Below are 55,061 nucleotides of genomic sequence, written 5' to 3' on the forward strand. Positions count from 1 at the left end.
GAACAAAATTACCGCTCAACCCGAAATATTGTTGAAGCTGCCAATACAATTATTGATCATAATAAAACGAAACTTGATAAAATTGTTTGGACAGCGAATGATTTTGGACCGAAAATAAAAATTCACCGAAGTTTGACTGATGCTGAAGAAGGACGTTTTGTAGCAAGCACGATTTTTGAGCAGAAGATGCAAAATCAATTGCATAATGGTTCTTTTGCCATATTATATCGTACCAATGCACAATCCCGTGCAATGGAAGATGCGTTAAGAAAACGTGATATTCCGTACAGAATTTATGGTGGATTATCATTTTATCAACGTAAGGAAATCAAGGATGTTTTGTGTTATTTGCGTTTGGTTATCAACCCAAAAGACGAAGAAGCATTAATTCGTGTGATTAATTATCCGGCTCGTGGAATCGGAGACACAACTATTGAAAAACTTACGGTTGCCGCCAATCATTATAAACGTTCCATTTTTGAAGTAATGGAAAACATCGATAAGATTGATTTGAAATTAAACTCGGGAACCAAGCAAAAGTTGGAAGATTTTGTGATGATGATTAAGAGTTTCCAAGTCATTAATGAACAGCAGGATGCATTTGTATTGACTGAACATGTTGCAAAGAAAACAGGCTTAATCCAAGAACTCAAAAAAGACGGAACGCCCGAAGGCATTGCTCGTATAGAGAATATCGAAACCTTAATGGGTGGTATCAAAGACTTTATTGAAGGGCAACGAGAAATTGATGGCGCGCGTGGTGCGTTATCCGAATTCATGGAAGATGTTGCACTCGCAACCGATTTAGACCGAGATACCGGTGATGACGACAGAGTAGCTTTAATGACGATTCACTTGGCAAAAGGATTGGAGTTTCCTTATGTTTTTGTGGTTGGAATGGAAGAAGATTTATTTCCGAGTGCGATGAGTTTAAATACAAGAAGTGAACTCGAAGAAGAGCGAAGATTGTTTTATGTTGCTTTAACCCGAGCCGAGCATCAGGCGTATTTGACCTATGCGCAATCGCGTTATCGTTGGGGAAAATTAACCGATGCAGAACCTTCTCGTTTTATTGAAGATATAAAAGATGAATATTTAGAATACATCAATCCGATGGATACAGGTTATCGTTACAAACCAACGATTGATTTAGATATTTTTGGTGATATTGATAAGTCCAGATTGCGTTTAGCCAAACCAACAGCTGGAACTCCACCAAAAAAGTATGGCGACGAACCTGTTTCATCTGCGAATATTCGTAAATTGAAACCAATTGGTAATGCACCAAGTAACACGAATTTGTTTGACAGCAACTTAACCATTGGAAATGTAGTCATTCATGAACGATTTGGAAAAGGCGAAGTCGTTAGTTTAGAAGGCGCTGGCGCAGATAAAAAAGCAGAAATTAAATTTGAAGTAGGTGGAATTAAGAAACTTTTACTTCGATTTGCAAAGTTGGATGTGATTGGTTAATAGAATAGAACAAAGAAAATAGAATAAAGAACATAGACTTTGTTTATTTAAATTAGCCCAATCTGTAAAATTAAATAGTCTTTCGTCTATTCTCTATATTCTTTAATCTATATTCTCTAATTATGGCCGAATTCATAAAAATATACGAAGACAAACCAAATGAAGCTGCTATCAAAAAGGTAGTTGATGTTTTAAAAAGTGGCGGTTTGGTAATTTATCCGACTGATACCGTTTATGGTTTGGGTTGCGACATCACCAATACCAAAGCCTTAGAACGTATTGCCAAAATTAAAGGCATTAAGTTGGAGAAAGCCAATTTCTCTTTTGTATGCAGCGATTTGAGTAATTTGTCCGATTATGTGAAGCAAATAGATACATCAACTTTTAAAATTCTAAAACGCGCATTACCTGGACCGTACACTTTCATTTTGCCTGGTAATAACGATTTACCAAAAGAATTCCGCAAAAAGAAAACCGTCGGTATTCGTGTGCCTGATAATGAAATTGCATTAGACATTGTTAGAATGTTAGGCAATCCCATTGTGTCAACATCCATCCACGATGAGGATGAGGTTTTAGAATATTCTACCGACCCGGAATTGATTTTTGAAAAATGGCAACACTTGGTTGACTTAGTCATTGATGGTGGTTACGGAGATAATGTTGGTTCTACGATTATTGATTTATCGGGTTACGAACCAGTAGTAATTCGTCAAGGAAAAGGAGATCCGGATATCTTTTAAGAAGAAAATAGAGAATAGAATAAAGAATATAGAAGCTCTTATTTAATAAAAAACGTCCCAATTTCTCGGGACGTTTTTGTCTATTATCTATATTCTATTTTCTTTTCTCTCAAAAACTATTTTTGTTGATTCTTCATTTCTTTTTCAATCATTTCGTAGAACTCATCAATTTTTGGTAAAACTACAATACGTGTTCTTCTGTTTTTTGCTCTATTGTCAGCAGAATTGTTATCCACTAACGGAATAAATTCGCTTCTTCCTGCTGCGATTAATTGAGAAGGTTTAACGCCTAACTCTTTTGTCAATACTCTAATAATTGCGGTCGAACGTTTTACACTCAAATCCCAGTTATCAAGTAATACGGCATTTCCTGTAAAAGGCACATTATCAGTATGACCTTCAACCATACATTCAAATGTTGGTCGACTATTAACAACTTTAGCAACTTTGCCTAATACTTCTTTTGCTCTGTCACTTACTACATAACTTCCGCTTTTGAAAAGCAATTTATCAGCAATAGAGATGAAAACAACACCTTTTTCTACATTGATTTCAATGTCTGGGTCAGAAATACCCACGGAGCTTTTTAAACTCGTAACCAAAGCCAAGGTAACACTGTCTTTTTTAGTTAAAGCATCTTGAAGACGTGAAATTTTTAAATCTTTTTCTTTTAAACTTTCCAATGATTTTTCCAGATTTTGCGCACCTTTTGTAGTTAAAACAGTCAAATCTTTAGAGTTGCTGATTAAATCTGAATTGTTTTGTTTTAAGTAATCGTTCTGTTTAGAAAGAGCCTCTTTTTCAGACAGACATAAGTTTAATTTAACTGTGGTCGAATTTAATAAATCTTGACATTCTTTGTTTTGTGCTTCGAGAGCAGCAATCTTTTTCTTTGTGCCACACGATGTTAGTGTAAGCATAACTAACGAAAGTGCAAAAATTACTTTTTTCATAGGATAATTTGATTTAATTTTAACAAAAGTACGGATTATTTTAGTTTGAAAGAGTGTAATTGAATGATAAACTCTTGTTAAAATTATCTTTCAAAAACGGTGCCGTTCTTTATGAAGTAGCTATATACAATGCTTTTGGAGTGATAATAATTTTCAGCTTGAGTTCCCTTTCTTTTTTTTAACGTTTTGTTTATCAGGCCATAAAAAGCAAAATGTGCTTTTATAATTGCCCAGCAATGAATAAATTTTCCTTTAAAAATAAATTGAATTCCAGCAATACCATCGAGTAGAATACGCACAAAAAGAATTGGAACCAACTTGTTTTCGGGTAAATTTTTAGTAAGCATCAGCAATGAGTTTCTGAAATTTAGGAAAGTCTTCTTCGGATTGCTTTCGTTTAAGGTTGCGCCACCAACGTGATATACTACAGACGCCGGAGTGTATTTGACTTTAAAGCCCAAATTAAAAGCGCGCCAGCACAAATCAATCTCTTCCTGATGCGCAAAGAAATCATCGTCAAAGCCATTTAACTTTCTATACAATTCTTTTCGGATAAAAAAACAAGCACCACTTGCCCAGAAGATTTCCAAATCATCATCGTATTGCCCATTGTCTTTTTCAATCGTTTCAAAAATTCGACCTTTGCAATAAGGATAACCATATTGATCGATGAAACCACCAGCTGCACCAGCGTATTCAAAGTATTCTTTGTTTTTATAATCTAAAATCTTTGGTTGTATTATTCCAATACTGGATTCTGAATCAAAAATATTCAGCATAGGAACAAGCCAGTTTTTAGCAACTTCAATATCGGAGTTTACAAGAGCATAGTATTCTTCTTCAACTTGTTGCAAAGCTAGATTATATCCTTTGGCAAAACCATAATTGCCATCATTTTGAATAATAGTAATCGTTGGGAATTTTTCTTTTATAACCGCAATCGAATTATCCGTTGAAGCATTATCAGCAACATAGATTTTCGCTTCATTAGAAAATGCCACCACTGAAGGCAAGAATTGCTCGAGCAATTTGGCTCCATTCCAGTTTAATACAACTACAGCTATTCTCTTGTCTATCATCTATTATCTGTTGGTCTCGTGTCTAAAATATGGCAGTTCTTCCAAAAAAATATACTTCTCATTCTCAAAGTCCATTTGACAAAAGTAATGATTTAGTCCGTTGGTTACCATAAGGTATTGCGCTTTCAATTTTAGGTTGTAGCGCGCAATTTGGTCAAAGGTTTCCTGCGTGATTTTCACTTCCGGTGCTTTGCATTCTATCAATAAAAATAGTTCGCCATTAGGATTAAAAACTACAGCGTCATAACGTTTGTTAATGTCATTGACTTTGATTAACTTCTCGACATTGATATACGATTTGGGATAATTTTTCTCTTGTAATAAAAATTGAACGGTATGTTGACGAACCCATTCTTCGGGAGTGAGAATGATAAACTTTTTCCTGATGTCATCAAAAATTGACACTTTATTTTCACTATTTTTGAAGCGAAAGTTATAGGAAGGAAAATTAAGTTGCTGCATTAAGCAAAGATATATTTTTTTAGAGAAAAGAATATAGAACATAGAAATTAGACAAACTGCCAAGTGCGACTGAACACTGAACACTAAATAATGGAAGAAGTAGTAAAAATAATTAACGACATCAAAGCAGGCAATATCAAACCTATCTATTTTCTTATGGGTGAAGAGCCTTATTATATTGACAGAATCACCGAATATTTGGAAGATAATCTTTTGACAGAAGATGAAAAAGGGTTTAACCAAATGGTGCTTTATGGTCGTGATACTACTATTGATGATATAGTGGCAAATGCAAAGCGTTATCCAATGATGGCAGAACGCCAAGTCGTAATTGTTAAAGAAGCACAAGAATTATCCAGAACGATTGATCAGTTGGAAAAGTATGCTGAAAATCCACAACCTACTACAGTTTTGGTTTTTGCTTATAAATACAAATCGCTCGACAAACGCAAGAGAATAACCAAAACACTCGAGAAGCACGGTTTGGTTTACGAAAGCAAAAAGATGTACGACAACAAAGTAGGCGAGTGGATTAAACGCGTTTTACAAGGCAAAGGTTATGGTATTGAACCCAAAGCTATGGCGATGCTCGTAGAATTTCTTGGAAATGATTTGAGTCGGATTGCTAATGAATTGACCAAACTGGAAATCATTTTGCCAAAAGGAAGTACCATTACGCCGCATCTTATAGAAGAAAATATAGGATTCAGTAAGGATTTCAATGTGTTTGAATTCAGAAAAGCCATTGGTGATAAAAACCAATTCAAAGCCTATCAGATTGCCAACTATTTTGCCCAAAACCAAAAGGATAATCCAATTGTTGTGACTAACGGATTAGTGTTTAGCTTTTTTTCTTCTTTGTTGCAATATCATGGTTTAAAAGATAAATCGTCAAGTAATGTTGCCAAAATATTAAGAGTAAGTCCTTATTTTGTTAATGATTATATCGCTGCAGCACATAATTATCCAATGAAAAAAGTAAGCGCCATTGTTGGAAAGCTCCGCGATATTGATGTAAAAAGTAAAGGTGTTGGTGCAAATTCTTTACCGCAAGGTGATTTATTGAAAGAAATGCTAGTAAATATTTTTAATTGATTACGCTTATCGCTTTTACGAACCTAAGCTTATAACCTTCTACTTTAAGACTTGAAATAACCACTTTCATTTCACGACCTGAAGTGGAATGGATAAATTCGCTTTCCATTCCTTTTGGATTTGTAACGATACCCAAATGGCCTATGACATTGCTGGTAGGACTCAAGAACACTATTATATCTCCTTTTTTTACATTTTCAATTGGAACCTCTTTTCCAAAATTTTTATATTGTGGTGAACTTCGGGGAACCTCAATTTTAAAATGCTTAAAAACATGATAAATAAATCCTGAACAGTCAAATCCATTCTTGTCAGTGCCAGCTGAAACATAAGGAGTTCCTAATAATTCCATTCCATAGTTAACAATACTGTCTCTTCGCGAAACCGTGTTTTCGGTTTGATTTATAAGCTGACCATTAAAGATTTCATTGCTTTGAGGTAACATGCCCGATTTCTTAAAATAATCAAACGCAATCCATAAAACAATTAGCGAAATACCAATAAGTATAGCAAGTCTTGAGAGATTTATTTTTTGAGATTTCATAGTGAAAAGAGATGCAGTTGTATCAATCATTTGCAAAGCTAATTTGTTTTAGTATTAAATCTAGTGACTGTTTCGATTATTCTGATTTTGTCGATTTACCGACAGTCAAATAGATATGGTTAGTAGCGTCAATAAATTCAATCTTTGTTTTTTGTTTATTAATTCGCATGGCCATACTCCCTTTTTCATTTATTAAATTATACCAAGTGAAATTAGGATTTGCTTCTTCTATATGGGATTCTGTTATTTTATATTTGAGTTTGGTGTCGGTGAAAAAAAAGGTTACATCTTTTTTTTGAATATCTAAAAATACAAAGGAATATTCGTTTCCATTGATATCACACTCTCCTTTTTTAAAAGGTTTTACATCAACACAATAGTGTTGGACATTAAGTACTTCTTGTTGAGCGTAAGCTCCGGAGGTCAAAAGTAGTAGAAAAAGAATTTTTTTCATGTGATTTTTTTTCCTTCAAATGCAAATAGTAAGCCAAGAATTTCCAGTCATAAAAAAAGCGAAACACTCCCGTCTTTCGCTTTTTTTACAATCCATAATATAATTATGAAATTTGTTAGGTTAAAATTACAAACCCAAACTTTAAAACCCAACAACTTTAACTTTACTTTAAATTATTTTTCAGGTGTCTAAACGATAATAAAATTGATTAAATTTGAGATAAATAAATAATATGATATGGAAACACAAAACGTAAAAGCATTCGGAACGGACAGTACCACTGCGCCATTAAAAGAAATGAATATTGAGCGAAGAATAGTTTTGCCAAAAGATATTGAAATTGAGATTTTATACTGTGGAGTCTGTCACTCCGACTTACACACTGCGAGAAATGATTGGGGTTTTACTACATATCCTGTTGTTCCGGGTCACGAAATCGTTGGGAAGGTAACTAAAGTTGGTAGTGAAGTAAGCAAACTAAAAGTAGGCGATTTTGCTGCTGTTGGCTGTCTTGTAGATTCTTGCAGAACATGCAGTAGTTGCAAACAGGATTTAGAACAATACTGTTTAAATGGTTGGGTTGGAACGTATGGTGGACAAGACAAACATTTAGGTGGATTTACGCATGGAGGTTATTCGGAAAAAATTGTTGTTGATGAAGACTTTGTTTTAAAAGTGCCTGCTAATTTAGACTTAGCTGCTGTGGCACCATTACTTTGCGCCGGAATTACCACTTGGTCACCATTGCGTCATTGGAATGTAGGTAAAGGAAGCAAAGTTGCGGTTGTTGGATTAGGCGGACTAGGGCATATGGCAATTAAATTAGCCAAAGGATTAGGAGCAGATGTAACGCTCTTTTCAAGAACTCCCAACAAAGAAAAAGATGCTATGGATTTAGGTGCCGATACGGTAATAATTTCTACAGACGACGCACAGATGGCATCGGTAGCGGGTAAATTTGATGTAATTATTGATACTGTTCCTTATGTTCATGATATTAACCCATATATTTCAACATTAGCCATTAGCGGAACGCACGTTATAGTGGGTTACTTAGGAGGATTAGAGCCAATTTTAAATACGGTTCCATTGATTATGGGCAGAAAATCGGTTGCTGCTTCTTTGATTGGCGGCATAGCTGAAACTCAGGAAATGCTTGATTTTTGTGGCAAACACAATATCGTTTCCGAAATTGAAATCATCAAAATGCAGGAAATCAACGAAGCTTATGAAAGAATGTTAAACAGCGATGTTAAGTATCGTTTTGTTATTGACATGAGTTCTTTGAAATAATAAGAATTCTATTTGAAAAGATTAAAAAAGTAGCGAAAGCTGCTTTTTTAATTTATTGAAATATCTGAATAGGTAACAGGTTATTCTTTAAACAATATAGGATATTATTTGCTCTAAAGGAATATTCATAAAGGATGAGAAATCATATATGGTTACAGGTTGGTGTTTTTCTTTTTTATAGAAGACTTTTATGTCGTTCAATATATTGCGGGCATGTCTATTCGAATATCCGGTGATGTTTGAAACATCCTTGGTTTTCATACAGATTCGTTTTTCTATTTTATTCATGACCCAAAAAATAAAGTTCTTCAATAAGCTCGCTGTGTTTGTGGTATTTATTGTAATACTAATCTTGTTATCTGAAAATTGGATATTCAAGAAGTGTGCCAGTATTTGTCAATTAATTCTTAAAAGATGCTTAAGTAATTATTTGCATTATACTAGCGCAAAACTTCACATTTTGTATACACTACATATACACTATGTATGCTTTATCTATGGAGTATCTATGCTTTATCTACCTATTATCTACCTGATAAAAACGGCATAAACGGCAATTTTTGTTGTTTTTGGCAAAAAGAAACCTATTCGGAAAAATTGTCAAGTGCCTGAATATGTTGTCTTTAATTTTGATGTATTAATCATTTAAAAATTATTTCTTATGGGAAAATTAGATGGAATCATTAAGATTCAAGGAACGTTAGATAATCTGACGTTTTACAAAAGTGCCGATGGGCACTTTGTGCGCACCAAAGGAGGGGTTAGCAAAAATCGTATTAAGAATGATCCTGCTTTTCAGCGTACTCGTGAAAACGGTACTGAGTTTGGACACAGTGCGAGTGCTGCAAAACTGTTGCGAACAGGAGTTGGTATCATGTTGTTTCATGCTAAAGACCGAAGATTGTCAAGCAGGTTGTTGGGTATTATGGCTCAAATTAAAAATTTGGACAGTAGAAGTGCCCGTGGTGAACGAAAAGTAGCTCTTGGGCTTACCACTGCTGAGGGTAAGCAACTATTGAAAGGGTTTGATTTTAATGCTCAAGCGGCATTGAACAGTATCTTTTATCCGCCATTGGTTTTAGATACAGGTAGCGGTAAAGTAACTATTGCTGATTTTGTGCCTAAGCAACAAATTTTGGCTCCTGAAGGGGCAACACATTTTAGTTTGCAAAGTGCCTTTTTGAATTTGGATTTTGCCACGGGAATTTTTGAAACGACTTACAGCCCAGTTGATAATCATATTATTGACAATACAGCTATCTCAGTTAATTTAAACCCTAGTGGTGTTCCCGCGGGAACCGGGATTGCCTTTTATTTGATGTTGATTGAGTTTTTTCAGGAAGTGAATGGGGTTCAGTATGTGCTTAACAACGGATCATACAACGTGCTTAACATTTTGGATGTGGTTTAATTAGACTATTTAAAAAGGTAGATTTTAGATTTGAGGAACCCCAATTGTGGGGTTTCTTTTTTGCAAGTACTGTATTGAGATGCAAAAACGATAAGCCACAAAAAAAGTCCCACCGAAGCAGGACTAAAGATTTTCATCTACGGCATATAGCCTTATTGTGATAAGATTAAAGATTAGAAATTTTAATCATATCAAAAGTAGGGAAAAGTTTTTTATCAACAATATGGAAAACCGTAAAAATGTGAGAAATTATTTTGTAGTTTTATTCGTCACATAAAATTAGATTATCATGGCAAAGATTTTAGGATTGGATTTGGGGACTAACTCGATTGGGTGGGCATTGATTGATGATAAACAAAACAAAATTCTTGGTGTTGGAAGTAGAATATTTCCAATGGGAGTTATTGATTTGGGAAATGGAGATAGTGAGATTTCTAAAAATGCTAGTAGAACAGGGGCAAGAGGTGTAAGGAGACAGTTTTTTAGACGAAGATTGAGAAAGAAAGTCTTATTAAAAGCTCTTTCTGAACATAAAATGTGTCCAATGACTGCGAATGATTTTGAAGATTGGAAAAAGACTAAAAAATTCCCTTCAGATAAATTAGCTTCTTGGTTTGCTTTAAATCCTTATGAATTGCGTCATAAAGCATTAAATGAAAAACTTACACTAGAAGAAATAGGTAGAATTTTATATCATTTGATACAAAGAAGAGGATTCCTTAGTAATAGCCGAAAAGGTGGAAGTGATGATGGAGCAATTTTTAAAGGCAATCCAAAAGAAGGCAAAATTGGAATTGATGATACACTTGAAAGTATCGAAGGGCAAACATTAGGTTCTTATTTGTATTCTATTTATCCTAAAGACAATCAACCTTTTCAAGACAGTTTGGAACGAATCAGAAACCGATACACAATTAGAAAGATGTATGTGGATGAGTTTGAATTAATATGGAATAAACAAGCCCAATATCATACAGTTTTGAATGATAATTTGAAAGAGTTATTTGGTGGGAGAAAACAAGATGGCTATAAAGAAGATGGTATATTGTTTCATCAGCGTCCTTTGCGTTCTCAAAAACATTTGGTTGGAAATTGTTCTTTTGAGCCAAGTAAAACCAAATGTCCTATTAGTGCAATACCTGTTGAATTGTATAGAATTTATCAGTGGGTAAATACAGTTGAATATAATGGAAAGGAAATCACTAAAGAAGAAAAAGACAAAATTATTGAACAGTTACTTTTATCTGATAAAATAGAGTTTAAAAAACTACGAAAAGCAATAAGCAAAGAAAGTGCCGAGTTCAAATTTAATTATAAAGATGATGATAAAATTGTAGGCACACACACCATATCTCATTTAGCTAATAAAAAGTTCTTTGGTAAAAAATGGTTTGATTTTACCGCAAAAGAACAAGAAGATATTTGGCATGTACTATACTTTTTTGACAGTAAATCTAATTTAAAAGAATATGCACTTAAGCACTGGAAATTTTCCGATGAACAAGCAGAAGCAATATCCAAATTTAATGTAAAAGATGGTTATTCCAGTCTGAGTAGAAAAGCCATTGCCAATATTTTACCATTTTTACAACAAGGTTTTCTATATGATATTGCCGTTGCATTGGGAGGTATTAAAAATAGTTTTGGAAATCAGTGGGAAAATTTATCTGAGGATAAAAAGAGTTTTATTATTGACAACGTTCCCGATATAGTTCGTGCTAAAATATCTGGCGGTTACATTGATACTATTAAAGATTTACTTCGCAAAGAGTTTGGACATACTGATAAAGAACTCAAAAAATTATACCATCATTCTGCCAGCATAAATGTTCAGGAGTTGTTAGATAAACTACCAATTGGTGGAGCTGCCGATAAAGAATTACAATCTATCAGAAACCCAATAGTTATTACTGCTATGTTTGAGTTGCGAAAATTGGTCAATGAACTAATAGACGAGCATTGTAAAATAGACGAAATAAAAGTTGAAATGGCAAGAGATTTAAAAATCTCTAAAATGCAACGTAACAAAATTCGTAGAGAGCAAAAGCGATTAGAGCGTGAAAATGATAGAGTAAAAGACCGCTTGAAAGAAGAAGGACAACGTATTACACATGACAATATATTATTATATAAACTATGGGAAGAATGTAAAAAGACTTGTCCTTACACGGGTAATCCTATACCATTACATAAATTGTTTACCGGTGAAATTCAAATAGAACATATACACCCTTGGAGTCGTTCCTTGAATGACAGTTTTAATAACAAAACCTTGTGTTATGCAGTTGAAAATGGACGAAAAGGAGATAAAACACCGTTTGAGTTTTATGGTGGTGATGAACAAAATTGGAGTGGCATAAAAGAACGTGCTTTGAAATTATTTTCAGACACTAAAGAATATCCAAATGCTTATCAAAAATTTAAACGTTTTGTGCAACAAAAGTTTGATGAAGATTTCAGTACCCGGCAATTAAACGATACTCGTTACATCAGTAAAGAAGCCAAAGAATACCTTTCGCAAGTTTGTAAAAATGTTATTGTTTCACCTGGTCAAGCCACATCAAACTTGCGCCAAAAATGGGGAATGAATAATATTTTGCATGATGAAAACGAAAAAACAAGGGAAGACCATCGCCATCATGCCGTTGATGCTTTGGTTATGGCTTGTACTAAAGTTTCTTATGTTCAGGAATTATCAAAGTGGAATAGGTATAACAGAGCGTCAGAGTTAAAAGATTTTCCAATGCCTTGGGAAAATTTTTGGAGTGATGCAAACAGAGCAGTTGAGAAAATATTAATATCACATAAAAGAACTACTAATGATATAACTGTTAGAACACATACAACAGAGAAAAATGGTGTGAAATATAAAAATGTTGGAGTAGCTGCGAGAGGACAATTGCATAAAGAAACTGTTTTTGGTAAAAGGAACTTTAACGGCGAGGAAGCCTACCATGTTAGAAAACCAATTGACAGTTTAACAACCGAAAAGCAATTAGAAAAAGTAGTCGATGAAGCTATCAAAACATTAATAGTAAAAAGAATTCAAGAATTAGGAGGCTTTGTAAAAGGAGCAATTCCTCAAAACACGTTTTTTATTGCTGATGAAAAAGGAGTAAAGCAACCACAAATATTCTTGCCTAATAAAAATGGTAATCCTGTTCCAATTTTAAAAGTTAGAATGAAAGAAAGTATTGGAAGAGCAGAACAATTAAAAAATAATGTTAACCAATGGGTAAACCCAAGAAATAATCATCATGTATTAATTTATAAAGATGATAAAGGAAACTTAAAAGAAGAAGTGGTCACTTTTTGGACTGTAGTTGAAAGAAAAAGACAAATGTTTCCAGTTTATCAATTGCCAAGCGATGGGAAAGAAATAGTGACCACATTGCATATTAATGATATGTTTTTATTAGGCTTAAAAGAAGATGAAATTAATTGGGAGAATCCTGATTATGATGATTTGAGAGAACATTTGTATAGGGTTCAGAAGTTTACATCTGGGGATTACTATTTTAGAAAACATCAAGAAAGTAATTTAGACGGAGAATTAGGTAAGGCTTATCAGTATGTCAAAAATTTCGGTGATGGTAAAACAGGTTGGTTTACATTTAATCCAATTAAAGTAAAAATTTCAGTATCAGGGAAAATACAAAAAATATAGTTTGTCATTTCGACCAACGGGAGAAATCACATAATCTGGAATAAGTTGATGTGATTCCTCCTTCGTCGGAATGACAAAGGGATAAACGGAATGACAAAGGGATAAGCGGAATGACAAAGGGATAAGCAGGATTGCAAAAAAAAACGTAAGGGAATAGCAAAAAGAAAAAGTAATAGCAATAGAAATAGAAGAAATGAATAACAGCATGATAGAATATAATGAAGGGTATTATACTTTTTATGTTTATATCATAACCAATAAATATCGTTCGACTTATTATATTGGAATGACTAATAATTTAGGAGAACGATTAACTCAGCATAAAGAGAATATTGAAAAAGGAATAAAAACATTTGCTTCTAAATATAATATTGAGTTTTTAGTTTATTATGAAAAATTTACTTGGGTGCAACAGGCTATAGCGAGAGAAAAGGAATTGAAGGCTTGGAGACGAGAAAAGAAATTAGAATTAATTAGAGGTTTTAATCCTGAATTTGAATTTTTGAATGATAGGTTTATTAAGAAATAGGTTTGTCATTTCGACTATCGGGAGAAATCACATAATTTATGATAAGCAAAATGTGATTCCTCCTTTGTCGGAATGACAAAAGGAAAGTTCTTTGACATAAAATGATACTCTTAAACAACCAAACCACAACGAAGTTTCTACGCAGTCACTCCGTTGTGGTTTGATTAAAGATTAGAAAACACGATATTGATGTGCTTCAAGTAAACGAAGCAGGCGCAGTTGTGGTTTGATTAAAGATTAGAAAACACGATATTTTGGTTTACGAGCTGAAGAAAGTCCAGATAGTTGTGGTTTGATTAAAGATTAGAAAACACGATATTATGACGCTTAAAATTATCAACGCTTATATGGTTGTGGTTTGATTAAAGATTAGAAAACACGATATTAAAAGATAATGATTTTAGCAGGTAATCATAGTTGTGGTTTGATTAAAGATTAGAAAACACGATATTTGGTTCCAAATTACTATGTGAAGTCTCTCTGTTGTGGTTTGATTAAAGATTAGAAAACACGATATTAGGTCGATAAGTCTTCAGGGAGTTCCTTGAGTTGTGGTTTGATTAAAGATTAGAAAACACGATATTTATATTATGAAAACATTACAAGCCAAACCGGTTGTGGTTTGATTAAAGATTAGAAAACACGATATTTTGAAGCTCTTCGTTATAAACGCGAAATAGTTGTGGTTTGATTAAAGATTAGAAAACACGATATTAACTGTCACTAAAAGTTATCCAGGGCGATAGTTGTGGTTTGATTAAAGATTAGAAAACACGATATTATGATGTTGAAGATTGTACCTGCTATAAAGTTGTGGTTTGATTAAAGATTAGAAAACACGATATTAATTCAGAATATACAGAATCCTGGTAGATAGTTGTGGTTTGATTAAAGATTAGAAAACACGATATTTCTTCCTTTGTATGAAGAAACCGCTATAAGTTGTGGTTTGATTAAAGATTAGAAAACACGATATTTAAGACCGTTTTTAACACGCGAGGCTAATTGTTGTGGTTTGATTAAAGATTAGAAAACACGATATTAAGATGTCTTTTTTCAATTGTAGTGTGGGAGTTGTGGTTTGATTAAAGATTAGAAAACACGATATTTTTCGGATATCAATCTCGTTGGGCTGAATAGTTGTGGTTTGATTAAAGATTAGAAAACACGATATTTTAGTTTCTATTATGCCTAAACCTGCATACGTTGTGGTTTGATTAAAGATTAGAAAACACGATATTATTAGATTTTGACATAATTTGTTATTTAAGGTTGTGGTTTGATTAAAGATTAGAAAACACGATATTGTTGAAATGCGGTGCATTTCTTGTAGCAAGTTGTGGTTTGATTAAAGATTAGAAAACACGATATTAAAATATAAATGAACCATTTAACAGGAATAGTTGTGGTTTGATTAAAGATTAGAAAACACGATATTTATAGAGATTATTCAGATGAATTAATCATAGTTGTGGTTTGATTAAAGATTAGAAAACACGATATTTTTATGAAGTACCTGAAGTTCAAACCGCATGTTGTGGTTTGATTAAAGATTAGAAAACACGATATTATAATGGTGATTTCCACGTACCAGACGTATGTTGTGGTTTGATTAAAGATTAGAAAACACGATATTTTGAGGAGTTTTATCAGTTTGGGAATTTTGGTTGTGGTTTGATTAAAGATTAGAAAACACGATATTGAATGACTGGAGTTGAAACGTCGTTATTGGTTGTGGTTTGATTAAAGATTAGAAAACACGATATTTTCAGCGAATCAATCGAAGGACTAGAAACGGTTGTGGTTTGATTAAAGATTAGAAAACACGATATTAATTCTTTACTACCAGTAAGAGTTACACAAGTTGTGGTTTGATTAAAGATTAGAAAACACGATATTATTCTGCCAGTTGTATCTTTGTGATAATCTGTTGTGGTTTGATTAAAGATTAGAAAACACGATATTTATTGATATAACAAGTGGAGAAACTAACAGTTGTGGTTTGATTAAAGATTAGAAAACACGATATTATTGACTTACATCTTTTAGAACGTAAAATTGTTGTGGTTTGATTAAAGATTAGAAAACACGATATTAGCGTATATTTGCAGTCCAATCGACTTTAGTTGTGGTTTGATTAAAGATTAGAAAACACGATATTCCGTTATCCAAACTTACGAAGCTGAATTTAGTTGTGGTTTGATTAAAGATTAGAAAACACGATATTCTTAGACCTCTAACAGAATGTTTCCCTAAAGTTGTGGTTTGATTAAAGATTAGAAAACACGATATTGAACTGGTAAAACGCCAGCAATACCATTTTGTTGTGGTTTGATTAAAGATTAGAAAACACGATATTCGGAAAAGCAACTTTGGAAGGAATGGATTGTTGTGGTTTGATTAAAGATTAGAAAACACGATATTCCTAACGAGAATGATACACAGGCTTATATAGTTGTGGTTTGATTAAAGATTAGAAAACACGATATTGATATTTGTTTAAATCGTTATGCAGATACAGTTGTGGTTTGATTAAAGATTAGAAAACACGATATTTTGGGTACTTTATCATTTTACAGAAAGCCTGTTGTGGTTTGATTAAATATTAGAAAACACGATATTTTTGAGCCAATTTTTTTTCAACCAAGCCATGTTGTGGTTTGATTAAAGATTAGAAAACACGATATTAGTTGGCTTGTTACCTTCTGATAATCAAAAGAATATAGTGTTATATCGTGATAAAAAATACCTCTTTTATGGTTTGATAACCCGTGATTGAGGCATTTTTTGTTTTCTGAGGTTGTGGTTTACAAACACCAAGTGTTTATTTTTTATAGGAGTGTTTGTGAATCGAAAAATAATTGACACCTGTTTTTCAATTCACTTTTTTGTATTTTTCGATTAGATTAAAGATTAGAAAATACGATACTAGTTGGCTTGTTACCTTCTGATAATCATAAGAATATAGTGTTATATCGTGATAAAAAATGCCTCTTTTACAAAATGATACCCTGTGATTGAGGCATTTTTTTGTTTGTAGAAGTTGTAATGAGTTCCCTCGACTGCGCTCGGGATGACAAAAAAACCTATGCGTGACAATTTTTAGTTTGATTTATTGAAGTATTGAGTTTTGGTTTCCCGCCTTCGCGGGAATGATAGGTGGTGTGTGAGGGGATTTTGTTTAAAATAGTTCAAGTTGTGTTGGTTGTGGTTCTTTTGGGATTTCGGCTTTGCCCCAGAAGTTGAGGATGTTGCCAAATTGTTTGTCGGTTATTCGAAGTACGCTTACTTTGCCGAGTGGTGGTAAGAGTTTGTGAATTCTTTTTTCGTGTACATCGGCACTTTCGCCACTGGCGCAATGACGAACATAGACAGAGTATTGCATCATGGCGAAACCATCTTTTAGGAGATTGTTTCTAAAGCCAGAAGCATTTTTTCTGTCTTTCTTAGTTTCTGTAGGTAAGTCAAAAAATACAAATAGCCACATAATTCTGTATCCGTTTAGCTCCATAGTTTTGGATATTTTATTTTCTTGCGGTCACCTGTGTAGCATTGTTGCAAGGAACTGGCTGTTTTTTGTAATGCTACCATCAGTGGACTTTTTTCGTCTTTGAAGTAAACGGTTCGGGTAAGTATTTGTAAAAGTTCGGCTTTGATTGCTGTGTTTAATTCTTGTTCTTCAAATTTTTGCATTATTTCATATACCTTTTCATCTACAATTGGTCGAAAGGGTTCCATAATATCATCTGCCAAGGCAAAAGCATCGTATTTACTTTTATGATGAATACCGAGCGTATTCAATAATCCACTCCCTGATAGTGCACGGGCAGTAGACGCTCTTAAAATAGCATAACCATAATTCAAAAAATTATTCGGGTAATCACCAAATCGTTCTCTTTTAAACTTTATCTCAAAAAATGATTTCCAATACTGACTCGCAGCCACTCCTTCCATATTACTACTATCCCCACTTAAAACTTTAGAAGCCAGAAAAGGAAATGAGTTTTTATCGCCAGTAATCATCTCCAATAAGATTCCTTGATTAGTTATTTTCTCAACAATAGTTTGTTGCCACAATTGCTTCTTTAATGGAATGCTAGCATCAATCTGGTTTTTGAATATTTCTTGTTGGATATGATGGCTGTTGAGGTTAAGAAACATGCCATTAGGCAAATGGTTTGTATTGCAAACAATTACTGCAGTATTGTTTTCTATTAATAGATTCATAGCGGGAATACTTAAATAGGTCTCATTATTATCAATTACTAAAAAACCAATATCTTCAATAGGAATAATGCTTTCTCGGATTTCTGATTTTAGAACAAGTTGTGAATTTTTAGTAGTGATAACTGTTTTATTTTCTATTAGTAAAGATCTCTTTATCATAACAAATAAATTAGTACTATAAACTTAAGTATTAAATCAATATGTATTTGATTTTTAAGCAAATAGATTTATTTAGATAAAAATTTAGGAAATCAACGAAGCTTATGAAAGAATGCTAAAGAGCGATGTTAAGTATCGTTTTGTTATTGACATGGCTTCGCTTAAAAAATAAAAAACGGTAAACAACTCCGATTAGGCTCCTTTTACAAATCGTAATGGAGCCTTTTTCATATCTTTAAATCTGGATTTTTCATAACTATTATATAATTTTTTTAAATAACTATATAAGCTGTTTATTTGTCAAATTCCTTATATTTACTGACTATGGAAAGTAGCGAAGTAATCATTTTAGGCGGTGGTTTAGCAGGTCTAACAGCTGCTATTCATTTATCTTCGAAGGGATTTCAAGTAACAGTTATTGAAAAAAATGAATATCCGAAACATAAAGTTTGTGGCGAATATATTTCCAATGAAGTATTGCCCTATCTGAATTGGCTTAAACTTAATCTTGAAGAATTAAATCCAACTAAAATCACTAAATTACAATTTTCTAGCAAATCAGGAAAAACCGTTACCACTACTTTACCTTTAGGTGGATTCGGAATCAGCCGCTATACGTTAGATAATTATTTATACCAAAAAGCAATTAAAAATGGTTGTCACGTTGTTAGGGAAACAGTAGAAAAAGTTGTTTTTAATGATGATTTTTTCACAATAAATACTGCTAATGGAATCGAAATGAAATCTAAAATTGTGCTTGGAGCTTTTGGCAAACGCTCCACCATTGACCAGAAAATGCAACGGAAATTCATCAAACAAAAATCACCATGGCTAGCCGTTAAAGGGCATTACAAAGGAGATTTTCCTGATGATATTGTAGGGCTACATAATTTTAAAGGCGGTTACTGTGGCGTTTCCAAAGTGGAAAAGGATATTGTTAATATTTGCTATTTGGCAGATTATGATACCTTTAAAAACTATAAAAATGTTGAAGAATATCAGATTTCAGTTGTTGAAAACAATCCTAACCTAAAATCAATTTTCGAAAATATGACTTTAATTTTTGAAAAACCATTAACGATCAGCCAGATATCATTTGCCAAAAAACAAGCTGTTGATAATCATATATTAATGATTGGAGATACTGCGGGTTTAATTCATCCATTATGCGGCAACGGAATGGCAATGGCAATTCACAGTGCCAAAATTGCATCTGAGTTAGTCTCCAAATATTTAAAAAAAGAATTGCCTTCCAGACAAGTTTTAGAAGAGCAATATACCAAGGAATGGAATTTTAATTTTAAACAGCGATTAAAAATCGGAAGATGGCTTTCATCATTACTCCAAAAACCAAAACTTTCAGAAGCATCACTTAGTATAGTGACCTTATTTCCATTCTTGTTACCTATAATCATTAACAAAACCCACGGCAAATCAATATCGTTTCAATACTAAAATGTATATAAACACAAAATATCGAACCAATCAGTCCGAAATTATGGATGATTTTGACATGAAAGGAGAAGTGTTGAGAGATGCTTTAGATAAAATTGCCAAAATCAATCAGCTTTTAGGTGGCAATAAACTCACGCTGGAAGGTGTTAAAAACATTCTTAAGCAAAATCCAAATCAAGAAAAAATAACCATTGTTGATGTCGGCTGTGGTAATGGTGATATGCTAAGAACTCTGGCAGATTATGCTGGTAACAATGGAATCAAATTAGAATTAATCGGAATTGATGCCAATCAATTTACAATCGATTACGCGCAAAAATTATCGAGTCAATATCCAAACATTTCCTATCGATGCGAAGATGTTTTCGATAAAGCGTTTGAAAAGCTGCACTATGATATCGTATTGTGTACTTTAACACTCCATCATTTTAAGGAGGAAGAAATTATAAAATTGTTAAGTGTATTTAAAACCAATGCCAAACTCGGAATTGTTATCAATGATTTGCAAAGAAGTAACATTTCCTATAGATTGTTTCAGGGTTTGTGCTTTGCTTTCAGATTAAATGATATGTCAAGAGAAGACGGTTTAGTGTCTATTTTAAGAGGATTTAAAAAACCCGAATTAGAGCAATTCTCTAAAAAATTACAGTTAAAAAACTATTCAATAGATTGGAAATGGGCATTTCGCTATCAATGGATTATCAATACAAAGTAAAAAATGAGTGTCAAAATAAAAGCCGTAGCAAAAGCATTACCAAAATATTCAAGAACGACTGAAGAAATTCTTCCTCTTTTGGAAGGTTGGCTAACAGGACAAGATGAACGTTTTATCCGAAAAGTAAAAAAGATTTTCGAAGGTGCGATGGTTGATAAACGCTACTCGATAATGGAACCAATGGAAGTTTTTACCAACACTTCTTTTGAAGAACGCAATGATATTTATGTACGGGAAGTGATTGAATTAGGCGAAAATGTATTAAACAAAGCACTCGAAAAAGCCAACTGGAAACCAGAAAGTTTAGATTATATCATCACAGTTAGTTGCACCGGAATTATGATTCCGTCACTCGATGCTTATTTAGTCAATTCGCTAAAACTACGTCAGGATATTGTTCGTTTGCCTGTTACCGAAATGGGTTGCGCAGCGGGAATATCCGGAATGATTTACGCCAAGAATTTCCTTCAAGCTAATCCAGGAAAACGAGCAGCAGTTATCGCTGTAGAAAGCCCGACGGCAACATTTCAACTTAATGATTATTCGATGCCAAATATTGTTAGTGCTGCCATTTTTGGTGATGGCGCGGCTTGTGTTTTATTGTCCTCGCATGAAGAGGATGAAGGACCAAAAATTCTAGCCGAAGACATGTATCATTTTTACGATGCGATTCACATGATGGGTTTCAAATTAATGAATTCCGGTTTGCAAATGGTTTTGGATATTGAAGTTCCCGAAACTATTGCATCACATTTTCCGGATATTATTCATCCTTTTTTGGAGAAAAATAATCAAAAAATTGAAGATATAGATCATTTGATATTCCATCCAGGAGGTAAAAAAATTGTACAAACTGTTGAAGATTTATTTTCCGATTTAGGCAAAAACATCAACGATACCAAAGAAGTGTTGCGATTGTATGGCAATATGTCAAGTGCAACAGTATTATATGTTTTAGAACGTGTGATGGATAATAAGCCAAAGAAAGGGGAGAAAGGATTATTGTTGAGTTTTGGTCCCGGATTTTCAGCGCAACGAATACTAATTGAATTCTAACTTAACTTTGTCATTCCGTCTCGTCTTTTTTGACGAGAGAGGACACGAGCGATAGCGAACTGGCGAAGCAATCTCATCCAATAATGACAAATAATAAGTAATGACTAAAGAACAAATTATATTTAAACTGCCCTATTCTTCGCCATTTCTTTTTGTAGATGAGATTTTACATATTGATGAAAATGGAGTAGAAGGAACGTTTACTTTTGATGCCAATTTAGATTTCTATAAAGGACATTTCAAGGATAATCCCGTTACACCTGGCGTTATTTTAACCGAAGTCATGGCGCAAATTGGAGTCGTTTGTTTGGGAATTTATTTATTAGGAAATGATTTTAATTCAGAATCGAAAGTTGCATTGACATCTTCAGAAATAGAATACCTGAAACCCGTTTATCCAAACGAAAAAGTAATTGTAATTTCAGAGAAGATCTATTTTAGATTTGGTAAATTAAAATGCAACGTAAAAATGTTCAATGCTAATAATGAAGAAGTTTGTCAAGGCACTATAGCCGGAATGATACTATAAAATGGAAAGAAGAGTTGTCATCACAGGTCTGGGAATCGTAGCTCCAAACGGAGTTGGACTTGATGCGTTTACCAATGCCATAAAAAACGGAATTTCTGGAATAAAGCACAATCCCGAATTAGAAAGGCTTCAATTTTCCTGTCAAATCTCCGGAACTCCTGAAATTTCAGAAGAATTAAAAAGAGACTATTTTACCGAATTAGAGCTGCGTAATTTCAATTCAACCGGAATTTTATACGGAGTAATAGCAGGAATCGACGCTTGGAAAAATGCTGGTTTGTCAATCGAACACAACGAAAACCCTGATTGGGATTCGGGAACTATCTTCGGAACCGGAACTTCGGGTATCGAAAAATTTAGGGAAAGCATTTATAAAATTGATAATTTTGAAACCCGAAAATTAGGAAGTACAGCTGTTGCACAAACCATGAATAGTGGCGTAAGTGCTTATCTTGGGGGAAAACTCGGTTTAGGAAATCAAGTTACGACTAATTCTTCTGCGTGTACTACAGGAACCGAAAGTATATTAATGGCGTATGAAAGAATAAAATTAGGAAAAGCCAAACGTATTTTAGCAGGAAGCACTAGTGATAGTGGTCCCTATATTTGGGGTGGATTTGATGCGATGAAAGTCTGCACTTTTAAACACAACCAAACTCCCGAAGAAGGTTCGAGACCAATGTCGGCAACAGCCTCAGGGTTTGTTCCCGGAAGTGGTGCCGGAGCTTTGGTTTTGGAAGATTTAGAAACCGCTTTAGCTCGTGATGCTCGAATTTATGCTGAAGTTTTAGGTGGAAATGTCAACTCTGGTGGTCAACGAGGTATAGGCACCATGACAGCGCCCAATGCTGTAGCAGTGCAAAAATGTATTACGGATGCAATGGCAGATGCCAAAATAACTTCGGAGGAAATTGAGGTTATCAACGGACATTTGACGGCGACAAGTAAAGACGCGCTCGAAATTAAGAATTGGAGTAAAGCATTAAACAGAAAAGGAAAAGATTTTCCATACATCAATTCATTGAAATCGATGGTAGGTCATTGTTTATCAGCTTCCGGAAGTGTTGAAAGTGTGGCTTCGGTGCTGCAGGTTTATCACGGATTCATTTTTCCGAATATAAACTGTGTGGATTTGCATCCAGAAATAACAGATTGCATTAGTTCTACTAAAATTCCGCAACAATTGATTGAAAAAGATATCACTATCTTAGCCAAAGCCAGTTTCGGTTTTGGCGATGTGAACGGATGTGTAATCCTTAAAAAATATACTTAACTATGGAAAAAACAGCGATAATTGAACAATTGAAGACTATTGTAAAACCGTTTGTCAAAAACGAAGAAGCCTTTCAAAATATGAATGAGAATACCGATTTTATTACCGATTTGAACATTAATTCGGCTAATTTGGTGGATATTGTTTTAGATGTTGAAGAAGCTTTCCAAATCGAAATTGACAATCAGTCGATGGAAAAAATGCTGACTGTAAAAGCAACTTTAGCAATTATTGAAACCAAACTTTCTGAAAAGTGATAGGCAATGATGTTATAGATTTGGATTTAGCCCGAAAAGAAAGCAACTGGAAACGCAAAGGCTTTTTGGATAAAATCTTTACATCAAAAGAACAATTACTTATTTCAAAATCTCTAAATCCCGAAATAATGGTTTGGAATCTATGGAGCCGAAAAGAAGCTGCCTATAAAATTTATAACCGTCAAACGCAGATGAGGTCATATATTCCATTGCAATTAGAATGTTTTGACATAGAAGAAAAAGCGGGAATTCTGTACGGAAAAGTAATCTGTTATGATACCATATACTTCACCAAAACTATCATTTCTTTAGAATGTATTGAAACAATTGCTGTACTTAAATCTTCTGATTTTGATACTATTCAATACTTAAATTCAGAAGTAGTTATTATTAAAACTAATGGAATTCCTGACTATTACGATACTAAAAATCAAGTTTTAAAATCGATTTCAAAAAGCCATCATGGTCGTTTTGAAAAGTTGGTTACACTCTAAGTTATCTCTTAAATCATAGTGCCTAAATGAGTTTTATTTTTGCGTTAAAAATTCCTATCTTTAAATTCTAAAATAATTCAAAGATGAAAAAACTATTTCTATTCAGCTTACTTCTAATCTCAATAAGTCTTCAGGCTCAAGACACTTACATCCAATGCGGTAAACTTATTGATACCAAAAACGGAAAAGTACTAACAAATAAAACCATAATTGTATCTGACAAAATTATCAAGAGTATTGAAGATGGCTTTGTTAATCCAACCAATACAACCGACAAAGTCGTAGACCTCAAAATCAAAACTGTTATGCCAGGTTGGATTGATATGCACGTTCACCTTGAAGGAGAAACCAGCCCAACTGCTTATTTAGAAGAATTCACACTCAACGATGCCGATATTGCTTATGATGCCGAAGTTTTTGCTAAGACTACTTTGTTGGCGGGTTTTACTACTGTCAGGGATTTGGGAGGAACCGGCGTCAATGTATCACTTAGAAATGCCATTAAAGCGGGTAAAGTAATCGGGCCACGAATCTTCACCGTCGAAAAATCATTAGCTTCGACTGGCGGTCATGCCGACCCGACAAATGGCTACCGAAAGGATTTAATGGGCAATCCAGGTCCAAAAGAAGGCGTTGTTAATAGCGTAGAAGATGCACGGCAAGCAGTCCGTCAGCGTTATAAAAATGGTGCTGATTGGATTAAGATAACTGCTACTGGAGGCGTTTTAAGTGTTGCTAAAAGTGCGGGAAATCCTCAGTTTACGCAGGAAGAAATAGAGGCAATTGTTTCTACAGCTAAAGATTACGGAATGAAAGTGGCAGCACATGCTCACGGAGACGAAGGTATGCAAAGAGCTGTAAAAGCAGGTGTAAAAACCATTGAACACGGTACCGAAATGAGCGATGCCACTATGGATTTGATGATAAAATATAATGCTTATTTGGTGCCAACCATCACAGCTGGAAAAACCGTTGAAGAGAATGCAAAAAAACCTAATTATTATCCAGCAATTGTAGTACCTAAAGCTTTGGCTATTGGACCAAAGATTCAGGGAACTTTTGCCAAAGCCTATAAAAAAGGAGTTCCAATTGCCTTTGGAACTGATGCCGGAGTTTTTCAACACGGATTGAATGCTCGTGAGTTTGTCTACATGACCGAAGCAGGAATGCCAATTATGAAAGCTTTGCAATCTGCCACAATTACTAATGCAATGTTACTTGATATGGATAAGCAAATTGGTTCTATTGAAAATGGTTTCCTGGCGGACATAATTGCCACAAACGATGATCCAACACAGAATGTTTCAACAGTAAACAATGTTATTTTTGTAATGAAAGAAGGGGTTGTTTATAAGAGTAACTAGTGAAAAAGGATTAGGTATAAGAAACTCGTAATTTTTGACTAAATTTGCTTTCCAAAATTAAAAACCACAAAACATGGGAATGAATAAAAACACTGTCTTAGGATGGGCAACTTTTGTCATGATTATCATGGGATTAATACTTATAGCACTTGGTGCGTTCCGTTATGACGAAACTGCTGGCTGGGGATTTGGTGCAACTGGAGTAGGCTTTTTAGCAAATGCTTGGGTATTCAGTTCATTAAAAGGGCGTTTGTAGAGAGTTAATAGTTAATAGTTTCTGGTTTATAGTTATGGCTACCATTCAAAAGTTTGAAGATTTAGAAATTTGGCAACAAGCAAGAGCAATTTGTCAAAACATTGAGTTATTAATTCAAACAACCAATTTAAAAACGAATTACTCTTTAAGAGACCAAATCGATAGGAGTTCAGGTTCTATAATGGACAATATTGCTGAAGGATTTGAGCGTAATGGCAACAGAGAATTTATACAGTTTTTGAGTATTGCTGAAGGTTCCTGTGGTGAAGTAAAATCGCAAAGTTATAGAGCTTTTGATAAAAAGTTAATCAATGAAGAACAACATTTGCATTTATTGGAAATTACTGAAACAAATAAAAATAAGATAGGGTCAATGATGAACTATCTAAACAATTGCGAAATAAAAGGATTGAAATTTAAATAAATTAAAGAGTAGTTACTATAGTATTTAAACTATAAACAATAAACTCTGAACCATAAACTTATAAAACATGTCAGACGATAAAAAAGTAATTTTCTCAATGCAACGATTGAGTAAGTCGTATCAGGGAAGCGATAAACAAGTATTAAAAAACATCTATTTAAGTTTCTTCTATGGAGCAAAAATCGGAATCCTTGGACTTAACGGTTCCGGAAAATCTTCCTTGTTGAAAATTATAGCTGGAGTTGATAAAAATTATCAAGGCGATGTGGTTTTCCAGCCTGGATATACTGTTGGTTACTTAGAACAAGAACCAAAACTAGATGAAACCAAAACGGTTTTAGAAATCGTAAAAGAAGGTGTTGCTGATACCATGGCACTTTTAGACGAGTTCAATAAAATCAACGATAGTTTTGGTTTACCTGAAGTTTATGAAGATGCCGATAAGATGGATAAATTGATGGCTCGCCAAGCGGAATTGCAGGACAGAATTGATGCTTGTGGTGCCTGGGAAATTGACAATAAATTAGAAGTAGCTATGGATGCGCTTCGCACACCGGAAGGCGATATGCCTATAAGTGTTTTGTCTGGTGGTGAAAAACGTCGTGTAGCTTTATGTCGTTTGTTATTGCAACAACCTGATGTATTGCTTTTGGATGAGCCAACCAATCACTTAGATGCCGAAAGTGTACTTTGGTTAGAACAACATTTAGCACAATATGCAGGAACTGTAATTGCCGTAACGCACGATAGGTATTTCTTGGATAATGTTGCGGGTTGGATTTTGGAATTGGACAGAGGAGAAGGTATACCGTGGAAAGGAAATTATTCTTCTTGGCTTGAACAAAAATCAAAACGTATGGAGCAAGAAGAAAAAGTGGCTTCCAAACGCAGAAAAACTTTAGAACGTGAGTTGGATTGGGTTCGACAAGGAGCAAAAGGTCGTCAGACGAAACAGAAAGCGCGTCTTCAAAACTACGACAAACTCTTAAACGAAGACCAAAAAGAACTGGACGAAAAATTAGAAATATACATCCCAAATGGCCCGAGATTGGGAACGAATGTGATTGAAGCAAAAGGCGTTGCCAAAGCTTTTGGAGACAAATTATTATATGATAATCTAAACTTCACTTTGCCGCAAGCCGGAATTGTTGGAATCATCGGACCAAATGGTGCCGGTAAATCGACAATCTTCCGAATGATAATGGGAGAAGAAAAAACAGATTCTGGCCAATTTAGCGTTGGTGACACGGTGAAGATTGCTTACGTTGACCAAGCACACTCTAATATCGATGCAAATAAATCAATTTGGGAAAACTTCTGTGACGGACAAGAATTAATCATGATGGGCGGAAGACAAGTAAACTCAAGAGCGTATTTATCTCGTTTTAATTTTGGCGGAAGCGACCAGAATAAAAAAGTGGCAACGCTTTCGGGTGGAGAACGCAACCGTTTGCACTTGGCCATGACTTTGAAAGAAGAAGGAAACGTATTGTTACTCGATGAGCCAACGAATGATTTAGATATTAATACACTTCGTGCTTTGGAAGAAGGTTTAGAAAACTTCGCCGGTTGTGCCGTAGTTATCAGTCACGACAGATGGTTCTTAGACAGAATATGCACACACATTTTGGCGTTTGAAGGCAACTCTGAAGTTTACTATTTTGAAGGAGGATTTTCTGAATATGAAGAAAACAAAAAGAAACGATTAGGTGTTGATGTTACTCCAAAACGAATCAAATATCGCAAACTGATTAGAAATTAAATCTATTACCAAGAAAATCCCGAGTAATCGGGATTTTTTTTTGAATAAATATTTTATATTTGAGCATTGAACCAACCCTATGATTAAAGCCAAATCCATTAGTTTACTTGTATTTATACTTTTTTGTTTTACCAATTCGGTAGCGCAAGATTATAAAAAGGAGAAAGCTGAAATAGAAAAATTGCTTAATCAAGCTGTTTCCGATTTTAATGATGCCAAATACGACAAAGCATTAAAATCTTCCAAACAAGCTTTGATTAATTCTTTTGGTATAAATGACGATTCCTATATTGCACAATCCTACAATACTATTGGGGTTATTTACAACGAATGTTCCGATTCCAAAAAAGCAATAGGCTTTTACGAAAAAGCACTGTTCTATGCTAAAAAGACAAACAAGGATAAACTTTACAATTGGATTTACGGGAATTTAGGCAGCGTTTATTATTACAACGAAATTGATGTTCCCAAAGGAATAAATTATTATAAGAAGGCATTATACTACGCCGAAAAAATCAAGGACAGCACCGACATAAAGAATACAAAAATGAATATTGCAAGTGCTTACTTTGCAATTAATAAATTTGATGAAGGAGATCTATATTTAAGAGGCATTCAGGAAAATGTACTAAAGTATGGTGACCAGGAAATCAAAATGAGAATGAATTCGCTGCTTGGGATTTATGCAACAAACCATGACAAAAAAGCCGAAGCGGAACAATATTATGCAAAAGCTCAGAAATTAGCTGAAGAGATTCAATACGATTCGTACTTAATTAGTGTTTATGAAAACCTGGTTCGTCATTACAATCATTTTCAAGAACCCGAAAAAGCAAAGGAGTATAAAGAAAAATTGGACTCGCTAAATAAGGTTGTCTATTCAGAAGACAAACTTGATAACTTGCAAAAAGCCGCGGTACAAATTGAGTTAGACGAATACAAAAATCAATTAGAGCGAATTGAACAGGTAAATGAACAACATCAAAAGAGCATAAAAGAGTCAAGATTGATTGTTATACTGTTTATAGTCATCTTGATAATTTTGCTATTATTGTTACTGACTTTGTACAAAAACATAAAATTAAGAGAACAAGCTAATATCGAATTAAAAAAAGCCAATGAGGAACTTGTTTTGGCAAAAGAAGCAGCAGAAGAAGCATCGCTACTAAAATCACAGTTTGTTTCCACCATTACTCACGAATTGCGAACACCTTTGTATGGTGTCATTGGAATTACTAATATCATTTTAGACGAACATAAAGAATTGGGAAATAGTCCACACCTAAAATCCTTGAAGTTCTCAGCCAAATACCTACTTTCTTTAGTAAATGACATTCTTCAAATTAATAAAATTGAGGAGAAACGCATCGTCTTGGAAAGTCTGATTTTTAACTTGGCAGATGAAATCACTTTGATAAAAAATTCGGTTGAATATATAGCCGATAAAAACAACAACGTATTTACTGTAGAAATTGATACTGCTATTCCTGAATTCTTAATTGGTGATAAACTTAGGTTGTCACAAATCATCATGAACTTGGTGAGTAATGCTTTGAAGTTTACCAAAAACGGTGAAGTTGCTGTCATGGCAGATTTGAAAAAAGTAGAAGGAACAGTCTATTTCATTGAATTTAAAGTTAAAGATACCGGAATCGGAATTGCCAAAGAAGACCAAGGAAAAATCTTTGATAAATTTGTACAAATAGAACGAAAAGAAGAAGATTATCAAGGTACAGGTTTGGGATTGTCTATAGTTTCTAGCTTGGTGAAATTATTCAACAGCGAAGTTCATTTAGAAAGTGAAGAAAATGTTGGAACTACTTTTTCATTCACCATCGGATTTGAATTTGATGAAGACAAATCAAAAGAAATTATAAATAACATCGAAGTTGATTTATCGACCAGCCATTTATACAATATTTTGGTTGTAGAAGACAATAAAATAAATCAGGTAGTAACAAAAAAAATTATTCAGGGTAGCAATATGAGTTGCACTATTGTAGATGATGGTTATGCTGCTTTAGTGGCGCTAGACCGCGAATCGTTTGATTTAATATTAATGGATATCAACATGCCATTAATTAACGGTTTTGATACAACACGAAAAATCAGAGAAAAAGGAATCACCATTCCTGTTATTGCTTTAACTGCTTTTGACAAACAAGAAGTGGTTGAACAAGCTATTTCTGCCGGAATGAATGATGTTATGGTGAAACCCTTTGAACCTTCAAAGTTATTTCAGGTCATTCACAATCAAATTAAAAAAGAAAACGCCGGTTAGTACCAGCGTTTTTTATTCTTCTTAGAAGCTTCCGATTTTCTTGAATTGTTTTCCTTTCCTTCGGGTTTCTTTTTGTTTCTCAAATCGGGTTTTGCATCCGGATTTGGTTCAGCATCTTTCCATGGAAACGGATGGTCTTTCATTATTTTTACATTAACCTTTATCAATTTCTGAATGTCTTTCCAGTACGGTTCTTCATCTTTACTGCAAAAGGATATCGATATTCCGTCATTTCCGGCGCGACCTGTTCTGCCAATTCGGTGTACATAAGTCTCTGGAATATTTGGCAAATCAAAATTGATTACATAAGGCAAACTTTCAATGTCAATCCCACGAGCAGCAATATCAGTTGCTACCAAAACAGAGATTTCTTTGTTTTTGAAATGGTCTAAAACGCGTTGTCTTGCCGTTTGTGATTTGTCGCCGTGAATGGCTTCAGCATTAACACCGTGTTTTTTTAACGCTTTAACCACATTGTCAGCACCATGTTTGGTTCTGACAAAAACCAGCACATTACTGAGGTTTTCATTTCGTATCAAATGATATAATAAACCACGTTTGTCTTCTTTTCCAACAAAATAGATTTGCTGTTCAATAATTTCTGCCGTTGATGAAACCGGAGTTACCGAAACATATTCGGGTTTGTTTAAAAAAGTATCAGCTAATTCTCGGATTGCCATTGGCATTGTTGCCGAAAACAGTAAAGTTTGCCTGTTGTTTGGAACCAGTTTTACAATTTTTCTAACATCGTTAATGAAACCCATGTCGAGCATCAAATCCGATTCGTCTAAAACCAAATAATGTAATTGGTCAAAATCGATATAACCTTGTTTGTGTAAATCCAATAATCTTCCTGGAGTCGCAATCAAAATGTCAACACCTTTCTTTAATTGCTCCACTTGTGGCACTTGCGAAACACCACCAAAAATGGTTAGTTGACAAATGTTGGTATACTTTCCATAAGTATCAAAACTCTCTCCAATCTGAACGGCTAATTCACGGGTTGGAGTCACTACCAAACAACGAATCTCTTTTGTCTTTTTGGACGACCCAATCATGCGATGCAAATTGTGTATAATCGGAATAGCAAAAGCCGCTGTTTTTCCGGTACCGGTTTGGGCGCAGCCAACTAAATCTTTTCCTGCTAAAATAAATGGAATAGCCTTTTCCTGAATAGGAGTTGGGCTGGTGTATCCTTCTTCAAAGACTGCTCTTTGAATACTTTTGGATAATGATAAATCTTCGAATAACATAAAATGGGATTACGATTAATTGTAAACCACTGCAAATATAAGTAATTAGGAATTGAGAATTGGGATTTAGGAATTAAAGCAAAATATATTATAAATTATCAAATCCTAATTCCCAAATCGTAAATCCTAAATTATATCAACTCCTTTCTCGATTTAATAAAATCAGTAACTAAATAACCAATCAGCTTTCCGATAAGATGATTGTTTTTTTCTTCGCCTAAATCAGGTGCACCTTCGCAAATATGAAGATACGCTGCATTTTTATGTTCGCCAAAGAAATAAACAAACTGACGCAGTTCTTCTACCGAAAAACCACTCATAGTCATGGCACTGCTGGCGATATTGGGCAAAGCATCCAAATCGATTTCGATACCATAAGGATCTGTTTTTACAAAATCTGATGCCCTTATTAGTTCCTGCAGGAATTGCTTTTGCTTACGGACTTTAATCTCATCATAAGTATTGTAAGTAACGCGGTCTTCAATTTTCTTTAAATTATCGAGTACATTTTTAGAAGTATAATTTTCGTGCAAGCCAAAGATGAAATATTTCTTCAGAAAACCTTCTTCATAAGCATACGAAAATCCGTTGCCGCTATGTCTTCCTTCCAGAATTCTAAAATCGGAATGTGCATCAAAATTGATAGCATTTATGGGTTTTCCTAATCCAAGTGCCGTTCCTTTTATATTTCCGTAAGCATTGTTGTGACCACCGCCGATAATTATAGGAGTTTTACCGTATTTAATAATGCAACTTATAATATGTACAACTTCTTTATCAATTTTTTCAACAAGAGAACTTAATTTTATTCGGTCAGCCGTATTATGAAAATCCAAATTTTTGGAGACTTCCATTTCTTCAGCAACATCCAACGCACCTAAAATCACTATTTGGCTTCCTTTACAAAAACGATTGTGCTGTATATTGGCAATACTCGCAATAGCACTTTCCCAAGCAGAATAAGCTCCAGGACGACCAAAATTTGCTCGAACACCAACATCTTCCGGAATTCCAAACAGTACATATTTTGCTTCGCAGTTTTTCAAATACTCATGACAATTTTCACCTTTGGGTATGGTTAGCATTTTTTCACCAAATTTTACTTCACCACTTCGATGATTGGTAACTTTTGCTAAATCAGTAATTGAAAACGGAATTATATTCTCCATTTGAAAAAATATTTCACCAAAAATATAATAAAAATGCTTATCTTTCGTTACTATATTAAATAGTATTATTTAATAATAAAAAAAAATGCCACATGGAAAATCAAAACAATCATTCAAAACTAAAAGCTATTATTGGAATATTAGCAGTTTTATTGATAGGAAGTTTAATTTATATTTTTAAACTAACGTCTGACTCAAAGACATTACAAACTACGGTTACCACTGTAAAATCTGAAAAAGAATCTGTTCTCAAAGATTTGGCAGATTTGAAAACAACCTATGATGCTGCTATTGCTGAAAATACTTCAATGTCAGATGAGTTAATTGCTGAAAGAGATAAAGTTGTAAAATTGATGTCAGATTTAAAAGCATCAAAAGGAGACAATGCTTCATTACAGAAATATAGAACTCAATATAAAGCATTGGAGCAAAAAATGCAGAATTTGATGCAGGAAGTTGAAGTGTTGAAAGCACAAAATCAAACATTGACAACAAATTTAGATAGTACAAAAGTAGTTTTAGAAGACAACAAAAAATACAATCAGGTTTTGGTGGGACAAAATGAAGAGCTAGCCAAAACAGTTGAACTAGGTTCTAAACTAACGGTTACGAATTTGAAAACAGCTTCTTATAAAGTGAGAAGTTCCGGAAAACAAATCGCCACTGACAAAGCAAGTAGAACGGACATGCTTAAAATTAACTTTACAATAGCAGAAAACAAAATTGCAAAATCGGGAGATAAAACATATTATGTTCAGGTAATTGATTCTAAAAACAATGTTTTGGGAGATAAAGCAACTGTTTCGTTTGGAGATCAAACTTTAACATACAGTTTTACCACAACGGTAAAATATGATAACAAAACGGTTGAAGTTTCTGAACAATTGCCAGGAAAAGATTTTGCTAAAGGAACTTATTTTGTCAATGTGTTTGACAAAGGAGAATTGGTTTCAAAAAGTAGCTTTAGCTTACGATAATAATCATCTTTTTTAATAATTATAGAAGGAAGAAAGTCTTCTCGTAATATGACGAGAAGACTTTTTTTATGAGACTAACTTTCCGTTTAAAAACACTTGGTCAATTAAAGCGGTGCCGAATGAATACGGCAATTCATAAAATGAATTCAAAGGTTTTGTAATGATAAGATTGGCTTTTTTGCCAACGGTTATGCTTCCGTGAGTTGTTGAAATTCCCATGGCATACGCGCCATTTATTGTGGCTGCATTAATGGCTTCTTCAGGTGTCATTTTCATTTTGATACAAGCTGTTGCCACAACAAAATTCATATTTCCAGAAGGTGAAGTTCCCGGGTTAAAATCGGAAGCTAAGGCAAGAGGCAAACCGGCGGTTATCATTTTCCGCGCTGGCGTATACGGAATACTGATAAAATAAGAACAGCTTGGCAATGCCACAGGCATGGTTTCGGTATTTTTTAAGACTTCAATATCTTCATCAGTTACAACTTCCAAATGATCAACCGAAAGTGCGTTGTGTTTTACACAGGCTGCAATACCGTTGATGGCTGTAAATTGATTAACATGAATTTTGGAACGCAAACCATAGTGCTTTCCGGCTTCCATAATTCGTTCGGTTTCTGCCACCGAAAAATAACCCGTTTCACAAAAGGCATCAATATAATTAGCTAAGTTTTCTTCGGCAATTTTCGGCAAAATTTCATTGATTAACAAATCGATATAACCATTGTGATTTTCTTTATAGGCTAAAGGAAAAGCATGAGCACCAAGGAATGTTGCTTTGATAGTTATTGGATAATTGGCAGCTAATTTTTTAATGACACGTAGCATTTTGAGTTCGCCATCAACGGTTAATCCGTAACCCGATTTGATTTCGATTGCTCCAGTTCCTTGTTGGATAACTTCTTCGAGTCTTTTTTTGGATTGATTGTAAATTGCTGATTCAGAAGCTTCGTTTAGTTTTTTGGCAGAATTTAAAATGCCACCGCCACGATTGGCAATTTCTTCATAAGTCAAACCATTAATTCTATCCACAAATTCCTGTTCACGATTGCCAACATATACAATATGCGTATGACTGTCGCACCAAGATGGTAAAATCATTTTTCCAGAAGCATCAATCGTTTTATCGGTGTTTATTTTTGGACAATTTTCCATCGAACCATAAGCTGCAATCAGATCATTTTCTATCAACAAATAGGCATTTTTGATTGTCGGTAAAATTGCCATTTCGCTCCCGGAAACTTTATCTATCGAAGTTTCTCTTACTTGCAGAAGCTCTTTTATGTTGATGAGTAACGTTTGCATAAAATGATTTTTGGTAAAAATAGTTCTAAAAAAAGAAATAGTATTAAATTTAAACAAATTTAGAATTCGTGAGAAAAATTAAATACAAAAAAGGGAAAAAAGTACAACCTACTTTATTAGAATATACCGGAGTTCATAAGTATACACAAACAGAAATTCAGTTGTTTGTTTATGACACTAATGATTTAGCAGAGTTTCATGAATTTGAAGTCAATGAAATCCATAAGCATGTTGATTTTAATAAAACGAATTGGATAAACGTTCACGGCTTGAACGATATTGAGATTGTCAAAAAAATTGGCGATTTTTTTAAGGTTGATAATTTTATGCTTTCCGATATTTTAAATACCACCAAACGAACAAAACTTGATGAGTATCATGATACTTTATTTTTTAATATTAAATCACTCTTACCTGAAGAAGACACCAATAATATTAATGTAGAACAAATCAGTTTTTTGTTAAAGAATGGAGTTTTGGTTTCGTTTCAGGAAAAAAGAAGTGATTTTTTTACACACATACGTGAACGTATGAGAACGCATTCCGGAATTGTTAGAGATAAAAAAGCGGATTATCTATTGTATTTATTACTCGATTCCGTAATGGAAAATTTTTACATAACTATTGAAAACGAAGAAGATAGAGTAGAAAATTTGATTAATTTATCTAAAACAAGTACCAATCCGAAAATTTTAGAGCAAATAGAAAAGCATAGAGATAATTATAACTTTTTGAAGCGTTCTATTATTCCGTTACGTGATTCTTTGTATTCTATAAAAAGCATGAAGGATGATAATGTTTTTAATGCTATCGAACATGATAATTACAGTTTTTTTGACCGCTTGCATCAAAAAAGTTTGGAGCTTTTAGAGCAAATCGAATATGATATGACTACGCTTGATAGTGCGTCTAGTTTTTATTTTTCGACCCAAAACCATAAGATGAATGAAGTAATGAAAACCTTAACCGTGGTTTCGGTCTTCTTTATGCCGCTGACTTTTATTGTTGGTGTTTACGGAATGAATTTTGACAATATGCCCGAACTGCACTGGAAATACGGATACTTTATTATTTTGGGATGTATGTTTTTATTGTTGTTTGGAATGATTTATTATTTCAAAAGAAGGAATTGGTATTAAATAATTACGAATTACGAATTACGAATTATGAATTATGAATTATGAATTATGAATTATGAATTATGAATTATGAATTATGAATTATGAATTATTTTCATTAAAACTCTTTTTTAAAACGGATTTTAAAAATAATAATCCTAAAACTCCTGCGATTAATGATGAAATTAAAATCATGATTTTGGAATTATCGATGTGTTCCCCATCTGAAAAGGCGAGAAGCGTGATAAAGATTGACATTGTAAATCCAATTCCGCCTAAAAAACCAACTCCGATTATAGCTTTCCAATTGATGTCTTCGGGAAGGGAACAAATCTTTAATTTCACTGCCAAATAACTGAAAAGTGCAATGCCAATTGGTTTTCCAATGATTAATCCTAAAGCAATTCCAAGAGTATAATTTTGTGACAAAGCAAAGTGCCAATCGGAATTTATTATAATCGCTGTGTTGGCCAAAGCAAAAATGGGAAGAATAAAATAGGCTACAGGTTTGTGTAAAAAATGCTGTAAAATTATGGATGGCGATTTTTCACTTCCTGTACTAAACGGAATTGCAAATGCCAATAAAACTCCTGTAATTGTGGCATGAACTCCAGAATTCAGCATAAAGTACCACATAAAAACACCACCGATTAAATAAGGAATAAGGTTATGAACTTTCAATCTGTTTAAAACTAACAAACCTCCAAAAATGGATAAAGCAATGATTAAGTTCATCCAATTTAAATCGCCTGTATAGAAAATGGCAATTATCAAAATCGCACCTAAATCATCGATTACTGCCAAAGCGGTTAGGAATATTTTCAATGATGTTGGTACTTTATTTCCTAAAAGTGATAATATTCCCAATGCGAAAGCAATATCGGTTGCCATCGGAATTCCGGCTCCGGATTGGGTTTCTGTTCCAAAGTTTAAAAGTAAAAATAAAGCAGCGGGAACTAACATTCCGCCAAGAGCTCCTGAGATTGGCAGCAATGCATTTTTGATATTGGAAAGTTCACCGGCATAAATTTCGCGTTCTAATTCCAAACCAATTAGCAAAAAGAAAATGGTCATTAGCCCATCATTTATCCAATGCTCAAGCGAATGATTTCCTAATTGATAGTGCCAAATTTGTAAGTAGCTTTCACTCCAAATGGAATTCGCTAAAAATAATGAAAGTATGGTACAAGCAATTAATGTAAATCCACCGGCTTTTTCGCTTTCAAAAAAATCTTTGAAAAGTTTTGTAATTTCCATGTCTCAAAGATAAAAAAAAGCACCCGTTTCCGGATGCTTTCTAAAGTATGATTATAAGGGTTTTGTATTATAATGCTGTAATTATGAATTCAGAACGTCTGTTAAGTTGGTGTTCTGCTTCTGTACATTTCACACCATCGGCACAGTTGTTTACCAATTCGTTTTCACCTAAACCTTCAGAGGTTAATCGATTAGATGTAATTCCGTTTTTAATTAACCAATCTTTGGTAGATTTGGCTCTTCTTTTTGATAACTTATCGTTATAAGAGAACGAAGCTCTACTATCAGTATGAGAACGAATATTGATTTTCATCGATGGATTTTGGGTCAATACATCAAGTAATTTTGCTAAATCGACAGCGGCATCAGGTCTAATGTTCCATTTGTCTAAGTCAAAATAGATGATATTGATTTTGAAACAATCCGCTAAATCATCACCAATTTTAACTTTACAAGTAGAAGTTTTAAGCTCAATATTAAGTTCTGTTTTACCAGTTTCTTTACCAATAATTACAGGAACTTCTTTGGTTGTATAATCTTCAAGAGAAGCTCTTACAAAATATTTTGTGCCACATACGACTTCGGTGAATTCGTATTTTCCTTCAGCATCAGAAGTTGTTTCTTTAAGTTGATTGAATTTTTCATCAAAAAGAATCAGTTTGGTATTCGGTAAAACCGCTTTTGTATCTTCATCTGTAACTACACCAAATAGTATTTGGTCACACCAAATTGGTTTTGTTTCACCAAACTTATAGATATCGTCGCTTCCTTGTCCACCATCTCTGTTAGAACTTACAAATCCTTTTTTAGTTTTAAAGTTAATGATAAAGGCAAAGTCGTCTTTTGGGCTATTCGCTTCTTCACCAACATTTAGAACATCTTTAAAATTAAGGCTGCCATCTTTTGGTAATCTTGTTATAAAAATATCCAATCCACCTAAACCTGGCTGACCGTCTGAAGCAAAGTACAATTCGTTATCATCAGAAATGAAAGGATAGGTTTCTCTTCCGGCAGTATTAATGGCATCTCCTAAATTCTCAACAGGACCAAAGCTACCATCATCACTTATTTTTACTCTAAACAAATCTGATTGTCCGCGTGTTCCAGGCATATCAGAAGCAAAGTATAGTGTTTTTTCATCTGGTGATAAAGCGGGATGTGCTGTTTGATAACTATCACTATTAAATGGTAGCGGTGTAATATTATCCCATTGTCCGTCTTTATTTACAGTAGCTTTATAAATTTTCAAAAGCGTTACTTTACCGGCATCATAACCTCTACCGTCAAGGTAGTTATTACGAGTGAAGTAAACTGTTTTTCCGTCTTTAGTAAAAGCTGGAGTATCTTCGTGATATTTAGTATTTATTTTTTTGCCAAATTTCCCAACAGCCCCAAGTGAACCATCTTCAGCTATAGGAGAATCATAAAGATTGGTAAAATATTGACCTGTCCAAGTGTGAATTCTTTTAGAGAAATTTCCAGTATCACGGGCAGATGAGAATACCACTTTGGTTCCCATAAAGGCTGTTCCGTAATCAGAATATTTTGAATTAATACCCGCATTTTCGATTTTATAACGACCAGAGTTTCTTTTGATTTCTGCTAAATAATCTCTGTTTTCAGAGAGTAATTTTGCTCTGGTGTCATTCCCGCTTTTTTCGGAAAACTTTGCCAACATAGTAGCAGCTTTGTCGTTATCTTTTACAGCTTTTAAAGTTTGTGCAAAACGATAATAGAATTCGGGTTCTTGATCCGGATTGGTTGCATAAAGTTCAGCATACCATTTGTTAGCCTTTTCTAATTCGGCATTAAAATAGTAGGCGTTCCCAATTTTGAGTAGCATATCAGGCGATTTGTATCCTTTTTCATAGATACGTTCGTATGTTTTAATAGCATCAATATAAGCGTATTTTGCATACTCTTTATTACCTTTTACTTCTCCTTTGTTAGTAGTAACCTGCGAATAACCATTCACAAAAGTGATAGCTAATAGTACTAAATATGTAATTTTATTTTTCATGATGTTGTTTTATTAGAAGAATCTAGGGGATACCATTTTACTAACTTTATTGAACAACTCAAATCGTAAGAATACCTCATGAGAACCCGAGTTATATCGTCTTAATTGTGTTGTTTCCATATCATAACTGTAACCAATAAACAAACCATCGGTCACTTGAAAACCTGCCAATGCACTTACTGCAGCATCCCAACGATAAGCTCCACCAAGCATTAACTTGTCAAAGAATAAGAAGTTGGCTGAAGCATCTACTTGAAGCGGAGCTCCAGTTACCACTTTGGTTAAAACTGCAGGCTTGAATTTTATAGAAGGTCCTAAATCAAATACATATCCACCAATAAAATAAAAATTCATTCTTTCCTGAAATACAGCCACATCATTATCATTGTATTTAGAGTCTTGCAAGAAGTTTGGTACTGAAAGCCCTAAGTATAATTTATCGGAATGCAGGTAAACTCCGGCTCCAAAATTTGGTGAAAACTCATTGCTGAAATTTTGAAGGTTAGGATCATTAGCTTGGGCAGGCGTTAACTTATCGGTATCCAAATTGAATATATTCCCCGAAGCTTTAATTCCAAAAGACAGTTTGTAATCTTCATTCATTGAGATGGTATATGATACATCCGCAGAAATCGTATTGTCATTGGTTGGACCAATTTTGTCATTTACTAAAGATAAACCTACTCCAAGATTACTGTTATTGATAGGAGTGTTAATGGAGAAAGCGTTAGTGGTAGGAGCACCATCTAATCCTACCCATTGGGTACGATGCAATCCAAAAATACTCATAACTCCTCTTGACCCTGCATAAGCCGGATTGATATTTATGGTGTTGTACATGTATTGGGTATACTGTGCATCTTGCTGAGCAAGTCCAGTGTAACATGTTAACATCAAAGCGAAAATTAAAATTTTTGTTCTCATATTTTCTATTTTTAACCTGAGGATTTTTCAATCCTCAGGAATTAGTAGGGTTTTATCTAGTAAGGTATAAATATCCGTCTTTAGTTACAGTTTGTCCATCAGTGGTTGTCCACTCAATTACATAGAAGTACGTTCCCGTTGGCAATTCATCTGATTTGTTAACCGTAGTTCTTCCTTCGGATATACCTTCAAATCTTCTTCCGAGGTTATCATAATCTTTAGTTTCATAAACTAAAATACCCCAACGATTGTATATTTGAACGTTATTGCTTGGATAGCAATCAAAATCTTCGATATGCTCAATATTAAAGAACTGATTGAATTCGTCACCATTAGGTGTAAACGCATTGTGTATTACAATTAATTCACAAGGATTAACTTGACCAACTATTATTGTCACATCATATCTAACAAAACAATTACCATCATTAATTATATAGCTGAATAGATAATCTCCAGGCGCTATTCCAAAAGGATTGAAAGTGTTATTAACTGGATCAAATCCTCCAATGTTATTCACATTTGTCCATGTTCCTCCAGAAATTCCTGAAGGTAATAAGGCATTTAATGATATATTTTCATTAATGTTATTACTAGTCTGTACACTTGGAAGAGTTATTACATCGGTTGTCACAGTAACATGAATTGTTTGTTGAGATGGTAATGAAATATTTCCACAAGCATCTGTAGCAATCCATGTTCTTGTAATTGTATAATTATTGTCAACTATTTCAGTCTGAGTCTGAGTAAACACTGGAACCACATTACCTGAGCAGTTGTCATTGAATACTAATACAGGTGCATCCGGAATGGTAGAACATGTTACTTGTAGTTTTTGGTCAAATTCTGTACTTGTAGTTGGTGCTAATGTATCTTGTATGGTAAATGTAGCTGTTGAAGTCACATTATTTCCACAGCCATCAGAAGCTGTAAATATTACAGTAGCAGAACCTGTACTTCCACAACCATCGCTTAAGGCAATAAAGTTGTTAGACCAAGTTACATTAGAGCAAGTATCCGAAGCTGAAGCCCCACCATTAGAAGCTAACCAAGCATTTAATGCTGCTGTATTTCCTTGACCATCACATTCAACTATAGCATTAGCTGCGGCAGTAATAAGTGTTGGTGCTGTAGTATCAACAATAGTAAATGTACCAGTTGACGTAGCGGCATTCCCACAATCATCAGTAGCTGTAAAAGTTACAGAAGCGGAACCTGTGTTACCACAACCGTCACTTAAACCATCAAAATTGTTAGTCCAGGTTACGTTAGAACAAATATCTGAAGCTGAAGCACCACCATTAGAAGCTAACCAAGCGGCTAAAGCTTCCGCATTTCCATTTCCATCACATTCTACCGTTTCGTTAACTGTAGTAACAGAAATTGTTGGAGCAGTCGTATCTTGAATAGCAAAAGTAGCAGTTGAAGAAGTAGCATTTCCACAGTTATCAGTAGCTGTAAAAGTAACAGTAGCTGAACCTGAATTACCACAACCATCGCTAAGAGCTTCAAAATTGTTATTCCATGTTACATTAGAACAAGCATCTGAAGCTGAAGCACCACCGTTAGAAGCTAACCAAGCAGCTAAAGCTTCTGTGTTACCATTTCCATCACATTCTGCTGTTGCATCAGTTGCTGCAATGTCAATAGTTGGAGCCGTAGTATCTTGAATAGTAAAGGTTGCTATGGATGTAGCTGTGTTTCCACAATCATCAGTAGCAGTAAATGTTACCGAAGCAGAACCTGTACTACCACAACCATCACTAAGACCATCAAAACTATTAGTCCAAGTTATGTTAGAGCAAGTATCTGAAGCTGAAGCACCACCATTAGAGCTTAACCAAGCTTGAAGTGCAGCAGTATTTCCTTGACCATCACATTCAGCAGTTGCATTAGCAGCAGCAGTATCAATAGTTGGAGCAGTAGTATCTTGAATAGTAAAGGTTGCTATAGATGTAGCAGTATTTCCACAATCATCAGTAGCTGTAAAAGTCACCGAAGCAGAACCTATACTACCACAACCATCACTAAGACCATCAAAACTGTTAGTCCAAGTTACGTTCGAGCATGTATCTGAAGCCGAAGCACCACCATTAGAAGCTAACCAAGTGGCTAATGCTTCCGCATTTCCATTTCCATCACATTCCACAGTTGCATTAGCTGCAGCTGTATCAATAGTTGGAGCCGTAGTATCTTGAATAGTAAAGGTTGCTATGGATGTAGCTGTGTTTCCACAATCATCAGTAGCAGTAAATGTTACCGAAGCAGAACCTGTACTACCACAACCATCACTAAGACCATCAAAGTTGTTAGTCCAAGTTACATTAGAGCAAGTATCTGAAGCTGAAGCACCACCATTAGAGCTTAACCAAGCTTGAAGTGCAGCAGTATTTCCTTGACCATCACATTCAGCAGTTGCATTAGCAGCGGCAGTATCAATAGTTGGAGCAGTAGTATCTTGAATAGTAAAGGTTGCTATAGATGTAGAAGTATTTCCACAATCATCAGTGGCAGTAAAAGTCACTGAAGCTGTACCTGAGTTACCACAACTATCGTCAAGTTCCTCAAAGTTGTTAGTCCAAGTTACATTAGAACAAGCATCCGAAGCCGAAGCACCACCGTTAGAAGCTAACCAAGCAACTAAAGCTTCAGCATTACCATTTCCATCACATTCAACAGTTGCATTAGTTGCAGCAATGTTAATAATTGGAGCAGTTGTATCTTGAATAGTAAAAGTAGCTGAAGTTATTGTAGCATTACCACAATCATCTGTAGCAGTAAAAGTTACTAAAGCCGAACCTGAGTTTCCACAACCATTACTAAATGTAGAGAAGTTGTTTGACCAAGTTACATTTGAACAAGTATCCGATGCCGAAGCACCACCATTAGAAGCTAACCAAGCGGCTAAAGCTTCAGTATTACCATTTCCGTCACATTCAATAGTTGCATTAGCAGCAACTGTATTAATAGTTGGAACCGTAGTATCTTGAATAGTAAATGTAGCTGAAGTAGTTGCAGTGTTTCCACAAGTATCAGTAGCAGTGAAAGTTACAGTTGCGCTACCTGTGTTACCACAACCATCACTAAGGCCATCAAAGCTGTTAGTCCAAGTTACGTTAGAACATGAGTCAGAAGCCGAAGCACCACCATTAGAAGCTAACCAAGCAGCTAAAGCTTCCGCATTTCCATTTCCATCACATTCTACTGTTGCATTAGTAGCAATGATATCAATAGTTGGTGCTATAGTATCTTGAACTGTAAAGGAAGCTGATGTTGTTGTAGCATTACCGCAATCATCAGTAGCAGTAAATAACACTGTTACAGCAGTTGAACAATCACTTGCGAGAGTTCCGAAATTATTAGTCCAGGTTACGTTAGAACAAGTATCTGATGCTGAAGCGCCACCGTTAGAAGCTAACCATTCAGCTAAAGCATTTGAATTACCACTACCATCACATTGAACAGCTATGTTATTTGCAGCTATATCAATAGTTGGAGCCGTAGTATCTTGAATAGTAAAAGTAGCTGTTGATGAAGTAGCGTTTCCGCAGTCATCAGTAGCAGTAAAAGTTACCAAAGCAGCACCTGAATTTCCACAACCATTACTGAATGCAGAGAAGTTGTTAGTCCAAGTTACGTTAGAACAAGCATCCGAAGCCGTAGCACCACCATTAGAAGCTAACCATTCACCTAAAGCAGCTGAGTTACCATTTCCATCACACTCAACTGTAGCATTTGCTGCAGCAATAGTGATTGTTGGAGAAGTTGTATCTTGAATTGTAAAAGTAGCTGTTGAGGTAGTAGCATTTCCACAATCATCGGTAGCAGTAAAAGTTACCAAAGCAGCACCTGAATTACCACATCCATCACTGAATTCAGAGAAGTTGTTAGTCCAAGTTACATTAGAACAAGCATCCGAAGCCGAAGCCCCACCATTAGAAGCTAACCAAGCACTTAGAGCAGCTGAGTTACCATTTCCATCACACTCAACTGTAGCATCGGCTGCAGCAATAGTAATTGTTGGACTTGTTGTATCCTGAATAGTAAAAGTAGCTGTTGAAGTAGCATTGTTTCCACAATCATCAGAAGCCGTAAAAGTTACCAAAGCAGAACCAGAGTTACCACAACCATCACTTAATGCAGAGAAGTTGTTAGACCAAGTTACATTAGAGCAAGTATCTGAAGCTGATGCTCCACCATTGGATGCAAGCCATTCAGCTAATGCGGCCGAATTACCATTTCCATCACATTCTACTGTTGCATTCGCAGCAGCCATAGTGATAGTTGGTGCTGTATCATCTTGAATTGTAAATGTTGCTGTTGAAGAAGTAGTGTTTCCACAGTCATCACTAGCAGTAAAAGTTACCAAAGCCGAACCTGAATTTCCACAGCCATTACTAAATGTAGAGAAGTTGTTAGTCCAAGTTACATTAGAGCAAGTATCAGAAGCTGAAGCCCCACCACTAGAAGCTAACCATGTAGCTAAAGCGGCTGAATTACCATTTCCATCACACTCAACTGTAACATCGGCTGCAGCAATCGTAATTGTTGGACTTGTTGTATCTTGAATAGTAAAGGTTGCTGTTGAAGCAGTAGCGTTTCCACAATCATCGGTAGCAGTAAAAGTTACCAAAGCCGAACCTGAGTTTCCACAGCCATTACTAAATGTAGAGAAGTTGTTAGACCAAGTTACATTAGAGCAAGCATCAGAAGCCGAAGCACCACCATTAGAAGCTAACCAAGCGGCTAGAGCAGCTGAGTTACCATTTCCATCACATTCTACTGTCGCATTCGCAGCAGCAATAGTGATTGTTGGAGCAGTTGTATCTTGAATTGTAAAAGTAGCTGTTGAAATAGTAGCGTTTCCACAATCATCAGTAGCCGTAAAAGTTACCAAAGCAGCACCTGAATTTCCACAACCATTACTGAATACAGAGAAGTTGTTAGTCCAAGTTATATTTGAACAAGTATCAGAAGCTGAAGCACCACCATTAGAAGCTAACCAAGCAGATAAAGCAGCTGAGTTACCATTTCCATCACACTCAACTGTAGCATTTGCTGCAGCAATAGTGATTGTTGGAGCAGTTGTATCTTGAATTGTAAAAGTAGCTGTTGAGGTAGAAGCGTTACCACAATCATCAGTAGCAGTAAAATCTACCAAAGCAGCACCTGTGTTACCACAACCATTGCTTAAAGCAGAGAAGTTGTTAGACCAAGTTACATTAGAACAAGTATCTGAAGCCGAAGCACCACCATTAGAAGCTAACCAAGCAGCTATAGCAGCTAAGTTACCGTTTCCATCACATTCTACTGTAGCATTCGCAGCTTGAGTAGATATTACAGGTGGAGTTACATCGTTTACAGTTATTATTTGAGTACTAGTAACACTGTTTCCACAAACATCGGTTGCAGTCCAAGTTCTGGTTACTGTAAATCTATTAGCACATGTTCCAGGTGTTGTAACATCACTTACTGTTACTGTTACTGTTCCAGCACAATTATCAGTTGCTGTTACCGAAGCTATAGAAGCAGCTGGTAAATCTGCAGCACAAGTTACTGTTACCGGAGATGGAGTTCCTGATATTGTTGGAGCAGTTGTATCATTTACAGAGATTATTTGAGAACTAGTAGTACTGTTTCCACAAACATCAGTTGCAGTCCAAGTTCTAGTTACTGAAAATTTATTGGCGCATGATCCAGGTGTAGTAACATCATTTACTGTTACAGTTACTGTTCCGGCGCAATTATCAGTTGCTGTTACCGAAGCTATAGAAGCAGCTGGTACATCTGCAGCACAACTTACTGTTACCGGAGATGGAGTTCCTGTTATTGTTGGAGCAGTTGTATCATTTACAGAGATTATTTGAGAACTAGTAGTACTGTTTCCACAAGCATCCGTTGCAGTCCAAGTTCTGGTTACTGAAAATTTATTGGCGCACGATCCAGGTGTAGTAACATCATTTACTGTTACAGTTACTGTTCCAGGGCAATTATCAGTTGCTGTTATCGAAGCTATAGAAGCAGTTGGTACATCTGCAGCACAACTTACAGTTATTGCAGTTGGAGTTCCTGTTATTGTTGGAGCAGTTATATCTTGTGTTTTTATAATTTGGGTAGCTGTTGTAGCATTACCACAAGCATCTGTGACTGTCCAAGTTCTAGTAATAACTTTATTGTTGGTACAAATATTCAAAGGAGTTAAACAAACACTTTTGAATTCAATACTTCCATTAACACTAGCTTGTTTTCTAGAAAATATGAACCAAGTACCATTCATTGGACCAGTTAAATTTTCAAAACTTGAAACATAAGATGTTAATCCCGTAACTGAATTTGGTGACGATAGGGCACCATTTGGTGTAAAGTTTTGCGGGATATCTTGAGTTATAACATTGTTGTTATTCCATTGTGTATATCCTGAGCTATTTGGATAAAATATAGGTAAATATAATTCCTGATCACTAGAATCTGAATCTTCACAAGCACCACCGGTGCAATATGGTCCAACTAAAATTACAGCTGTACCATTTGGTGCAACCAAAGTAAATTCAGCTCTTCCTTTTCCCTGATTGGTTTCGAAAGCTAAGGCAACTTTTTGAATATTTTTTGCAGTTAGATTATTAAATCCTGTTACATCAAAGTAGAAGTAATTACCATTACCGGCATTGATTGATGCATCATTATCATTTCCAAAACATTCATTATCAGAATAAGTTACTGTTGGATTCGCATCACAATTATCACTAATATTAGATACTGTTCCTGTAATTGTCGGATCAAGGTTTGTATTACAACTTGCATCAACATTAACAGTGATAGGACCCGGCACAGTAAAAGTTGGAGGAGTTATATCTTGAACATTTATGGTTTGTGATTTAGTAGATGAATTTCCACATGCATCAGTAGCTGTCCAAGTTCTGGTTACAGAATATGTGCCATTACAAGCACCATTAGTTCTATTATCTACAAAGGATAATGTATAATCCGAATCACAATTATTAGTTGCTGTAGGTGTTGCAAAACTTGGTATTGCTGGACAATTGATTGTAGAAGTTGCTGGTAAAGATGATATTACTGGAGGAGTTGTGTCGTTTACTGTAATTATTTGTGTACTTGTAGAACTGTTTCCACAAACATCAGTTGCAGTCCATGTTCTTGTTACTGTAAATCTATTTGCACAAGTTCCTGGCGTTGTAACATCATTTACTGATTTAGTTACTGTTCCACCACAATTATCAGTTGCAGTTACCGAAGCTATAGAAGCAGCTGGTACATCTGCAGCACAAGTTACTGTTACTGGAGATGGAGTTCCTGTTATTGTTGGAGCAGCTGTATCGTTTACAGTAATTATTTGAGTACTAGTTGCACTATTTCCACAAACATCAGTTGCGATCCAAGTTCTAGTTACTGTAAATTTATTAGCACAAGATCCAGGAGTAATTACATCATTTACGGATTTAGTTACTGTACCACCACAATTATCAGTAGCTGTTACAGAAGCTGCAGAAGCAACTGGAACATCAGCAGCACAACTTAAAGTAATTGGAGCAGGAGTTCTCGTTATAGTTGGAGGAGTTGAATCGTTTACGGTGATTACTTGACTGCTAGATGTACTATTTCCACAAATATCGGTAGCAGTCCAAGTTCTGGTTATTGTAAATTTGTTAGCACATAATCCGGGAGTTGTAACATCATTTACTACTACAGTTACTGTTCCAGCACAATTATCAGATGCTGTTACAGAAGCTATAGAAGCAGTTGGAACATCAGCAGCACATGTTACCGTAACTGGAGCAGGTATTCCGGTTATAGTTGGAGGTGTTGTGTCGTTTACAGTGATTATTTGACTACTAGTAGCACTATTTCCACAAACGTCGGTTGCAGTCCAAGTTCTAGTTATTGTATATTTATTGGTACATATTCCAGGTGTTGTAGCATCATTTACTGTTTTAGTAACTGTTCCACCGCAATTATCAGTTGCAGTTACAGAAGCTACAGAAGCAGTTGGAACATCAGCAGCACATGTAACTGTTAATGGAGCAGGAGTTCCTGTTATTGATGGAGGAGTAGTGTCATTTACAGTAATTGTTTGACTACTAGTAGCACTGTTTCCACAAACATCAGTTGCAGTCCAGGTTCTAGTTACCGTAAATTTATTGGCACATGATCCAGGAGTAATAACATCATTTACTGTTTTAGTTACCGTTCCAGAGCAATTATCAGATGCTGTTACAGAAGCTATAGAAGCAACGGGTACATCAGCAGCACAAGTTACTGTTACTGGAGCCGGAGTTCCTGTTATGGATGGTGGCGTTGTATCGTTTACAGTTATTAATTGAGAACTAGATTTACTATTTCCACAAACATCGGTAGCTGCCCAAGTTCTGGTTATTGTAAATTTGTTAGCACATAATCCAGGAGTTGTAACATCATTTACTACTACAGTTACTGTTCCAGAACAATTATCAGATGCTGTTACAGAAGCTATAGAAGCAACAGGTACATCAGCTGCACAAGTAACAGTTAATGGAGCCGGAGTTCCTGTTATTGATGGAGGCGTTGTATCGTTAATAGTTATAATTCTTGATACTGAAGCAAGGGTTCTTCCACAACTGTCGGTTGCTGTCCATATTTCGGTAACTTTTCCGTTGCAATAGCCAGCAACTGTAGTTGTAAAAGTTGACGAATTAGAAGTTCCGCTTATTAAGCAACCACCACTCAGTCCATTAGAAAATGATATTGTACTTGATGGGGGTAATGAGCCACAAGCTACTATTATATCAGAAGGAGCAGTCATTGTTGGTAAAGCAGCAGGGCTTACTGTAATGGTTCTTGTTACAGGAGCTAAATCTCTGTTACAACTATCTTTTGCAGTCCAGGTTTCGGTAACGGTTCCACCGCAAGCACCAGGCGTGGTTGAGAATGTTGAAGGGTTTGAAGTACCATTAATTAAACAGCTACCACCTAATCCGTTTGTGAATGATAAAGTGCTGGGTGTAAATGCTGAACCGCATGCTACTGTTGTAGCAGCCGGAGCCGTCATTACTGGTAAAGCAGCTGGGCTTATGGTAATTGTTCTTGTTTTGGTAATCGTTCTTCCGTAAGCATCCGTGTAAGTCCATGTTTCAGTAACAGTCCCGCCACAGGCACCCGCTGGTGTTTGACTGCTTAGAGAAGAAGTAACAGTACCACTTATTAAACAGGAACCAGATCCACTATTAGTGTAGCTTAAAGAACTTGTTGTTGCTCCGCCACAAGGAACAGTGATATCACTTGTATTTGCAAATGTCGCAACAGTAGGAGTAGTTGCTGTGATTGTTCTGGATTTAGTAATAGTACATCCGTTAGCATCTCTTATAGTGACGGAATAAGTACCTGGAAGTAAACCCGTAAGGTCTTGGTTTGTTTGTTGTCCACTTGGTACAACACCTCCGGCAGAAGCCGTCCATAAATATGTATAAGGAGCGGTACCACCTGATGGAGTTAAATCAATTGCTCCGGTTGCGGAACCGCATTGTGAATTGATCAAAGCAAATTCCCCGTTCACACCTCCATTAACAGTTATTACAGGTAGTTTTCCACATTTAGGAGAAATCAAATTAGGATCTAATGGACAAGTTGATCCTGGTGAAGCTGATGTCCAAGCTAAAAATAAATTGGTGATTTTTAATATATCACCACAATTATAAGTAACTGTATTATAACTTAAGGTAGTGATAGTATTTGGAGGCAGTGGACCATTACAACCACTAATTAGAGTGGTGTTACTTAAAAGTCCCGTCGTACCGTCATAAATTTCCAAAGTTCCCCAAAAGGCAAAAGAAGTTCTTGTGGACCCCGTTGTATTATTGATAGACAGTGTTAATGTTCTGGTTATCGTAGTTGCTGTTGGACACGAGTTGCATAAATCTCCACCAGAGAGAGTTGCGCCAACTAGTGTCAAGTCACCAGAAGTACAAGATGTATTTGCTGGCGGAAATCCTTGTGCGAATGAGGCAGAGATACTTAGAAAGCTAAATATCAAAAACACAAGTAATTTTTTTGAGATAGTAATTTTTGTTTTCATACAATTAAATTTAGTAGAATATTTTATTGATAAACTGGATTTCGGGCTTGAAGTAGTTTAGATATAGGCTTTGCAAGAGATAGTTGATTTGGGTTATACTATTTGAGGGCTAAATTAGATACATACCAGTAACGAACCCAATTTTTTCTACGAATAGCTCAAAAACTCGTTTAAATGACACTTTTCCTTCATTCTTAACTTTTCAACGATGCTTTTTGTCATTTTATTTGTTTTTAAATACGGTATAAACCAAAGAAACACCAGCTTTCACTGATGTTTCTTTAGTTTTAAATATATAAAAATATGTTTTTAGAGTGCTGTAATTATAAATTCTGAACGTCTGTTTAATTGGTGTTCTGCTTCCGAACATTCTACACCATCCGAACATTTGTTTACTAATTCTTTTTCACCTAAACCTTCTGACGTTAAACGACTTGCAGCAATGCCATTTTTAATTAACCAGTCTTTGGTAGATTTTGCTCTGTTTTTTGATAATACATCATTATATTTATCAGAAGCTCTACTATCCGTGTGTGAACGAATGTTAATTTTCATTGATGGATTTTGCTCTAAAACATCAAGTAATTTAGCTAAATCAATCGCAGCATCAGGTCTTATATTCCATTTGTCTAAGTCAAAATAGATGATATTGATTTTGAAACAATCCGCTAAATCATCACCAATTTTAACTTTACACCCTTCAGATTTAAGCTCAATATTAAGCTCCGTTTTACCGGTTTCTTTTCCAATCGTTACCGGAACTTCCTTGGTTGTATATTCCTCAAGAGAAGCTCTCACATAATATTTTTTACCACATTCCACTTCGGTAAACTCATATTTACCTTCTGCATCAGAAGTAGTTTCTTTTATCTTGTTGAAATTGTCGTCAAAGAGTTGCAACTTAGTGTTTGGCAATACTGCTTTAGTATCTTCATCAGTAATAACTCCAAATAGTATTTGCTCACACCAAATAGGTTTTGTCTCTACAAACTTATAGATGTCATCACTTCCTTGTCCTCCATCTCTGTTAGAACTTAGGAATCCTTTTTTAGTTTTAAAATTAATGATAAAGGCAAAATCATCTTTTGGACTATTGGCTTCTTCACCAACGTTCAAAACTTCTTTAAAATTTGTGCTACCGTCTTTCGGAATTTTAGTAATATAAATATCCAATCCACCTAAACCTGGCTGACCATCGGAAGCAAAGTACAATTCGTTATCATCAGAGATAAAAGGATACGTTTCTCTACCTTCGGTGTTAATGGCATCACCAAGATTTTCAGTATTACCAAAGCTACCATCATCACTTATTTTTACTCTGAACAAATCAGATTGTCCGCGTGTTCCAGGCATATCAGAAACAAAGTATAATGTTTTTTCGTCTGGAGATAGGGTAGGATGTGCCGTTTGATAACTGTCGCTGTTAAATGGAAGCGCAGTAATATTATCCCATTGACCATCTTTGTTTACAGTAGCTTTATAGATTTTTAACAGTGTTACTTTACTGGCATCATAACCTCTTTTGTCAGTGAAATTATTTCTAGTGAAATAAACTGTTTTTCCGTCTTTAGTAAAGGCTGGAGTATCTTCATGGAATTTGGTATTTATTTTTTTGCCAAATTTACCAACAGCACCAAGTGAACCATCTTCAGCTATAGGAGAATCATACAGATTGGTGAAATATTGTCCTGTCCAAGTGTGTATTCTTTTAGAGAAATTTCCGGTGTCACGCGCAGATGCAAACACCACTTTGGTTCCCATAAAAGATGGGCCATAATCGGCGTATTTTGAATTAATACCTGCATTTTCGATTTTATATCGACCAGAGTTCTTTTTGATTTCAGCTAAATAATTTTTGTTTTTAGCAAAGATTTTGGCACGTGCATCACCACCATTTTTTTGCACAAACGTGGCCATCATAGCATCAGATTTGTCATTATCTTTTACAGCTTTTAAAGTTTGTGCAAAACGATAATAGAATTCAGCTTCTTGCTCCGGATTGGTAGCATAAAGTTCAGCATACCATTTGTTAGCCTTTTCTAATTCAGCATTAAAATAGTAGGCGTTCCCTATTTTGAGTAACATATCAGGCGATTTATATCCTTTTTCATAGATACGCTCGTATGTTTTGATGGCATCGATATAAGCGTATTTTGCATACTCTTTATTTCCTTTCGCCTCTGTTTTATTTACAACCTGAGAGTAACCAGTCACACAAGTGATAGCTAACAGTACTAAATATGTAATTTTATTTTTCATGATTTTGGGGTATTAGAAGAATCTAGGTGATACCATTTTACTAACTTTATTGAACAACTCAAATCGTAAGAATACCTCATGAGAACCTGAGTTATATCGTCTTAATTGCGTTGTTTCCATGTCATAACTATAACCAATAAATAAGCCATCAGTTATTTGAAAACCAGCCAATGCACTTACTGCAGCATCCCAACGATAAGCTCCACCAAGCATTAACTTGTCAAAGAATAAGAAGTTGGCCGAAGCATCTACTTGAAGCGGAGCTCCCGTTACCATTTTTGTTAAAAATGCAGGTTTGAATTTTACAGAAGATCCTATATCAAATACATATCCACCAATAAAATAAAAATTCATTCTTTCCTGAAATACAGCCACATCATTATCGTTGTATTTAGAGTCTTGCAAGAAGTTTGGCACTGAAAGCCCTAAATATAACTTATCAGAATGCAGGTAAACTCCAGCTCCAAAATTTGGTGAAAACTCATTATTGAAATTTTGAAGATTTGGATCATTAGCTTGGGCAGGTGTTAACTTTTCAGTATCTAAATTAAACATATTCCCCGAAGCCTTAATTCCAAAAGAGAGTTTATAATCTTCATTCATTGGAACAGTATAGGATAAATCGGCAGAAATCGTATTGTCACTAGTTGGACCAATTTTATCACTTACCAATGATACACCAAGTCCTAGATTACTGTTATTAAGGGCCGTATTTATTGAGAAAGCGTTAGTGGTTGGAGCGCCATCTAATCCTACCCATTGGGTACGATGCAATCCAAAAATACTCATAACTCCTCTCGATCCTGCATAAGCCGGATTGATATTTATGGTGTTGTACATGTATTGGGTAAACTGTGCATCTTGCTGAGCAAAACCAGAGTAACACGATAACATCAATGCGAAAATTAAAATTTTTGTTCTCATATTTTCTATTTTTTACCTGAGGGTTTTTCAACCCTCAGGAGTTAGTAGGTTTTTTTTATCTAGTAAGGTATAAGTATCCGTCTTTGTTTATCTTTTGGGTTCCATCAGTCCATTGGATGATATAAAAATAGGTTCCCGTTGGTAAATCGGCTGATTTATTAACAGTAACTCTGCCTTCAGAAATACCTTCAAATTTTCTAGAACTGTTGTCGTAGTTTTTGGTTTCGTAAACTAAAACTCCCCAACGGTTATATATTTCAACGGTATTAGGTAAATGACATTCCTGATCAATGTTATCAATTTGGAACCATTCATTTATACCATCATTATTAGGAGTGAATGCGTTATGAATCACAATATTATCACAACCTGCAACAGCACATAATTCAACAGGTACAATTACATTTACTTTTTGAGGACAGGTATTTGCACTGTTATAATTATAACTGAAAGTATAATTCCCTTCTACAACTTGGTACGCATTGAATAGAGAACCATTAAATGTTCCTACATTACTTTCATTTATCCAATTTCCTCCTGTAGGAGTATCAGTTGGTAGATAAGTGTTCAAGTCCCAAGTTATAGTTTGACTATCATTACATACCTGATCAGTAACAGTTACTTCAATATCCGGATTAGTGATTACATTAATCAGCTGTTGGAACTCTCTTGTATTTCCACAAGCATCAGTTACAGTCCACGTTCTTGTAATAGTATAAACGCCATTTACAATAGTAGATGTAGTTATACTTGGTACTGGAGTAACAACAGTTCCAGTACAATTATCAGTAAATTGAAGAGCGGGTACAGGAGGAATTTCGTCACATGTATTAATTGGAGTATCAATAGTTCCAACTAACTCTGGAGCAACTGTATCAGAAACAGCTATTGTTTGCGTTACTGAAATTGAATTTCCACAAGCATCAGTAGCTGTCCATGTTCTTACTATTTGGTAATTAGAAGGACAGTTTCCTTGTAGAATGTTCTCAGTCATACTTACTGTTGCAGTTCCACAATTGTCAGTTGCTGTTAATACAGCTGGCCCAGGAATAGTATCACAAGACGCTGTTGTATTTGCTGGCGTACTTTGATTAAATGTTGGAGCAATAATATCACCAACAGCAATAGTTTGAGATACCGAAGATGTATTGTTACAAGCATCAGTGAAAGTCCAAGTTCTAGTTACAGTGAACGAGTTAGGACAGTTACCTGGAGTTGTAGTATCTACACCTTGTACTGTTATAGCACCAGAACAGTTGTCAACTGCCGTAAGCGAAATCATTGTAGGAACTTCACCTGTACAAGTAGCAGTAATTGATGCAGGCGCTTCAGGTGCTACCGGAGCCTGATCATCCACTACATTAATAGTTTGTGATACCGAAGAAGTGTTATTACACGCATCAGTGAATGTCCAAGTTCTGATTATAGAGAACGAGTTTGGACAGTTACCCGGAGTTGTAGCATCTACACCTTCTACCGTTATTTGACCAGCGCAATTATCAGTAGCGGTAAGGGAAACCATAGCAGGTACATCACCAGCACAAGCAACAGTTATAGTTGCAGGAGCTTCTGGAGCTACCGGAGCTAAAACGTCTACTACATTAATAGTTTGTGATACCGAAGAAGTGTTATTACACGCATCAGTGAATGTCCAAGTTCTAGTTACAGTGAACGAGTTAGGACAGTTACCAGAAGTTGTAGCATCTATACCTTCAACAGTTATTTCACCAGCACAGTTATCATTTGCCGTAAGTGAAATCATAGCAGGCACATCAACGGCACAAGCAACAGTTATAGTTGCAGGAGCTTCAGGTGTTACCGGAGCTTGATCATC

39 protein-coding genes and 1 CRISPR repeat array are annotated in these 55,061 nt (G+C 35.1%); of the genes, 21 read left to right on the forward strand and 18 right to left on the reverse strand.

The annotated features are described in order from the left end of the window. The coding region (locus tag RMN97_RS00715; protein ID WP_309612602.1) for a 3'-5' exonuclease at positions 1–1,473 on the forward strand (1,473 nt) is incomplete at its 5' end. A gap of 122 nt (positions 1,474–1,595) precedes the next feature. Then, positions 1,596–2,216, forward strand: a complete 621-nt coding sequence (locus tag RMN97_RS00720) for an L-threonylcarbamoyladenylate synthase (protein ID WP_309612603.1) — start codon at positions 1,596–1,598, stop codon at positions 2,214–2,216. Between the two features lie 116 nt (positions 2,217–2,332). Here RMN97_RS00720 and RMN97_RS00725 read toward each other — a convergent pair whose 3' ends face one another. The 3 genes from RMN97_RS00725 to RMN97_RS00735 form a co-directional block, all read right to left on the reverse strand. Next, positions 2,333–3,169, reverse strand: coding sequence for an OmpA family protein (locus RMN97_RS00725; RefSeq protein WP_309612604.1), 837 nt, complete (start codon positions 3,167–3,169; stop codon positions 2,333–2,335). A gap of 83 nt (positions 3,170–3,252) precedes the next feature. Further along, on the reverse strand, positions 3,253–4,248 hold the full coding sequence (locus tag RMN97_RS00730) for a glycosyltransferase family 2 protein (protein ID WP_309612605.1): 996 nt from the start codon (positions 4,246–4,248) through the stop codon (positions 3,253–3,255). Positions 4,249–4,251: 3 nt separating this feature from the next. Continuing rightward, positions 4,252–4,710, reverse strand: a complete 459-nt coding sequence (locus tag RMN97_RS00735) for a type I restriction enzyme HsdR N-terminal domain-containing protein (protein ID WP_309612606.1) — start codon at positions 4,708–4,710, stop codon at positions 4,252–4,254. Positions 4,711–4,800: 90 nt separating this feature from the next. Between RMN97_RS00735 and holA the strand changes: the two genes are divergently transcribed. Beyond that, positions 4,801–5,805 carry a DNA polymerase III subunit delta gene (gene holA, locus RMN97_RS00740; protein WP_309612607.1) on the forward strand — a complete coding sequence of 335 codons (1,005 nt, stop codon included), beginning with the start codon at positions 4,801–4,803 and terminating at the stop codon, positions 5,803–5,805. Here the strand turns inward: holA and RMN97_RS00745 are convergent. Together RMN97_RS00745 and RMN97_RS00750 are read right to left on the reverse strand one after the other, a co-directional pair. Then, positions 5,798–6,379: a C40 family peptidase gene (locus tag RMN97_RS00745; RefSeq protein ID WP_309612608.1), complete on the reverse strand. Its 582-nt coding sequence runs from the start codon at positions 6,377–6,379 to the stop codon at positions 5,798–5,800. The two genes, holA and RMN97_RS00745, sit on opposite strands and share 8 nt — an antisense overlap. Before the next feature lie 46 nt (positions 6,380–6,425). Further along, a complete protein-coding gene (locus RMN97_RS00750; protein WP_309612609.1) occupies positions 6,426–6,803 on the reverse strand; it encodes a hypothetical protein in 378 nt (125 codons plus the stop codon). 237 nt (positions 6,804–7,040) lie between these two features. Here RMN97_RS00750 and RMN97_RS00755 point away from each other — a divergent pair, with 237 nt between their 5' ends. Then, positions 7,041–8,096, forward strand: coding sequence for an NAD(P)-dependent alcohol dehydrogenase (locus RMN97_RS00755; RefSeq protein WP_309612610.1), 1,056 nt, complete (start codon positions 7,041–7,043; stop codon positions 8,094–8,096). 87 nt (positions 8,097–8,183) lie between these two features. Here RMN97_RS00755 and RMN97_RS00760 read toward each other — a convergent pair whose 3' ends face one another. After that, positions 8,184–8,357: a hypothetical protein gene (locus RMN97_RS00760; protein ID WP_309612611.1), complete on the reverse strand. Its 174-nt coding sequence runs from the start codon at positions 8,355–8,357 to the stop codon at positions 8,184–8,186. Positions 8,358–8,757: 400 nt separating this feature from the next. Between RMN97_RS00760 and RMN97_RS00765 the strand changes: the two genes are divergently transcribed. The 3 genes from RMN97_RS00765 to RMN97_RS00775 all read left to right on the forward strand — a co-directional run bounded on the left by RMN97_RS00765 (position 8,758) and on the right by RMN97_RS00775 (position 13,703). Continuing rightward, complete coding sequence (locus tag RMN97_RS00765; protein ID WP_309612612.1) at positions 8,758–9,507, forward strand: hypothetical protein; 750 nt, start codon at positions 8,758–8,760, stop codon at positions 9,505–9,507. Between the two features lie 289 nt (positions 9,508–9,796). Continuing rightward, the gene (cas9, locus tag RMN97_RS00770; RefSeq protein ID WP_309612613.1) at positions 9,797–13,174 is read left to right on the forward strand and encodes a type II CRISPR RNA-guided endonuclease Cas9; all 3,378 of its coding nucleotides are present in this window, start codon (positions 9,797–9,799) and stop codon (positions 13,172–13,174) included. 205 nt (positions 13,175–13,379) lie between these two features. Beyond that, positions 13,380–13,703 (forward strand): GIY-YIG nuclease family protein, encoded by a 324-nt coding sequence (locus RMN97_RS00775; RefSeq protein WP_309612614.1) that lies wholly within the window; start codon positions 13,380–13,382, stop codon positions 13,701–13,703. A gap of 152 nt (positions 13,704–13,855) precedes the next feature. Continuing rightward, a CRISPR array of direct repeats spans positions 13,856–16,391; the repeat unit is 36 nt; unit sequence GTTGTGGTTTGATTAAAGATTAGAAAACACGATATT. A 493-nt stretch (positions 16,392–16,884) separates the two neighbouring features. Here RMN97_RS00775 and cas2 read toward each other — a convergent pair. Both cas2 and cas1 read right to left on the reverse strand, forming a co-directional pair. Continuing rightward, entirely contained in the window at positions 16,885–17,214 is a 330-nt protein-coding gene (cas2, locus tag RMN97_RS00780; protein WP_309612615.1) for a CRISPR-associated endonuclease Cas2, read from the reverse strand. After that, the gene (cas1, locus tag RMN97_RS00785) at positions 17,205–18,089 is read right to left on the reverse strand and encodes a type II CRISPR-associated endonuclease Cas1 (RefSeq protein ID WP_309612616.1); all 885 of its coding nucleotides are present in this window, start codon (positions 18,087–18,089) and stop codon (positions 17,205–17,207) included. Before cas1 ends, cas2 begins: the two co-directional genes overlap by 10 nt. Before the next feature lie 324 nt (positions 18,090–18,413). On the opposite strand from cas1, the gene RMN97_RS00790 reads away from it, so the two are divergent. The 12 genes from RMN97_RS00790 to RMN97_RS00845 all read left to right on the forward strand — a co-directional run bounded on the left by RMN97_RS00790 (position 18,414) and on the right by RMN97_RS00845 (position 29,955). Then, positions 18,414–19,544 (forward strand): NAD(P)/FAD-dependent oxidoreductase, encoded by a 1,131-nt coding sequence (locus RMN97_RS00790; RefSeq protein ID WP_309612617.1) that lies wholly within the window; start codon positions 18,414–18,416, stop codon positions 19,542–19,544. Position 19,545: 1 nt separating this feature from the next. Beyond that, on the forward strand, positions 19,546–20,259 hold the full coding sequence (locus tag RMN97_RS00795; RefSeq protein ID WP_309612618.1) for a methyltransferase domain-containing protein: 714 nt from the start codon (positions 19,546–19,548) through the stop codon (positions 20,257–20,259). A gap of 3 nt (positions 20,260–20,262) precedes the next feature. Then, positions 20,263–21,315 carry a type III polyketide synthase gene (locus RMN97_RS00800; RefSeq protein ID WP_309612619.1) on the forward strand — a complete coding sequence of 351 codons (1,053 nt, stop codon included), beginning with the start codon at positions 20,263–20,265 and terminating at the stop codon, positions 21,313–21,315. A 100-nt stretch (positions 21,316–21,415) separates the two neighbouring features. After that, entirely contained in the window at positions 21,416–21,844 is a 429-nt protein-coding gene (locus RMN97_RS00805; protein ID WP_309612620.1) for a FabA/FabZ family ACP-dehydratase, read from the forward strand. Position 21,845: 1 nt separating this feature from the next. Then, positions 21,846–23,117 (forward strand): beta-ketoacyl-[acyl-carrier-protein] synthase family protein, encoded by a 1,272-nt coding sequence (locus RMN97_RS00810; protein WP_309612621.1) that lies wholly within the window; start codon positions 21,846–21,848, stop codon positions 23,115–23,117. 2 nt (positions 23,118–23,119) lie between these two features. Beyond that, positions 23,120–23,374 (forward strand): phosphopantetheine-binding protein, encoded by a 255-nt coding sequence (locus RMN97_RS00815; protein ID WP_309612622.1) that lies wholly within the window; start codon positions 23,120–23,122, stop codon positions 23,372–23,374. Then, complete coding sequence (locus RMN97_RS00820) at positions 23,371–23,868, forward strand: 4'-phosphopantetheinyl transferase superfamily protein (protein WP_309612623.1); 498 nt, start codon at positions 23,371–23,373, stop codon at positions 23,866–23,868. The genes RMN97_RS00815 and RMN97_RS00820 overlap by 4 nt, the downstream gene beginning before the upstream one ends. A gap of 83 nt (positions 23,869–23,951) precedes the next feature. Then, complete coding sequence (locus RMN97_RS00825) at positions 23,952–25,232, forward strand: amidohydrolase family protein (RefSeq protein ID WP_309612624.1); 1,281 nt, start codon at positions 23,952–23,954, stop codon at positions 25,230–25,232. Between the two features lie 73 nt (positions 25,233–25,305). Further along, positions 25,306–25,488, forward strand: a complete 183-nt coding sequence (locus RMN97_RS00830) for a CAL67264 family membrane protein (RefSeq protein ID WP_309612625.1) — start codon at positions 25,306–25,308, stop codon at positions 25,486–25,488. Between the two features lie 34 nt (positions 25,489–25,522). Beyond that, positions 25,523–25,912 (forward strand): four helix bundle protein, encoded by a 390-nt coding sequence (locus RMN97_RS00835; RefSeq protein WP_309612626.1) that lies wholly within the window; start codon positions 25,523–25,525, stop codon positions 25,910–25,912. Positions 25,913–25,979: 67 nt separating this feature from the next. Continuing rightward, positions 25,980–27,674, forward strand: coding sequence for an energy-dependent translational throttle protein EttA (gene ettA / locus RMN97_RS00840; protein ID WP_309612627.1), 1,695 nt, complete (start codon positions 25,980–25,982; stop codon positions 27,672–27,674). Positions 27,675–27,753: 79 nt separating this feature from the next. Then, positions 27,754–29,955 carry a response regulator gene (locus RMN97_RS00845; protein ID WP_309612628.1) on the forward strand — a complete coding sequence of 734 codons (2,202 nt, stop codon included), beginning with the start codon at positions 27,754–27,756 and terminating at the stop codon, positions 29,953–29,955. Here the strand turns inward: RMN97_RS00845 and RMN97_RS00850 are convergent. Together RMN97_RS00850 and RMN97_RS00855 are read right to left on the reverse strand one after the other, a co-directional pair. Further along, a complete protein-coding gene (locus RMN97_RS00850) occupies positions 29,952–31,208 on the reverse strand; it encodes a DEAD/DEAH box helicase (RefSeq protein WP_309612629.1) in 1,257 nt (418 codons plus the stop codon). The genes RMN97_RS00845 and RMN97_RS00850 overlap by 4 nt on opposite strands. Positions 31,209–31,339: 131 nt before the next feature. Further along, on the reverse strand, positions 31,340–32,377 hold the full coding sequence (locus RMN97_RS00855; RefSeq protein ID WP_309612630.1) for a formimidoylglutamase: 1,038 nt from the start codon (positions 32,375–32,377) through the stop codon (positions 31,340–31,342). A gap of 92 nt (positions 32,378–32,469) precedes the next feature. Here RMN97_RS00855 and RMN97_RS00860 point away from each other — a divergent pair, with 92 nt between their 5' ends. Continuing rightward, positions 32,470–33,354 carry a hypothetical protein gene (locus RMN97_RS00860; protein WP_309612631.1) on the forward strand — a complete coding sequence of 295 codons (885 nt, stop codon included), beginning with the start codon at positions 32,470–32,472 and terminating at the stop codon, positions 33,352–33,354. A 66-nt stretch (positions 33,355–33,420) separates the two neighbouring features. Here the strand turns inward: RMN97_RS00860 and hutI are convergent, their stop codons facing one another. Next, the gene (hutI, locus tag RMN97_RS00865) at positions 33,421–34,659 is read right to left on the reverse strand and encodes an imidazolonepropionase (RefSeq protein ID WP_309612632.1); all 1,239 of its coding nucleotides are present in this window, start codon (positions 34,657–34,659) and stop codon (positions 33,421–33,423) included. Between the two features lie 68 nt (positions 34,660–34,727). Between hutI and corA the strand changes: the two genes are divergently transcribed. After that, positions 34,728–35,798, forward strand: coding sequence for a magnesium/cobalt transporter CorA (gene corA, locus RMN97_RS00870; protein ID WP_309612633.1), 1,071 nt, complete (start codon positions 34,728–34,730; stop codon positions 35,796–35,798). Between the two features lie 81 nt (positions 35,799–35,879). Here corA and nhaA read toward each other — a convergent pair whose 3' ends face one another. The 7 genes from nhaA to RMN97_RS00905 form a co-directional block, all read right to left on the reverse strand. Further along, a complete protein-coding gene (gene nhaA, locus RMN97_RS00875; protein ID WP_309612634.1) occupies positions 35,880–37,034 on the reverse strand; it encodes a Na+/H+ antiporter NhaA in 1,155 nt (384 codons plus the stop codon). Between the two features lie 67 nt (positions 37,035–37,101). Beyond that, positions 37,102–39,054: an OmpA family protein gene (locus RMN97_RS00880; protein WP_309612635.1), complete on the reverse strand. Its 1,953-nt coding sequence runs from the start codon at positions 39,052–39,054 to the stop codon at positions 37,102–37,104. Between the two features lie 12 nt (positions 39,055–39,066). Next, positions 39,067–39,978: a type IX secretion system membrane protein PorP/SprF gene (locus RMN97_RS00885; RefSeq protein WP_309612636.1), complete on the reverse strand. Its 912-nt coding sequence runs from the start codon at positions 39,976–39,978 to the stop codon at positions 39,067–39,069. Positions 39,979–40,030: 52 nt separating this feature from the next. After that, positions 40,031–50,044: a gliding motility-associated C-terminal domain-containing protein gene (locus RMN97_RS00890; protein WP_309612637.1), complete on the reverse strand. Its 10,014-nt coding sequence runs from the start codon at positions 50,042–50,044 to the stop codon at positions 40,031–40,033. A 309-nt stretch (positions 50,045–50,353) separates the two neighbouring features. Then, positions 50,354–52,303: an OmpA family protein gene (locus RMN97_RS00895; RefSeq protein ID WP_309612638.1), complete on the reverse strand. Its 1,950-nt coding sequence runs from the start codon at positions 52,301–52,303 to the stop codon at positions 50,354–50,356. A 12-nt stretch (positions 52,304–52,315) separates the two neighbouring features. Then, positions 52,316–53,227 carry a type IX secretion system membrane protein PorP/SprF gene (locus tag RMN97_RS00900; protein WP_309612639.1) on the reverse strand — a complete coding sequence of 304 codons (912 nt, stop codon included), beginning with the start codon at positions 53,225–53,227 and terminating at the stop codon, positions 52,316–52,318. Positions 53,228–53,282: 55 nt separating this feature from the next. After that, the coding region (locus RMN97_RS00905) for a gliding motility-associated C-terminal domain-containing protein (protein WP_309612640.1) at positions 53,283–55,061 on the reverse strand (1,779 nt) is incomplete at its 5' end.

The sequence above is a fragment of the Flavobacterium sp. genome, assembly GCF_031381455.1.
Taxonomy (GTDB): Bacteria; Bacteroidota; Bacteroidia; order Flavobacteriales; family Flavobacteriaceae; genus Flavobacterium.

Excerpts from the sequence above, each read along its gene's own strand:
- RMN97_RS00720 (WP_309612603.1), top strand. The coding sequence starts at position 1,596 with ATGGCCGAATTCATAAAAATATACGAAGACAAACCAAATGAAGCTGCT.
- RMN97_RS00725 (WP_309612604.1), bottom strand. The coding sequence starts at position 3,169 with ATGAAAAAAGTAATTTTTGCACTTTCGTTAGTTATGCTTACACTAACA.
- RMN97_RS00730 (WP_309612605.1), bottom strand. The coding sequence starts at position 4,248 with ATGATAGACAAGAGAATAGCTGTAGTTGTATTAAACTGGAATGGAGCC.
- RMN97_RS00735 (WP_309612606.1), bottom strand. The coding sequence starts at position 4,710 with ATGCAGCAACTTAATTTTCCTTCCTATAACTTTCGCTTCAAAAATAGT.
- holA (WP_309612607.1), top strand. The coding sequence starts at position 4,801 with ATGGAAGAAGTAGTAAAAATAATTAACGACATCAAAGCAGGCAATATC.
- RMN97_RS00745 (WP_309612608.1), bottom strand. The coding sequence starts at position 6,379 with ATGATTGATACAACTGCATCTCTTTTCACTATGAAATCTCAAAAAATA.
- RMN97_RS00750 (WP_309612609.1), bottom strand. The coding sequence starts at position 6,803 with ATGAAAAAAATTCTTTTTCTACTACTTTTGACCTCCGGAGCTTACGCT.
- RMN97_RS00755 (WP_309612610.1), top strand. The coding sequence starts at position 7,041 with ATGGAAACACAAAACGTAAAAGCATTCGGAACGGACAGTACCACTGCG.
- RMN97_RS00760 (WP_309612611.1), bottom strand. The coding sequence starts at position 8,357 with ATGAAAACCAAGGATGTTTCAAACATCACCGGATATTCGAATAGACAT.
- RMN97_RS00765 (WP_309612612.1), top strand. The coding sequence starts at position 8,758 with ATGGGAAAATTAGATGGAATCATTAAGATTCAAGGAACGTTAGATAAT.
- cas9 (WP_309612613.1), top strand. The coding sequence starts at position 9,797 with ATGGCAAAGATTTTAGGATTGGATTTGGGGACTAACTCGATTGGGTGG.
- RMN97_RS00775 (WP_309612614.1), top strand. The coding sequence starts at position 13,380 with ATGATAGAATATAATGAAGGGTATTATACTTTTTATGTTTATATCATA.
- cas2 (WP_309612615.1), bottom strand. The coding sequence starts at position 17,214 with ATGGAGCTAAACGGATACAGAATTATGTGGCTATTTGTATTTTTTGAC.
- cas1 (WP_309612616.1), bottom strand. The coding sequence starts at position 18,089 with ATGATAAAGAGATCTTTACTAATAGAAAATAAAACAGTTATCACTACT.
- RMN97_RS00790 (WP_309612617.1), top strand. The coding sequence starts at position 18,414 with ATGGAAAGTAGCGAAGTAATCATTTTAGGCGGTGGTTTAGCAGGTCTA.
- RMN97_RS00795 (WP_309612618.1), top strand. The coding sequence starts at position 19,546 with ATGTATATAAACACAAAATATCGAACCAATCAGTCCGAAATTATGGAT.
- RMN97_RS00800 (WP_309612619.1), top strand. The coding sequence starts at position 20,263 with ATGAGTGTCAAAATAAAAGCCGTAGCAAAAGCATTACCAAAATATTCA.
- RMN97_RS00805 (WP_309612620.1), top strand. The coding sequence starts at position 21,416 with ATGACTAAAGAACAAATTATATTTAAACTGCCCTATTCTTCGCCATTT.
- RMN97_RS00810 (WP_309612621.1), top strand. The coding sequence starts at position 21,846 with ATGGAAAGAAGAGTTGTCATCACAGGTCTGGGAATCGTAGCTCCAAAC.
- RMN97_RS00815 (WP_309612622.1), top strand. The coding sequence starts at position 23,120 with ATGGAAAAAACAGCGATAATTGAACAATTGAAGACTATTGTAAAACCG.
- RMN97_RS00825 (WP_309612624.1), top strand. The coding sequence starts at position 23,952 with ATGAAAAAACTATTTCTATTCAGCTTACTTCTAATCTCAATAAGTCTT.
- RMN97_RS00830 (WP_309612625.1), top strand. The coding sequence starts at position 25,306 with ATGGGAATGAATAAAAACACTGTCTTAGGATGGGCAACTTTTGTCATG.
- RMN97_RS00835 (WP_309612626.1), top strand. The coding sequence starts at position 25,523 with ATGGCTACCATTCAAAAGTTTGAAGATTTAGAAATTTGGCAACAAGCA.
- ettA (WP_309612627.1), top strand. The coding sequence starts at position 25,980 with ATGTCAGACGATAAAAAAGTAATTTTCTCAATGCAACGATTGAGTAAG.
- RMN97_RS00845 (WP_309612628.1), top strand. The coding sequence starts at position 27,754 with ATGATTAAAGCCAAATCCATTAGTTTACTTGTATTTATACTTTTTTGT.
- RMN97_RS00850 (WP_309612629.1), bottom strand. The coding sequence starts at position 31,208 with ATGTTATTCGAAGATTTATCATTATCCAAAAGTATTCAAAGAGCAGTC.
- RMN97_RS00855 (WP_309612630.1), bottom strand. The coding sequence starts at position 32,377 with ATGGAGAATATAATTCCGTTTTCAATTACTGATTTAGCAAAAGTTACC.
- RMN97_RS00860 (WP_309612631.1), top strand. The coding sequence starts at position 32,470 with ATGGAAAATCAAAACAATCATTCAAAACTAAAAGCTATTATTGGAATA.
- hutI (WP_309612632.1), bottom strand. The coding sequence starts at position 34,659 with ATGCAAACGTTACTCATCAACATAAAAGAGCTTCTGCAAGTAAGAGAA.
- nhaA (WP_309612634.1), bottom strand. The coding sequence starts at position 37,034 with ATGGAAATTACAAAACTTTTCAAAGATTTTTTTGAAAGCGAAAAAGCC.
- RMN97_RS00880 (WP_309612635.1), bottom strand. The coding sequence starts at position 39,054 with ATGAAAAATAAAATTACATATTTAGTACTATTAGCTATCACTTTTGTG.
- RMN97_RS00885 (WP_309612636.1), bottom strand. The coding sequence starts at position 39,978 with ATGAGAACAAAAATTTTAATTTTCGCTTTGATGTTAACATGTTACACT.
- RMN97_RS00890 (WP_309612637.1), bottom strand. The coding sequence starts at position 50,044 with ATGAAAACAAAAATTACTATCTCAAAAAAATTACTTGTGTTTTTGATA.
- RMN97_RS00895 (WP_309612638.1), bottom strand. The coding sequence starts at position 52,303 with ATGAAAAATAAAATTACATATTTAGTACTGTTAGCTATCACTTGTGTG.
- RMN97_RS00900 (WP_309612639.1), bottom strand. The coding sequence starts at position 53,227 with ATGAGAACAAAAATTTTAATTTTCGCATTGATGTTATCGTGTTACTCT.